The sequence below is a fragment of the Corynebacterium sp. KPL2825 genome (assembly GCF_037908445.1).
In the GTDB taxonomy this organism is placed as follows: Bacteria; Actinomycetota; Actinomycetes; order Mycobacteriales; family Mycobacteriaceae; genus Corynebacterium; species Corynebacterium kefirresidentii.
This window is the reverse complement of sequence record NZ_JBBMGI010000001.1, coordinates 166,941-223,771: the sequence shown is the minus strand read 5'-3', so window position 1 is coordinate 223,771 and position 56,831 is coordinate 166,941. Positions and strand designations below refer to the sequence as shown.

The 56,831-nt window shown below is 58.7% G+C and carries 53 protein-coding genes (2 of these 53 cut by a window edge); 32 read left to right on the top strand and 21 right to left on the bottom strand.

Annotation, left to right across the window (positions count from 1 at the left end; genetic code table 11):
- The 3 genes from WMQ00_RS01150 to WMQ00_RS01140 all read left to right on the top strand — a co-directional run.
- Nucleotides 1–23, top strand: partial view of a glycine betaine ABC transporter substrate-binding protein gene (locus WMQ00_RS01150; RefSeq protein ID WP_200288106.1) — the 3' portion only. 934 nt of this gene lie to the left of the window's left edge; the window shows 23 of its 957 coding nt (coding positions 935–957); its start codon lies off the left edge, out of view; the stop codon is at nucleotides 21–23.
- 161 nt (nucleotides 24–184) lie between these two features.
- A complete protein-coding gene (locus WMQ00_RS01145) occupies nucleotides 185–1,504 on the top strand; it encodes an amino acid permease (protein ID WP_340440591.1) in 1,320 nt (439 codons plus the stop codon).
- A gap of 57 nt (nucleotides 1,505–1,561) precedes the next feature.
- Nucleotides 1,562–1,852 (top strand): YrhK family protein, encoded by a 291-nt coding sequence (locus tag WMQ00_RS01140; RefSeq protein WP_234288124.1) that lies wholly within the window; start codon nucleotides 1,562–1,564, stop codon nucleotides 1,850–1,852.
- Between the two features lie 258 nt (nucleotides 1,853–2,110).
- Here the strand turns inward: WMQ00_RS01140 and WMQ00_RS01135 are convergent, their stop codons facing one another.
- The 3 genes from WMQ00_RS01135 to WMQ00_RS01125 all read right to left on the bottom strand — a co-directional run bounded on the left by WMQ00_RS01135 (nucleotide 2,111) and on the right by WMQ00_RS01125 (nucleotide 6,870).
- On the bottom strand, nucleotides 2,111–3,430 hold the full coding sequence (locus WMQ00_RS01135; RefSeq protein ID WP_023020753.1) for an MFS transporter: 1,320 nt from the start codon (nucleotides 3,428–3,430) through the stop codon (nucleotides 2,111–2,113).
- A gap of 399 nt (nucleotides 3,431–3,829) precedes the next feature.
- A complete protein-coding gene (locus tag WMQ00_RS01130; protein WP_034656263.1) occupies nucleotides 3,830–5,104 on the bottom strand; it encodes a threonine/serine exporter family protein in 1,275 nt (424 codons plus the stop codon).
- A gap of 548 nt (nucleotides 5,105–5,652) precedes the next feature.
- A complete protein-coding gene (locus tag WMQ00_RS01125; protein WP_316359983.1) occupies nucleotides 5,653–6,870 on the bottom strand; it encodes an amidohydrolase in 1,218 nt (405 codons plus the stop codon).
- Nucleotides 6,871–7,223: 353 nt separating this feature from the next.
- On the opposite strand from WMQ00_RS01125, the gene WMQ00_RS01120 reads away from it, so the two are divergent.
- From WMQ00_RS01120 to WMQ00_RS01095, 6 genes are all read left to right on the top strand, one after another.
- On the top strand, nucleotides 7,224–8,111 hold the full coding sequence (locus tag WMQ00_RS01120) for a carbohydrate ABC transporter permease (RefSeq protein WP_275436536.1): 888 nt from the start codon (nucleotides 7,224–7,226) through the stop codon (nucleotides 8,109–8,111).
- A 6-nt stretch (nucleotides 8,112–8,117) separates the two neighbouring features.
- Nucleotides 8,118–8,984 carry a carbohydrate ABC transporter permease gene (locus tag WMQ00_RS01115; protein WP_374048528.1) on the top strand — a complete coding sequence of 289 codons (867 nt, stop codon included), beginning with the start codon at nucleotides 8,118–8,120 and terminating at the stop codon, nucleotides 8,982–8,984.
- An 81-nt stretch (nucleotides 8,985–9,065) separates the two neighbouring features.
- Nucleotides 9,066–10,388, top strand: coding sequence for an ABC transporter substrate-binding protein (locus WMQ00_RS01110; protein ID WP_284835956.1), 1,323 nt, complete (start codon nucleotides 9,066–9,068; stop codon nucleotides 10,386–10,388).
- 47 nt (nucleotides 10,389–10,435) lie between these two features.
- Complete coding sequence (locus WMQ00_RS01105) at nucleotides 10,436–11,557, top strand: ABC transporter ATP-binding protein (protein WP_023027821.1); 1,122 nt, start codon at nucleotides 10,436–10,438, stop codon at nucleotides 11,555–11,557.
- Between the two features lie 175 nt (nucleotides 11,558–11,732).
- On the top strand, nucleotides 11,733–12,350 hold the full coding sequence (locus WMQ00_RS01100) for a hypothetical protein (protein WP_023020746.1): 618 nt from the start codon (nucleotides 11,733–11,735) through the stop codon (nucleotides 12,348–12,350).
- Nucleotides 12,351–12,522: 172 nt separating this feature from the next.
- Nucleotides 12,523–13,917 (top strand): GntP family permease, encoded by a 1,395-nt coding sequence (locus WMQ00_RS01095; RefSeq protein ID WP_308767474.1) that lies wholly within the window; start codon nucleotides 12,523–12,525, stop codon nucleotides 13,915–13,917.
- Between the two features lie 8 nt (nucleotides 13,918–13,925).
- Here the strand turns inward: WMQ00_RS01095 and WMQ00_RS01090 are convergent, their stop codons facing one another.
- The 3 genes from WMQ00_RS01090 to uriT all read right to left on the bottom strand — a co-directional run bounded on the left by WMQ00_RS01090 (nucleotide 13,926) and on the right by uriT (nucleotide 17,170).
- Nucleotides 13,926–14,435 (bottom strand): gluconokinase, encoded by a 510-nt coding sequence (locus WMQ00_RS01090; RefSeq protein WP_259824911.1) that lies wholly within the window; start codon nucleotides 14,433–14,435, stop codon nucleotides 13,926–13,928.
- Between the two features lie 359 nt (nucleotides 14,436–14,794).
- Entirely contained in the window at nucleotides 14,795–15,736 is a 942-nt protein-coding gene (gene uriH / locus WMQ00_RS01085) for a uridine-preferring nucleoside hydrolase UriH (protein WP_316326289.1), read from the bottom strand.
- Nucleotides 15,737–15,745: 9 nt separating this feature from the next.
- Nucleotides 15,746–17,170 (bottom strand): uridine transporter UriT, encoded by a 1,425-nt coding sequence (gene uriT / locus WMQ00_RS01080; protein ID WP_340440590.1) that lies wholly within the window; start codon nucleotides 17,168–17,170, stop codon nucleotides 15,746–15,748.
- Between the two features lie 66 nt (nucleotides 17,171–17,236).
- Here uriT and WMQ00_RS01075 point away from each other — a divergent pair, with 66 nt between their 5' ends.
- From WMQ00_RS01075 to WMQ00_RS01060, 4 genes are all read left to right on the top strand, one after another.
- Nucleotides 17,237–17,845 carry a hypothetical protein gene (locus tag WMQ00_RS01075; protein ID WP_340440589.1) on the top strand — a complete coding sequence of 203 codons (609 nt, stop codon included), beginning with the start codon at nucleotides 17,237–17,239 and terminating at the stop codon, nucleotides 17,843–17,845.
- A gap of 81 nt (nucleotides 17,846–17,926) precedes the next feature.
- Entirely contained in the window at nucleotides 17,927–19,495 is a 1,569-nt protein-coding gene (locus WMQ00_RS01070) for an alkaline phosphatase D family protein (protein WP_340440588.1), read from the top strand.
- Nucleotides 19,496–19,516: 21 nt separating this feature from the next.
- Nucleotides 19,517–20,422 carry a polysaccharide lyase family protein gene (locus WMQ00_RS01065; RefSeq protein ID WP_023020738.1) on the top strand — a complete coding sequence of 302 codons (906 nt, stop codon included), beginning with the start codon at nucleotides 19,517–19,519 and terminating at the stop codon, nucleotides 20,420–20,422.
- A 135-nt stretch (nucleotides 20,423–20,557) separates the two neighbouring features.
- Complete coding sequence (locus WMQ00_RS01060; protein ID WP_316359978.1) at nucleotides 20,558–21,751, top strand: amidase; 1,194 nt, start codon at nucleotides 20,558–20,560, stop codon at nucleotides 21,749–21,751.
- Here WMQ00_RS01060 and WMQ00_RS01055 read toward each other — a convergent pair.
- Nucleotides 21,748–22,257: a 2'-5' RNA ligase family protein gene (locus WMQ00_RS01055; protein WP_308767468.1), complete on the bottom strand. Its 510-nt coding sequence runs from the start codon at nucleotides 22,255–22,257 to the stop codon at nucleotides 21,748–21,750. The genes WMQ00_RS01060 and WMQ00_RS01055 overlap by 4 nt on opposite strands.
- 103 nt (nucleotides 22,258–22,360) lie before the next feature.
- Between WMQ00_RS01055 and WMQ00_RS01050 the strand changes: the two genes are divergently transcribed.
- From WMQ00_RS01050 to WMQ00_RS01025, 6 genes are all read left to right on the top strand, one after another.
- Nucleotides 22,361–24,259 (top strand): fructose-specific PTS transporter subunit EIIC, encoded by a 1,899-nt coding sequence (locus WMQ00_RS01050; RefSeq protein ID WP_340440587.1) that lies wholly within the window; start codon nucleotides 22,361–22,363, stop codon nucleotides 24,257–24,259.
- Between the two features lie 560 nt (nucleotides 24,260–24,819).
- On the top strand, nucleotides 24,820–25,383 hold the full coding sequence (locus tag WMQ00_RS01045; RefSeq protein ID WP_284835951.1) for a CAP domain-containing protein: 564 nt from the start codon (nucleotides 24,820–24,822) through the stop codon (nucleotides 25,381–25,383).
- Between the two features lie 210 nt (nucleotides 25,384–25,593).
- Nucleotides 25,594–26,355: a LamB/YcsF family protein gene (locus WMQ00_RS01040; RefSeq protein WP_340440586.1), complete on the top strand. Its 762-nt coding sequence runs from the start codon at nucleotides 25,594–25,596 to the stop codon at nucleotides 26,353–26,355.
- Nucleotides 26,355–27,929 (top strand): 5-oxoprolinase subunit B/C family protein, encoded by a 1,575-nt coding sequence (locus tag WMQ00_RS01035; RefSeq protein WP_284835949.1) that lies wholly within the window; start codon nucleotides 26,355–26,357, stop codon nucleotides 27,927–27,929. Before WMQ00_RS01040 ends, WMQ00_RS01035 begins: the two co-directional genes overlap by 1 nt.
- Nucleotides 27,919–29,700: an acetyl/propionyl/methylcrotonyl-CoA carboxylase subunit alpha gene (locus WMQ00_RS01030; protein WP_239208631.1), complete on the top strand. Its 1,782-nt coding sequence runs from the start codon at nucleotides 27,919–27,921 to the stop codon at nucleotides 29,698–29,700. Before WMQ00_RS01035 ends, WMQ00_RS01030 begins: the two co-directional genes overlap by 11 nt.
- Nucleotides 29,701–29,767: 67 nt before the next feature.
- Nucleotides 29,768–30,388 carry a GntR family transcriptional regulator gene (locus tag WMQ00_RS01025; RefSeq protein ID WP_340440585.1) on the top strand — a complete coding sequence of 207 codons (621 nt, stop codon included), beginning with the start codon at nucleotides 29,768–29,770 and terminating at the stop codon, nucleotides 30,386–30,388.
- On the opposite strand, the gene WMQ00_RS01020 is transcribed toward WMQ00_RS01025, so the two are convergent.
- The 3 genes from WMQ00_RS01020 to WMQ00_RS01010 form a co-directional block, all read right to left on the bottom strand.
- On the bottom strand, nucleotides 30,385–31,164 hold the full coding sequence (locus WMQ00_RS01020; protein ID WP_445293057.1) for a putative hydro-lyase: 780 nt from the start codon (nucleotides 31,162–31,164) through the stop codon (nucleotides 30,385–30,387). The two genes, WMQ00_RS01025 and WMQ00_RS01020, sit on opposite strands and share 4 nt — an antisense overlap.
- Nucleotides 31,155–32,318 (bottom strand): NRAMP family divalent metal transporter, encoded by a 1,164-nt coding sequence (locus WMQ00_RS01015; RefSeq protein ID WP_034656254.1) that lies wholly within the window; start codon nucleotides 32,316–32,318, stop codon nucleotides 31,155–31,157. The genes WMQ00_RS01020 and WMQ00_RS01015 overlap by 10 nt, the downstream gene beginning before the upstream one ends.
- A 187-nt stretch (nucleotides 32,319–32,505) precedes the next feature.
- Entirely contained in the window at nucleotides 32,506–33,408 is a 903-nt protein-coding gene (locus WMQ00_RS01010; protein WP_239208629.1) for an endonuclease domain-containing protein, read from the bottom strand.
- Nucleotides 33,409–33,660: 252 nt separating this feature from the next.
- Between WMQ00_RS01010 and WMQ00_RS01005 the strand changes: the two genes are divergently transcribed.
- Nucleotides 33,661–34,704, top strand: coding sequence for an RNase H family protein (locus tag WMQ00_RS01005; protein WP_200288139.1), 1,044 nt, complete (start codon nucleotides 33,661–33,663; stop codon nucleotides 34,702–34,704).
- 160 nt (nucleotides 34,705–34,864) lie between these two features.
- Here WMQ00_RS01005 and galK read toward each other — a convergent pair whose 3' ends face one another.
- From galK to WMQ00_RS00975, 6 genes are all read right to left on the bottom strand, one after another.
- A complete protein-coding gene (gene galK, locus WMQ00_RS01000) occupies nucleotides 34,865–36,064 on the bottom strand; it encodes a galactokinase (protein WP_023020725.1) in 1,200 nt (399 codons plus the stop codon).
- Nucleotides 36,057–37,151, bottom strand: coding sequence for a galactose-1-phosphate uridylyltransferase (galT, locus tag WMQ00_RS00995; RefSeq protein WP_340440583.1), 1,095 nt, complete (start codon nucleotides 37,149–37,151; stop codon nucleotides 36,057–36,059). The genes galK and galT overlap by 8 nt, the downstream gene beginning before the upstream one ends.
- Nucleotides 37,151–37,393, bottom strand: coding sequence for a hypothetical protein (locus tag WMQ00_RS00990; protein WP_023020723.1), 243 nt, complete (start codon nucleotides 37,391–37,393; stop codon nucleotides 37,151–37,153). Before WMQ00_RS00990 ends, galT begins: the two co-directional genes overlap by 1 nt.
- 10 nt (nucleotides 37,394–37,403) lie before the next feature.
- Nucleotides 37,404–39,053, bottom strand: coding sequence for a sodium:solute symporter family protein (locus tag WMQ00_RS00985; protein WP_200288142.1), 1,650 nt, complete (start codon nucleotides 39,051–39,053; stop codon nucleotides 37,404–37,406).
- An 11-nt stretch (nucleotides 39,054–39,064) separates the two neighbouring features.
- Nucleotides 39,065–39,964, bottom strand: a complete 900-nt coding sequence (locus WMQ00_RS00980; protein WP_200288144.1) for an aldose 1-epimerase family protein — start codon at nucleotides 39,962–39,964, stop codon at nucleotides 39,065–39,067.
- A gap of 200 nt (nucleotides 39,965–40,164) precedes the next feature.
- Nucleotides 40,165–40,608, bottom strand: a complete 444-nt coding sequence (locus tag WMQ00_RS00975) for a YdcF family protein (protein WP_198010445.1) — start codon at nucleotides 40,606–40,608, stop codon at nucleotides 40,165–40,167.
- Between the two features lie 133 nt (nucleotides 40,609–40,741).
- On the opposite strand from WMQ00_RS00975, the gene WMQ00_RS00970 reads away from it, so the two are divergent.
- The 6 genes from WMQ00_RS00970 to rbsD are packed head-to-tail and all read left to right on the top strand — an operon-like array spanning nucleotide 40,742 to nucleotide 46,409.
- Nucleotides 40,742–41,731: a LacI family DNA-binding transcriptional regulator gene (locus WMQ00_RS00970; RefSeq protein ID WP_200288146.1), complete on the top strand. Its 990-nt coding sequence runs from the start codon at nucleotides 40,742–40,744 to the stop codon at nucleotides 41,729–41,731.
- Nucleotides 41,728–43,272, top strand: coding sequence for a sugar ABC transporter ATP-binding protein (locus WMQ00_RS00965; RefSeq protein ID WP_248099731.1), 1,545 nt, complete (start codon nucleotides 41,728–41,730; stop codon nucleotides 43,270–43,272). Before WMQ00_RS00970 ends, WMQ00_RS00965 begins: the two co-directional genes overlap by 4 nt.
- A complete protein-coding gene (locus tag WMQ00_RS00960; protein ID WP_023027820.1) occupies nucleotides 43,269–44,210 on the top strand; it encodes an ABC transporter permease in 942 nt (313 codons plus the stop codon). Before WMQ00_RS00965 ends, WMQ00_RS00960 begins: the two co-directional genes overlap by 4 nt.
- A gap of 12 nt (nucleotides 44,211–44,222) precedes the next feature.
- Nucleotides 44,223–45,137, top strand: a complete 915-nt coding sequence (locus WMQ00_RS00955) for a substrate-binding domain-containing protein (protein ID WP_340440582.1) — start codon at nucleotides 44,223–44,225, stop codon at nucleotides 45,135–45,137.
- Complete coding sequence (locus WMQ00_RS00950) at nucleotides 45,134–46,042, top strand: ribokinase (protein WP_023020715.1); 909 nt, start codon at nucleotides 45,134–45,136, stop codon at nucleotides 46,040–46,042. The genes WMQ00_RS00955 and WMQ00_RS00950 overlap by 4 nt, the downstream gene beginning before the upstream one ends.
- Nucleotides 46,035–46,409, top strand: a complete 375-nt coding sequence (gene rbsD, locus WMQ00_RS00945) for a D-ribose pyranase (protein WP_023020714.1) — start codon at nucleotides 46,035–46,037, stop codon at nucleotides 46,407–46,409. The genes WMQ00_RS00950 and rbsD overlap by 8 nt, the downstream gene beginning before the upstream one ends.
- 99 nt (nucleotides 46,410–46,508) lie before the next feature.
- Here the strand turns inward: rbsD and purE are convergent, their stop codons facing one another.
- Together purE and WMQ00_RS00935 are read right to left on the bottom strand one after the other, a co-directional pair.
- Nucleotides 46,509–47,009, bottom strand: coding sequence for a 5-(carboxyamino)imidazole ribonucleotide mutase (purE, locus tag WMQ00_RS00940; RefSeq protein WP_023027818.1), 501 nt, complete (start codon nucleotides 47,007–47,009; stop codon nucleotides 46,509–46,511).
- Nucleotides 47,010–47,033: 24 nt separating this feature from the next.
- Nucleotides 47,034–48,149, bottom strand: a complete 1,116-nt coding sequence (locus tag WMQ00_RS00935; protein ID WP_340440598.1) for a 5-(carboxyamino)imidazole ribonucleotide synthase — start codon at nucleotides 48,147–48,149, stop codon at nucleotides 47,034–47,036.
- Between the two features lie 79 nt (nucleotides 48,150–48,228).
- Here WMQ00_RS00935 and budA point away from each other — a divergent pair, with 79 nt between their 5' ends.
- Nucleotides 48,229–48,960 (top strand): acetolactate decarboxylase, encoded by a 732-nt coding sequence (gene budA / locus WMQ00_RS00930; RefSeq protein WP_023020711.1) that lies wholly within the window; start codon nucleotides 48,229–48,231, stop codon nucleotides 48,958–48,960.
- Here budA and WMQ00_RS00925 read toward each other — a convergent pair.
- Complete coding sequence (locus tag WMQ00_RS00925; protein WP_023020710.1) at nucleotides 48,938–49,378, bottom strand: hypothetical protein; 441 nt, start codon at nucleotides 49,376–49,378, stop codon at nucleotides 48,938–48,940. The two genes, budA and WMQ00_RS00925, sit on opposite strands and share 23 nt — an antisense overlap.
- A gap of 36 nt (nucleotides 49,379–49,414) precedes the next feature.
- Complete coding sequence (locus tag WMQ00_RS00920; RefSeq protein WP_023020709.1) at nucleotides 49,415–50,299, bottom strand: biotin--[acetyl-CoA-carboxylase] ligase; 885 nt, start codon at nucleotides 50,297–50,299, stop codon at nucleotides 49,415–49,417.
- A gap of 44 nt (nucleotides 50,300–50,343) precedes the next feature.
- On the opposite strand from WMQ00_RS00920, the gene WMQ00_RS00915 reads away from it, so the two are divergent.
- From WMQ00_RS00915 to WMQ00_RS00895, 5 genes are all read left to right on the top strand, one after another.
- Entirely contained in the window at nucleotides 50,344–51,336 is a 993-nt protein-coding gene (locus WMQ00_RS00915) for an ABC transporter ATP-binding protein (RefSeq protein WP_259824939.1), read from the top strand.
- A 161-nt stretch (nucleotides 51,337–51,497) separates the two neighbouring features.
- Nucleotides 51,498–52,748, top strand: coding sequence for an ABC transporter substrate-binding protein (locus tag WMQ00_RS00910; protein WP_340440581.1), 1,251 nt, complete (start codon nucleotides 51,498–51,500; stop codon nucleotides 52,746–52,748).
- Nucleotides 52,749–52,870: 122 nt separating this feature from the next.
- Nucleotides 52,871–53,875: a carbohydrate ABC transporter permease gene (locus tag WMQ00_RS00905; RefSeq protein ID WP_445293056.1), complete on the top strand. Its 1,005-nt coding sequence runs from the start codon at nucleotides 52,871–52,873 to the stop codon at nucleotides 53,873–53,875.
- Entirely contained in the window at nucleotides 53,875–54,696 is an 822-nt protein-coding gene (locus WMQ00_RS00900; protein ID WP_023020705.1) for a carbohydrate ABC transporter permease, read from the top strand. The genes WMQ00_RS00905 and WMQ00_RS00900 overlap by 1 nt, the downstream gene beginning before the upstream one ends.
- Nucleotides 54,697–54,877: 181 nt before the next feature.
- Nucleotides 54,878–56,362, top strand: a complete 1,485-nt coding sequence (locus tag WMQ00_RS00895; RefSeq protein WP_340440580.1) for an alpha-amylase family protein — start codon at nucleotides 54,878–54,880, stop codon at nucleotides 56,360–56,362.
- A 100-nt stretch (nucleotides 56,363–56,462) separates the two neighbouring features.
- Here WMQ00_RS00895 and WMQ00_RS00890 read toward each other — a convergent pair whose 3' ends face one another.
- On the bottom strand, nucleotides 56,463–56,831 hold the 3' portion of the coding sequence (locus WMQ00_RS00890) for a hypothetical protein (protein ID WP_023020702.1). Its footprint extends 210 nt past the window's final position; only the last 369 of its 579 coding nucleotides appear in the window; its start codon lies beyond the right edge, outside the window — the gene reads right to left on this strand; the stop codon is at nucleotides 56,463–56,465.

The window sequence follows — 56,831 nt, the reverse complement described above, 5'->3', positions numbered from 1 at the left end:
AAGAAAACCTGATCGCGGACTAGCTGCCAAGCCTTAGCAAGATTCCCAAAGACCGTTGCCCCACCCTCGGTGCGGCGGTCTTTAGCTTTTATTTAATCTAGATCACACATTTGCTTTCGTTTGCCAAAACCTTCATATAGATTGTTTATGTTAGCTCATTCACACGTACTGAAGGATAAATTCTATGTCTCACACGACTGCGAATGCGCCTGCTTCACCGGCTAGTTCACCCACTACCGGCGGCGCAGACACCCCAAGCGGCAGCCAGGTAGCTACCAATAAGGCCGTCAATAGCCAGTGGACCATCACGCTCTTCGGCACTGCCGTGGGCGCAGGTATCCTCTTCTTGCCGATTTCCGCCGGCAGTTTCGGCTTCGTCCCGCTACTGGTAGCCACCCTGCTCATCTTCCCGATGACCTACCTGGCCCACCGTGCTTTCTCCTGGATCATTAGCTATTCGCCGCTGCATGGCGAAGACGTCCTTGCAGTACTCACTCACTTCTTTGGCCGGGGCAACGGCATCATCCTCGCGATTATCTACTGGTTCACCATCTTCCCGGTGGTGCTCATTTACGGCGTATCTATTACCAATACAGTCGATAGTTTCATCGTCAACCAGCTAGGCGGGCCGGAAATTTCCCGCTACATCTTGGCACCGCTGTGCGTAGGTCTGATGACGCTGGCACTTGCCTTTGGCAATGCCATCATGTTGAAGATTGCTCAGTTCGTGGTTTACCCGCTCATCGTGGCGCTGGCAGCAGTATCGCTCTACCTCATTCCACAATGGGACCTCGGGTCCTTCATGGAGGCCGGCGATCACACCGCTGGCGGCGTTATCAAGGCCATTATCCTTATCCTTCCCGTCTTGGTGTTCTCCTTCTCCTTCGTTGCTGCGATCTCCCAATTCTCGCTGGGCATGGAAAAGGAATACGGCGCGGACCACCACGCACAATCCGATAAGGTTATCCGCAATTCCGCCATCTTGCTAACCGTCTTCACCATGTTCTTTGTCTGGTCCTGCGCGCTGGCCATGGGTGCAGACGGCATGCAGGAGGCAAATGACAAGAACCTGCCGGTACTTTCCTACTTCGCCAACGAGACCGGCACCCCATTTATGGCCTACATGGCACCCATCGTGGTTATTTGTGCAGTGGCTTCTTCCTATTTCGGCCATGCCCTTGGCACCATCGAGGGCACCCAGTACCTCTTCAACCTGGCCGCCCCGAAAGCCACAAAGAAGATGTCTGCCCGCACGCTCGACCTATGGACCTACCTCTTCATCTTCATCGCCACGTCACTGGTAGGAATTTTCAACCCCTCCATCCTGGACATGATTTCTGTCGTGGGCGGCGTCTTCTTCGCCTTCATGACCTACCTGCTTCCCATCTGGGTCATTTACCGAGTGGACGCCCTAGCCCGCTTCCGCGGCAAAAAGACCAAGTATTTCGTGGCGGTCATGGGCTTTATCGTGCTCTTTGCCACTATCTGGGGAATGTTCCAATAATCCCACAAAAACGTGGTTCGACAAGCACTTTTCCTGTCTGGCAAGGTGGGAGGCATCATGTCAGAACAGGAAAAGGACCCCGACCTAAAAATCAAGCTCGGGCAGAATAACGAAATCAAAATTAAAAACAAATACGAGACGTTTTCCATCGCCAATGATATCGCCATCTCCGTGGTGTTTATCCTCGGCTCGGTGTTAACGCTTGCCGGCTTGTCGATGGTCGCTACCGTCTTCTACCTCCTGGGCAGCCTCGGCATGGCAGCCCGCCCGGCCATCCGCTTAAAGCGCCGCACACACCTGCAACGCATTGGCGCGGATGCAAATACTGCCGAAAGTTATGACTACTAAGTCACAAATGGGCTAGCAGAAAACTTTCAGCAACTAGCAGGGACCTATCAGGCACAATCCATTGTGGTAGCAGCCCCGTGCCCCATACTTAAATCATGCGTTTGAGAGAGCGCATACGAGAGAGATAGAGAGAACCCCTCAGTTTCCAGAGGGCGGCTTAGGCCGATACATGGAAACACCTTGTAGAGAGAGACGCCTGCGGCCCTCGGTTCCTTCCGGTTCCGAGGGCCGCAGGCGTTTTATCTTTTGTCTTAAGCGCTACTGGTGCAGCTTATTCTTTTTCGACGCGAATAGCACCGCGGTTCCAGTCACCAGCGCCGCAGCCACCAAATAGAAAGCAGGGGCAAGCTGCAGACCAGTGACATCAATAAGCCAGGTGGCGATCATCGGAGCAGTACCGCCAAAGACAGCATTGGCCGTATTAAACGTCAGAGCGAAACCGGATAGACGGACGTGCGTGGGGAACTGCTCGGAAAGGAAGGAGGGCAGGACGCCGTCGTTGAGCGCCAGCACGCCACCCAAGCAGACCTGAATGATAATGACGAGGAGGATTCCGGCGCCGTCGAGAAGCATAAAGGCCGGAATGATAGTCACGCCCATAAAAGCGGCCGCGCACAGCATGGTCGTGCGGCGGCCCAGGCGGTCCGAAAGCATGCCGGTAAGCAAGGCAAAGCCCACATAGAATGCGGAGGCAACAGAGGACGCTATAAACGCCGGGGTTGCGGCCATACCCAACTCTTCTGAGAGGTAGGTGGGCAGGTAGGTCAAAATGACGTAGAAGCCAATGGCGTTGAGCACCGCACCAGCAAAGGCAATGGCCAAGGCCTTGGGATACTTGAGCACCTCCCGCAACGGAGATTCTTCCGGTTCATCCTGATCCTCAAAGTGGGAGGACTCCTCCGTATGACGGCGAATCCACAGACCGTACATGCCCAAAGGCAACGCAATCAAGAAAGGCACGCGCCAGCCCCAGGAATCCAAGGCGGCATCGTCGAGCACGCCCGTCAGCAACGAGGCAATGAGCGAGCCCAGCAACAAGCCGGAAGCCGTAGCGGACGGCACCACCGCGGAATATATGCCGCGCTTGCCGGCCGGAGCGATCTCGGCCAAGTGCGTGGCCGCGCCTGCATACTCACCGGCTGCCGAAAAACCCTGCACCATGCGGCACAGCAGCAGCAAAAGGGACGCGGCGAAGCCGATGGTGGCATAGCCAGGAAGGAAACCGATGCACGCGGTAGCCAGGGACATCATCACAATGGAGACCGTTAGGGTCTGGATGCGTCCGTGTTTATCACCGAAGTGACCCCATACGATGCCACCCAAAGGCCGCACCAAGAATGACAGCGCAAAGAGCGCAAACGTCATAATCAGGGCACGGCGGCCTTCCATCTCCGGGAAAAAGACTCGGGAGATAATCGCGGACATATAGATATAGGCTGCGTAATCGAACCACTCAATGAAGGTGCCTATAAACGCTGCCTTTATGGCCGAGCGATGCTGGCGTTTTGTTTCTTCTGTATCTTCCACCTGTGCCGGCACGGCATCATTGGCTGGGGGTTGGGAAGTGAGAGGAGACATGCTCCTCACCTCAATTCTGTAGCTATACAAGCAGTTGAAAACGGCGCAGGCCCGCTGCGCGCATGCCCTCAACCCTACAGAATCAACTTATGGTGTACGTCACTTTTATGCGCCAATATTGCACTCCCCCACAATTGTTACGCTTGTCAGCGCCTTATCCATCCCCTCCCAGCCATTAACAGCCACCCAACAGCCGAGCCTCATGGACACTACAGCACAGTGCCCCATACTGAGATCGTGCGTTTGAGAGAGCGCATATGAGAGAGATAGAGAGAACCCCCTGCAGTTTCCACAGGGCGGCACATGCCGATATATGGAAACAGTGAGAGAGACGCCTGTGGCCCCCAGTTCCGAAAGGAAGTGGGGGCCACAGGCGTTTTCCCAGTTAAGACCCTAACTTCATGCTGTAGAGGGCTTCTGCGGAATTTTTTTATCAAAATCAATAAGTCGGCCCAATGCCCAATCCTTATCAGTTAGCAGGCGAGAAAACACCAATCCGGCGCCAATAGAACCAACCACCATCATTCCTGTCGCAACGTTTGCCAAAGCTTGATCCATTTGACCGTCATTCAAATAAAACACTGCTCGAAACATTGTCACCCCCGGAATCATAATCACGGCAGCCGGAACGGTCGTTGTAATACGAGGAAGGCGCGCCTTTTTAGAAGCAACCGCACCTAGCAGCCCAATCAATAGTCCTCCCACGAATGCCGCAAAGAAAATAGTTGTACCTGCGTGAATGAGGATCAAACGGAGCTCGTTTGCCACCGTTCCGACACACGCTGCCACCAAAACCATGCGGCGGGAAGAGTTGAAAAGAAAGGCAAAGCCAGCAATTCCCAGAAAACTTGCGACCGGCGCCAACAAAAACCACTTCATATCCTGTGCAGGGGCGGGCGGATCAGGGGTAAGTTGTGTCAACCAGCTAACCATCGAGACTGTGAAAGTCGCTGTAAATATAACAGTGAAGGCGTACCCTAACCTGACTATTCCTGCGTCCAAATCAAAACGCGCAATGTCGATCAAAGCAGAGAAAAGAGGAAATCCGGGGATCAAGAATAAAACCGCTGCTACCACGCCCGAGGACAATTCACTCGGAGCCACTGAGCCTATCGCACCAAAAAATTCCGTTAAAAGGAAGAAAACGATACTTGCCGTTGCCCCGCCAGCAATTACTCCCCCGATTTGATGGACGTGCCGGTGGAGAACCGTGTACCGCACAAACTGGCCTGCAAACGCCGCTAGAGCCACCAACCCCACCGCTTCTAGCGGGAAACAGTTAAGATACGCAAACGCCGCGCACGCGATCGCGGCGGCAAAAGAAAGAACTAAACCGCTCCAGCGCTTTTTGACTCCAAACTCAATAACATCCAGCTTTGCGGCCAATTCTTGGGCAGTAATCCCCGCATAGAGCCGATTATGGGTCAGGTCTTCTAAGGCTTCTATCCGCGAAGCATCAACCGCAGGAGAATGTTGCCGGGCAATCACTGTCCTGAAATATTCCCCGCGGTGGAACGTACAAGTAATCTGCGTCAAACCCACTGTGGCATCTAAGTGGTCAAACCCCAAAGCTCGCGCACTGCGTTTCATCCCCCTTAAAACACGGTAACCAGAAGTGCCGGCACCCATTAGGAGCATTCCCACCCGCAAGACAACATCCGCTTCCACGCCCATTTGCCGGTGCAATTCTGGATCAAATTGTTGCGACACATCTCCTCCTCTGACACGGTTTTAGCGCCTATTTAAAGGCTTCTCGACCCCAACCGAAGCCCGAGAACACACTTTTAGTTTTACCTAGAATCCTACGCAGAACCGCACCCCTATGAATAGTTCTTCATCGACCTAGAGGTCGCCGCCTTTTACACCGTGGGCTGGTCTGCGCGTTTATATGGCGATTTCCACCCCATTACCACAATACTCACAGGTAAAACGCAGGCCTGTAGCAGGCTAGGGAGTTATCTTAAGTTCATGCGTTTGAGAGAACGCAAGAGAGATAGAGAGAACCAGTTCCAGCGCCCTGCGGCCCCAAGTGAGGCCCGGGCGTTGGAGCTGTTTTAGGGGTCTGCCGGTTAATTGCACTAAGAAACGGTGGACGCAGGAAAACCTTGCATAGAGAAAACTCACCAGACTTGGCGGCTATGAACTACTCCCCCATAGCCCGGATGCCAGCAGCAATGGCCGCACATCTTTTAAGAACCGTGCGGCCATGTACAGTTTCCCGCTTAGTCGTTGCCCAGATAGCTCAATGCAGCGGCAGCAAGTGCTTCGGTGCCAGTGCGCAATGTGGGTTGGAGCAGCGGGGCGAAGTGCGGGCTGTGGTTGGGAACATCTTTTCCCTCTTCGCGGCCGGAAAATACCCAGAAGCAATAGGGAACCCCAAAGGCACGCGCAATGGTGGAGAAATCCTCACTGGCCGTGAGGGGTTCTGCGGTAAGAACGCGGTCGGCGCCGAAGTAGGATGTGAAGGCTTTCTGGAGCCGCGCCGTGGTCTCGTCATCATTGCTGGTAAGCGGGTAGGCATCGTGATAGTTAAATTCAGCAGGCTGAGGGCTACCGGCAGCCTGGCACTCGGCGTTGACGATGCGCTCGATAGCGCCGGAGATTTTGTCGCGTACTTGCTCGCTATAGGCACGCACGTTGATCTTCAGGTTAGCCTCAAAAGGAATGATATTTGCCTTCGAACCGGCATTGATAGCACCCACGGTCAACACGCCAAACTCGGAAGGGCTTAGTTCGCGGGAAATGACTGTCTGAAGGCGCATCACAATGGAGCTGGCCAACACCACTGGATCGACGCTGAGGTGTGGCATGGAACCGTGCGAGCCTTGGCCATAAACCTTGACATCCAGACTTACCGCGGTGGACATGAAGGGTCCTGCGGCAAGAGCAACGGTGCCAGCAGGAAATTGGCTAGCAAAAACATGTTGGCCTAGGACAACATCGGGAGTTGCTACCTTATCTACCAGACCGTCATCCACCATGGACTGGGCACCGGCGGCGATTTCCTCGCCCGGTTGGAAAATTAGTTGCAGGGTGCCGGACCACTGGTCGGTGGCCTGCGCCATGAGCGCACCCATGCCCAGCAGGCTGGCCACGTGCGAATCGTGACCGCAGGCGTGCATGACGGATATGGGGTTTCCATCCGAGTCAAGGGCGGTATCGGTGGAGGCATAATCCAGGCCAGTGTCTTCCTTGACTGGTAGGCCATCAAAATCCGCGCGCAGCATGACAGTTGGCCCGGCACCATTTTCTAAGATGCCAACCACGCCACCGCCTACATCCACTTGTTCAAACCCGAGGTCAGCAAGCTTGCCCTTGATGATGCCAAGCGTGCGCTCCTCCTGCATTGATAGCTCCGGGTGCTGATGCAGGTCCTTATAAAGTGGCTCCTGCCAAACTTTGACGGAGTCATAGTTGCTGCAGACAGTGCGGACAGACATTGCTTCCTCCTTGTGGAATCGCGGTGGAATATGGGTGCCAGTGTAGAAGGGTGGGAGGAAGGTGGGCGTCGGCAAGCAAGGCATTTTTGTAATGCCAGCCATAGTTTTATGGAAAAGAGACAGGCACCACGGCCCGCTGAGCTGGAGTTTTTAAAAAAATTTGATGACGCATCCACTTTTAACCCATCGGACATTAATAATTCACTGATTGTTTGTTTTTCATGTATCTGGGCTTCACCCGTCCACCCTAGATTGACCGAGTGACCTTTCAGGAAGACTCTCTCAGTGGCGGCAACTCAGGCACTACCATCGCCCGTCCCACCCACACGGAAAACCCCAGTGATTCTGCGGCGCTGGTACGCAAAGCAGCGCGCAATCGCCACAAGGAATGGCTGCTGGCCGCAGCGCTTTTAGCGCCGAACCTGATCCTGCTGGCTGTATTTACTTACCGGCCGCTGCTAGATAATATCCGGCTATCCTTTTTCAATTGGAATATTTCCAGCCCTACCTCCACCTTTGTAGGCTTGGACAATTATGTGGAGTGGTTTAGCCGCGAGGATACGAAGACCATCGTGCTCAACACTGTGGTATTCACATTCTTTGCGGTCATTGGCTCCATGATCATCGGTCTAGCGCTGGCATTGCTGCTCAACCAGAACATTAAGGGCCGCAACTTTGCACGCTCGGTGGTCTTCGCGCCCTATGCCATCTCTGGGGCGGCCATTGGTATCGCCTTCCAATTCGTCTTTGACCCGAACTTTGGCCTCATCCAGGACATGCTGGGCTGGTTCGGCATCGACTCCCCGAATTTCTATGCCGTGCCAGGCTGGGCGATGTTCATGGTGACGTTCACCTTCGTGTGGAAAAACCTTGGATATACCTTTGTCATTTATCTAGCCGCGCTCCAAGGCCTAGACAAGGAACTGGATGAAGCCGCCGCTATCGACGGCACCGGACGCTGGCGCAAATTCTGGCGTGTGACCATGCCGCAGCTGCGCAATACGACCTTCTTCCTTTCCATCACGGTGCTTCTTAACTCCGTGCAGGTCTTCGACATCATCAACGTCATGACCCGTGGCGGCCCACAGGGCAATGGCACGCAGACGTTGGTCTTCCAGATTTATAACGAGACCTTCGTCAACTTCCGCGCCGGCTACGGTGCGACTGCCGCCACCATCTTGTTCCTGATCCTGCTCATCATCACCCTGATCCAGGTACGCATCATGGATAAGCGAGGTTAACCCACTATGGCTACTTCAACCCTTCACATGGTCACGGATGAATCCCCCACCACCCGTCGCACCAAGCTCGTAGGCGGCTATTTGGGCATCCTCGCGGTACTGCTCCTTATTGGTCTCCCGCTCTTTTGGATCCTCATGACCTCTTTCAAGGCCAAGGGCGATATTTATACAGATCCGGTCAACTGGCTGCCGCCGGTATGGGAGACTGGGAATTACTCCGATGCCACCACCCGCGTGCCTTTCTGGACCTACCTGCGCAACTCGGTAGTCATTACCGCAGTGCTGTCCATCATCAAGATTGTGCTTGGTGTCATCTCTGCCTATGCGCTGGCCATCCTGCGCTTCCCAGGCCGCCATCTGGTGTTCTTGTTGGTCATTTCCTCACTCATGGTGCCCAGCGAGATCACCGTCATTTCTAACTACGCCTTGGTCAATTCCTTGGGCTGGCGCAATACCTTCGTGGGCATCATCGTGCCGCTGGCCGGCGTGGCTTTCGGCACCTTCCTCATGCGCAACCACTTTTTATCCCTGCCCTATGAGCTGGTGGAAGCCGCCCGTATGGACGGCGCCGGCCCCATCCGCCTGCTTACCAAGGTGCTCCTGCCGGTCTCTTGGCCAACGCTGACCGCGTTTTCCGTCATCACCATGGTCAATGAATGGAATACCTACCTGTGGCCATTCCTCATGGCCGATACTGAGGACGTTGCCCCACTGCAGGTGGGTCTGACCATGCTGCAAAACAACGATGGCGTGACCAACTGGGGTCCGGTTATGGCCGCCACCATCCTCACCATCATCCCGATGGTGATCATCTTCCTAGCCTTGCAAAAGTACATGATTCAAGGCCTGACCACTGGCGCCGTCAAGGGATAGAAGGACTTCTACCCCACCCACGCTCGCCGTTTCCACATACTTTATTTCCCCCCCTTAACCAGGATTTTTCAGGAGAACTACATGCTACGCCGCACATTCCTCGCCCTTGCTACCACAGCCGCATCTGCCACCACTCTCGCCGCTTGCGCCGGCACCTCTTCTACTAACCCACAAGGCGGTAAAGACAAAGGCGGCGATGGTGAAGTCACCGAACTGACCTGGTGGTCCAACCACCCGGGCACGTCTAAGGACATTGAGAAGGAAATCATCTCCCGCTTTGAAAAGGAGAATCCTGATATCAAGGTCAACCTCGTTGATGCCGGCAAGAACTACGAAGAGGCTGCACAGAAATTCAACGCCGCGCTCACCGGCCAAGATCTACCGGACATCGTGGTGCTTTCCGACGTCTGGTGGTACAACTTTGCCATCAACGGCCAGATCGCCAACGTGGATGACCTGGCGAAGGAAGCCGGCATCGACCTGTCTACCTATGTGCAGCCACTCTACGAGGATTACAACTACGACGGCGGCCACTTTGCGCTTCCTTTCGCTCGTTCCACGCCGTTGTTCTATTACAACAAGGATGCGTGGAAGAAGGCCGGTCTGCCTGACCGCGGCCCGAAGTCCTGGGATGAGATGGACGAGTGGTCCAAGAAGCTCGCCGCGGCCGATTCCAAGATGAAGCCATTTGGCTGGGGCGATGCCGTGGACTACCTGGGCTGGATCTTCCAAGGCCCACTGTGGTCCAAGGGCGGTGCCTACTCCGATGAGTGGGACTTGAAGTTCACCGATGACAAGACCATCAAGGCCGTCGAGTGGCTCAAAGACATCACCGATGAAAAGAAGGGCTACTCCTACGTGGGCAATGACATGGCCATGGAGTTCGGCACCGGCCGTGCAGCCGCGACTGTGCTGTCCACCGGTGACCTGGCAGGCCTGACCGATACCGCCAAATTCGAGCTCGGTACCGCCTTCCTGCCTAACCCGACTGGCGAGGGCGCCTGCCCTACCGGTGGTGCTGGCCTTGCCATCCCAGCTGGCATCAGCAAGAACCGCCAGTTGGCTGCAATTAAGCTCATCGACTTCATCACCAATGAGGAAAACACCTGCTACTGGTCCCAGAACGTGGGCTATATGCCGGTGCGCTCCACCGCGGTAGACAACAAGGATCAGAAGAAGTTCATGGAGGAAAACCCGAACTTCGAAACCGCCATCAAGCAACTTCCGGAGACTCGCCCGCAGGATAATGCCCGTGTCTTCCTGCCCGGCGCGGACCAGGAGATTGGTGGTGCTTTCGAAAAGATTGTCACCAACCGCGATGACGTCACCAAGGTGCTTACAGACCTGCAAAAGACCCTGCAGTCCATTTATAACAACCAGGTCAAGACCGTCATCAATAAGTAGGCTCCCCCAGGCGCCCTCCTCCCCTCACTACATTCTGAAAGGTAACCATGGCCACTGTCACCTTCGATGGCGCAAGCCGCATCTACTCCAAGGATGCTAAGCGCCCCGCCGTTGACCGCCTCAACCTCGATATTGCTGACGGCGAATTCTTGGTCCTTGTCGGCCCCTCCGGCTGCGGTAAGTCCACCAGCCTGCGTATGCTCGCCGGCCTCGAGCCCACCGACCGCGGCTCCATTCGTATCGGTGGTAAGGACGTCACCGGGGTGAGCCCCTCGGACCGCGACGTGGCCATGGTCTTTCAAAACTATGCGCTCTACCCCAATATGTCCGTAGCGCAGAATATGTCTTTCGCACTGGAAAACCGCAAGGTCCCTAAAAGCGAGATTAAGTCTCGCGTGCAAGAGGCTGCGAAGATCCTGCAGATGGAAGATTTGCTGGACCGCAAGCCCGCCAATCTTTCCGGCGGCCAGCGCCAGCGCGTAGCTATGGGACGCGCCATCGTGCGCGAGCCGGCCGTATTCTGCATGGACGAGCCCTTGTCCAACTTGGATGCCAAGCTGCGCGTATCCACCCGCGCGCAGATCTCTAACCTGCAGCGCCGCCTTGGCACCACCACCGTCTACGTCACCCATGACCAGACGGAGGCGATGACCATGGGTGACCGCGTCGCAGTTCTCAACGCCGGCGTCCTACAGCAGGTGGATACCACCCGTACCATTTATGACCGCCCGCAGAACGTCTTTGTCGCCGGATTCATTGGCTCCCCGGCGATGAATATCTACGACCTATCCCATAACTCCTCGGAGCTGCGTATAGGCTCTACCCCCATCAACTTGGCCAATTACAACTTCGATGGCGTTGAGACTGTCACCGTGGGCATCCGCCCTGAAGACTGGCAGTTAAGCGATACCGGCAACGGTGGGGCAAAGTTTACTGTCGCGCATATCGAGGAACTGGGTAACCAGACCTACGTTTATGGCGACCTGAACGACGCCGCGGGCAGCAGCTCCGCCGATGGCATCCTTAAGTCCTCTACCCGCATGGGCGGTCAGACCGGCATCCTGGTCAATGCCCGCGGCCGCTATGCGGTGGGCGATACTTTCTACGTTTCCCCCGACCCGGACCGAGTGCATCTATTTAGCACCACCACCGGGCAGCGCCTGAACTAGAAGCAGCAAATAGGCAGTTGACACCTTAGATTCTTATTTTTCCCTTTGCAGAAGATAAGAAACTGATATATGCTCGCACACATAAGACGCCCGTGCAGTGCCGTTTCCCACGGATATTGCTCGGAATATTGCACTCAGCGAACCTTAAAATCAACCGAAAGGTAATTCACTGCCTATGCCTTCTTTCAAGAAGCTATCTGCCGCCACTTTGGCTGCAACAGCCATCCTCGGCACCGTCGCCGCACCGGCCGCCAGCGCCAAGAGCGACCCAGTTCGCTCCCTCATTTCTCCAGGCACCTGCAAGACCATCACCAAGTTGGCCAACGATGGCAAGCCGGTCCCGGATCCTTCCATCCTCCACGATGAAGACTCCGTAAAGCCGTACTTCAAAGATGGCGTGCTGGAGTACAAGGTGGTTGAAAACTTCCCGTACCGCAAGCAGCTGGATGCCGCGGTTGCCGAGTGGAACAAGGCCCTCAAGGGCAAGGCTTCCCTGAAGGAAGTTAAGCCTTCTGAGGCTGATGATGACACCATCGCCATCATCTTCAAGCCCGACCCAAATGGCTACGTCCAGGGTGCCGCTTACCCGGATCACAAGATGGTCTTCATCAAGATTCCTAATGCCCAGTACCCAGAAGCAGTCCAGGGCACCATCGCTCACGAGCTGGGCCACATGATGGGCGCCGGTCACTCCTGCGCCGGCGCGCTCATGGCAGGTGCTAACCAGAACCCCATCTCCTACCATGTGACCCCGCTGGATGCGGCGGCTATTATCCAGGGTCAGTTCGACTAAACGCCCGACGACTCCTCTCCCCTAGGCCCAGCACTGTGTCTAGGGGATTTTTCTGTCTTTACCCGGCTACGTGTTGGGTAGGTCGCATTCATCCGATTGTTTTAGGCGGCACACAGGCCTACTGCTAACGTTGCCGTTATTCAAAGGTTTGCATTAGAAAAGGAGTCCGCCCATGGATACGTGGGAACCCACCCTGTCGACCGGCCCGCTGCTGGGCATTGCGGTGGCCGCCATCGCCGTAATTTTGGTGTTGGTCATCTATTTCAAGCTTCACGCCTTCCTCACACTATTGGTGGTCTCGGCACTCACGGCGCTGGCTGCGGGCATTCCCCTCGACGGAATCGTGCCCACCATGACAGAGAGCTTTAGCTCCACCCTAGGTTCGGTGGCACTGCTCGTAGGCTTGGGCGCCATGATCGGCCGGCTGGTGGAGGCTTCCGGTGGCGCTAAATCGCTTGCCGACGCCATGGTCCGCCGCTTCGGCGAATCCAAAGGACCCCTCGCACTCGGCCTAGCGTCGCTCATTATGGGCTTTCCCATTTTCTTCGATGCCGGCCTGATTGTGATGCTGCCAGTCATCTTCGCCGTCGCTCGCCGCTTGAATGGCCCTGTCCTTGCCTTCGGTCTGCCGGCAGCTGGCGCATTCTCCGTTATGCACGTCTACCTGCCGCCGCACCCGGGCCCTGTTGCAGCCAGCGAATTCTACGGCGCCGATATGGGTCTCGTTCTTTTAGTCGGCCTCATCCTTGCCCTGCCCACCTGGTATATCTCCGGCTACCGCTTTGGCCTGCTCTCCGGTAAGAAATTCCCCATCAAGGTAACCGATGCCATCGCCGGTCCCCTCCTCGCGGAGGACGAGCAACCTCACAAACCCGCCTCTGCCGCCACGGTAATCTCCATCCTGCTTATCCCCATGGTGCTCATCTTCTTTAACACCGGTCTCAATGCTTTGGCGTCCTACGGCACCATCGACGCCGACGCCGCGTGGGTACGGTTCTTTGTCATGCTGGGCCAGACCCCCATTGCCCTGCTGATTACCGTCCTCGTCGCGCTCGTGGTCTTGGGCCTGCGCCGTGGCGTAGAAAAGACCGCGTTGGAAAAGCTTGTCGATTCCTCCCTCGGCCCCATCTGCTCGGTCGTGCTTATCACCGGTGCCGGCGGTATGTTCGGTGGCGTGTTGCGTACCTCCGGGATTGGCGATGCGCTTGCTGATTCCCTTTCCGGCCTCGGCATCCCCGTCATCCTGGCGTGCTACCTCATCGCCGTGGCACTGCGCCTGGCCCAGGGCTCGGCGACCGTTGCGCTAACTACGGCCGCCGCCCTCATGGTCCCAGCCGTGGAAGCTGGTGGCTTCAACGAACTACAGCTCGCTCTTATCGTTGTTGCAACCGCTGCCGGTTCCGTCTTTGGCTCCCATGTCAATGACTCCGGATTCTGGCTCGTCGGCCGCCTCATGGGCATGGACACCATGACCACGCTTAAGACCTGGACTGTCAACCAGGTGCTCATCTCTGTTATCGGCTTCGCCCTAGTACTGGTCATGTACGGCGCCGCAGCTGCTTTCTAGCGCCGACTTTAAGCTCCCGTCTTAATCCATGCTGCGGCATCGCCCGCAATTTCCGACGCCGGCCGTGTCACATCAAAGACCCGGCCGGTTTCGTCATCTTCCAGCGGCTCCAAGGTATCGAATTGCGATTGCAAAAGCGATGCCGGCATGAAATGCCCCGGCCGATGCTGCATGCGTTCATACAGCACATCAAAATCCCCGTGCACGTGGACAAACACCACGCCCGGGCAATACTCGCGAATCAGATCCCGGTATTTCCGCTTCAACGCACTACACCCCACCATCGCACCATCCGGCCTATCCGCCAACCACTGACCAATCTGCTTCAGCCACGGTTCCCGGTCCGCATCATCGAGCGGTATCCCCGCCGCCATCTTGTCGATATTGGCCTGCGGGTGCATATCATCGCCATCGCGATACTCCAGCCCAACCAGCGGCGAGAGGGCCTCCCCCACCGTTGTCTTGCCCGAGCCTGATACTCCCATGACAACGACGTGGCGGAAAGCGTGCTGCTTCATGGTGGCTCCTAGGGTTGGGGTTTTACCTTCGAGTTTAGGCTGAACCCCAGCGCTGACCTATTTTGCGCCGTTCTCATCCCTGGCACAACCGGTGCGATCTGTGTCATTGCGACCAAGGCCTAGATGTTTGGACGAAGCACATCAAGGTAACCACGAATCTCGGCAGAAATAACTTCCACCAGAAAATTAAGGATGGCTCAATAGCTGAATTGGTTCAGCGACTACATGATTTCGCATAAATCATCCGTTGGGAGCCTCTGCCAAGGAAAGCAGCCACGCTATGCCCCCCCCCCCCCCAACTGAGGGTTAAGGGGCGATAACGTGGCTGAAAGTTGGCTGGCTCGCGGGGTGAAGGTGGCCTAGGCGAGGTTTTTGAGAGCGTCGGTAACCAGCCGCCAGAAGCCGGCGTGGTCGAGGGTGGTGGCGACTTGGGTGTGGCAGGAGGCGTCGGCAGGCTCGCGGAGATCGGTGACGGTCATGCCAGTGGTAAGGGCGCCGGCAAGTTCGACGTGGACGGGTGCCTTGCGGGTCTGAACGATGTCCGGATCGATGAGGTAGGCGATGGTGCACGGGTCGTGGACCGGCGGGTTATCAAAGCCTTGGTTGGCCTGGTAGGCCTTGCGGAAGAAGCCGAAAAGGCCGACGACGAACTCCGAGACTGGGGTCTCCAAAGCCTTGATTTCTGCTTCGACCTCCAGGGTGGCAAGCGCCTGGTGCGTGAGGTCGAGGCCCACCATGGTTACAGGCCAAGGCTCTTCAAAGACGATGTGGGCGGCCTCGGGATCGATCTTGATATTGAACTCGGCGACTGGGGACCAATTGCCTTCGTGGTAGCCGCCGCCCATGAGGACTACTTCCTTGACGCGCTCGACGATGCGCGGCTCCTTGCGCGCGGCCATCGCAATATTAGTTAGCGGCCCAGTAGGCACGAAGGTGATGGTGCCGGGCTCGTGGGACATGATGGTGTCGATGATGAAGTCGATGGCGTGGGCGTCGGCAAGCGCGGTGCTTGGTTCCGGAAGTTGGACGCCTTCCACGTCCATGCCGGTGGAGCCGTGGATGGCCTCGGCAACCTCGACGGGGCGCACGAGTGGGCGGTCGCAGCCGGCATAAACGGGAATCTCCGGGTGACCAGCGATTTCCTTGACCACCAGGGCATTATGGGAGACCTTATCCAAGGTCTGGTTGCCGCCCACGGTGGTAATTCCCAGCAGCTCGATGGTGGGGTTGCCCATGGCTAAAAGCAGGGCCACCGCGTCATCGTGGCCAGGGTCGCAGTCCAGAATAATTTTTCGCGTCATGCCACGAGCCTACTTTCGGGCGTTGACGGCTGCCACGGTGTCATCAATAGACTCGGGGCGCGGAATACGGAAGGACAAAGCTAGGGCCGCAAGCAGGATGATGACGCAGGCAATCATGCCCGCGCGGTAGCCATGCTCGAAAGACCCGGAAACCGCGAAGAGCACTGCAAAGGACAGACCCGCGCCCAGGTTAAAGGCGCCAGCGTTCATGCCGGGCAGATAGCCCTGGTTATCGGCCGGCGAGAGCACAATTCCTAAGCCATTGAGCATGATATTGGCAATGCCCGCGTAGGTTACGCCCAGGAAAATAGAGACGAGAAGCAGGGTCCACGCGTTCGGAGCACCCACTACGAAAATAGAGATAATCAGGCCGACGACGGTGCCTACGAGGCCGGTTTGCAGAACGTACTTATAGCCCAACTTGGAGGCCATCCAGCCGGCAATCGGGCCGAAGACTAAGCCGGCGAGGGCGTACGGGGTAAGTGTGACCCAAGAAATGGTGCTGGCAGAAATTCCGGCGCCGGCGTCTGCATCCTGGCCAAGGTTAGGGATAAGGCCATTCATCACGGCAAAGACACCGGTCATGGTGAGCAGCGTGGTAGAAAGCAGTGCCCACGTGCGGCGTTGTTTGAGGTAGGCCACCGGTACGAGCGGATCGGCGACCTTCTTCTCCACATTCCAGAAGGCCCAGAAGCCGGCGGCACCGATGAGGAGAAGGATGATGACGAGGAGCCAATTGGCCTCAGCAAGCTTGCCGGCTTCGTTGAATGCGGTAAGAACGCAACCCAGCGCCACGGCCAGAGGTAGAACTCCTGCCCAATCCATGCGCGGGGTTTCGGCGGCCGTGGACTCCTTGGTAAATACCTGCACCGCTACTACTGCAATGACGCACAGAACTGCCATGGTCCAAAAGACCGAGCGGTAGCCAAAGTTGCCTGCCAGCCAGCCGCCGGCCAGCGCATCCACACCGGCAATACCACCGTTTACCGAGGTCACAATGCCCAGCAACAGGGCGTACTGCTGTTCATTGAGTACCTGCTGGCGCAGCATAATCAGGCACAGTGGGACCGTAGGCCCTGCCACGCCTTGAATGATGCGGCCGATAAGCAGCACAGCGACGTTCGGTGCAATGGCTGATACCACGCAGCCCAGCGCAGCTACCGCCATCATGCCAACGAGGACCTTCCTGCGTCCGATGAGGTCACCCCAGCGCGGCAGGAACAGTGAGAACAATGCTGCGGCCGTAAAGAATGCCGTTTGCGTCAGGCCGATCTGCGCGGTGGTAGCTCCCAGCTCATCTTCCATCGTCGCCAAGGCTGGCGAGAGCATCGACGCATTGAGCTGGAAAGCGAACACCGCCGTAAGCAGTGCGAACATCAACGGGATATAGGAGCTGGGCTGGAGCTTTGAGGGCTCGGAGGTGGTGGAAGTCATGGCTTTCAATGTAGTTGATGAATCCTGCGCTCCAGATATTTTCTCATTGTCTACTATCCATAGATTATGAAAACTCTCTCCTACTTCGTCGCTTTCATAACGGTGATGCTTTCTTTGGCTTCCTGTTCCTCTCCGGATTCGCAGCCGGCAGGAGCAACCGCAACTAGTTCCTCCAGCACGGCCAATAGTTCACCTATCAGCTCTAGTTCCACAAGCTCTGCGCCCGAGCCGTCCTCTTCGGAGCCGCAACCGACAGCGGAAGCTGAGCCTTCGCTTGCCGACGCTCCCCTAGCGAACACCGCCGAATCCACCACAGAACCCACCCTGACCGAGTACGTTTATGGCGGCGGTAGTTGGACCACCAACGGTTTGTACAGCGATGGGACTATTCGCTGGGCGCAAGAATGCCAAAACCTCCGCGACGAGCAAATGGCAAAATACCCCTACCGGTGCCCACAAACAGATCATTACGTCTCCGATCCGTCTCAGTGCTCCTCCCCGGTAGGCAACGGGACTGGCGGCTCAGATTCGGATTATGATCCCAGCATCCCGGCTTATATGACACGTTCCGCTGAGGTTGAGCAGATGCGCGCTGAAAACCAGAAGTGGTGGTTTAACTGCCAGGCAGAACATTCGGCTGAATACTGCCTCGAGAACGATCCTTGGACTCCATAGATTTCATGCTGATTTAACCAGCGATTCACCGCGGCTGCTTAGGCTGAAAAAGTTCCTTTTAAACCTTTTGTGGAGCTTTGTATGTCTGATTCAATTTGTATGTCTGATTCAAATAGTCGTTCTTCTTTTAATCGTCGCAACTTCCTGCAGATTGCAGGTGTGTCGGCCGCGGCGGTGGCTGCGGGTATTAGTGCACCGGCAAAGGCGGGTGCGCAGTCGAGCCTGAGCTCATGGGGATCGTCACGAGGTGGTGATCTGCCGCAGGATTCGGAGCTTTTTGGCCTAGGCGTAGCGGCGGGTACGCCGCGGCACGATTCGATGATCTTGTGGACCCGCCTAGCCCCAGAACCGCTGGCCGAGGATGGTCACGGCGGCATGACCGGTGGCGATGTCCGCGTGGGTTGGGAAGTTGCGAAGGATGAGGGGTTTGGGGACGTCGTCAAGCAGGGCGAGGCCTTAGCCCACCGCGAGCTGGCACACTCGGTACATCCGCAGGTCACTGGACTGGAGCCGGCAACTGAGTATTTTTATCGCTTCCGCGTGGATGGCAAGGTAAGCCCAGTAGGTCGGTTTAAAACTCTGCCCGCACCCGGCGCGAAGGTGGATGATTTCACCTTCACCGTAGCTTCGTGTCAAGCGTGGTATCACGGCTATTTCACCCCGTGGAAGCATATTGCGCAGGAGCCGGATCTGGATATGACCATTTTCGTGGGCGACTATATCTACGAATACGGCATTGTGGAAGGAGATAATTTGTGGCGCCAGGGCGCAAGCGTGCCCGATGTTTTCAAGGCAAAGGTGGAGACTCTGGAGCAATATCGCCTGCGCTACTCGCTCTTCAAATCTGATGAGCACCTGCAGGCCGCGCATGCGCGCGCCGCGATGGCGATTGTGTGGGATGACCATGAAGTAGAAAATAACTACGCCGGCAATTGGTCCGAGATTGGCACCAAGGCCGAGCACTTCCTCTACCAGCGCGCAGCTGCCTACCGTGCCTTTTATGAGAATCTTCCGGTCGCCCCGCCCGCGCTTCCCGAAGGCCCCAATAACCGCATTTATGATTCCTTCGACGTGGGCACGCTAATGCGTTTCAACCTGGTCGATACCCGCCAATACCGCGAGGAATCCGCGGAGGATGCCAGCATCTTGGGCGCGGAACAGGAGCAGTGGCTCAACGATAAGCTCGCCACCTCCCCGGCACAGTGGAACGTGGTGGTCAATAGCGTGGTCGTCGTACCAATCGCCGATAGCACCGACCAATGGGACGGCTTCCCAACAGCGCGCCGCCGCCTTATCGAGTCCCTATCTAAGGTAAGCGATCCCGTTGTCTTTACCGGCGATATTCACCAACACTGCGCTGCCGAGATTCAATCCGAATCGGGCCAGCCCGTCGGCGTGGAATTGGTCGCCACCTCCATTGCTTCCGATGGCGATGGCTTTGCCGGTTCCAAGAGCACCGAGTGGTTGGAAAAGCCATATGTGAAGGCCATGGATAAGCGCCGTGGCTACATCAAAGTGCACGCTACCCGCGAGCACCTCGATTCCGAATTCGTCGTCGTGCCCTGGATTGAGCGCGATGATACCGCCCCGCGCGAGACTGCTTTCTCCTTCCGTACCAATGCCGGCGAGCACACGCTGCGCTCCCTCTAAACCCCGAAAGGACAATTCATCATGGGACTTTTTAGCTCGCTTTCCTCTTCTTCCTCTCGCCACGGTTCTTCCCGCAAACATTCCTCTGACCAAGGGTCCTCTACCCCAGCTCCTACCGCGAGTGCTGCTCCACCGGCCGTAGCTAACATTCAGGCAGAACCGCAGCTCATGGAAAATTACGTCACTTGGGAGCCTGTTTCCTGGGACGTCGTCTTGGATCACTACCGTGTCATCGGCACCGATCCCAATGGTGTAGACGTGCTGTTGGGCAAGACCATCTTCCCCTTTTTCCACCACTCCCGGCGCGACGTCGCCGGTGAAAAGTGGTCCTACTACGTCAAGGTAGTAGATGCTTCCGGTACCGAGTCCGCTCCTTCTGGCAAGGCAACGTCTACCTCCCTGCCTTCGGTCACTGCTGGCCAAGCGCTAGCCACGATTGGTTCCTTTGATCGAAAAGGCACAGAGTTCCAGTACTCGCCAAAGGACTACAAGAAGATCGTCACTGCGCACCCAGACCAGACGATCACCGTTGGACCGGATGCTACGCCTGCCGACGTCCCTTATCTCCTCCCCGGTCCCGGCGATAAATGGGCCGGCAGCAAATCCTACACGCTGAAGTGGACGGTGAAATTGGATAAGCCTGCCTCAAAGGCGGCACTGGCACTGTGGCTCATTGATACCACCAAGCTCGGCGGTGTTCTCGATATCACGGTTAATGATTTTCATAAACAAATAGAGCTCCCGCAAGGCGCAACGCAAGGTTCGCGCCAAGGCGATGCCAGCGGGGAACCGACCCCGCTGCGACCGGCAGCAATCGAGTTTGCTCTCGCCGAAGATACCCTGAAGGAAGGAGAGAACCAGCTCGTCTTCACCCTCCGCGAAGGAGGCTGGCTGGCATGGGATGCACTGGGGATTTTTGCTGGGTAACACCATGCAAGCGGTGCTTTGCCTAGAAACGGGAAATTGTTCACCGATTCCTGATGTACGGTAGTAACATCTGCATTCTTCTAATACATAGTAAACAGCAGAGGACGCCGACGTTGAAAGGACTTAGCTTCCGTTATGGCTACACTTTCTGATCGCCTGCACCGAGCCCAGCAGGATTTTAACGCGGTGATTACCATCATCCCGTTTGATGAGCACGCGGTGGATGAATCACCCACGCTCATGGGGCAACCGGTGGCGTTCAAGGACATCGTGGATGTGGCATGCGTAGCTACTACCTGCGGCACCAAGGTCAAAGTTGGGCACGCACCGGTCAAGGATGCACCAGTGGTGCAGCGTTTGACGGCGAAGGGTGCGCTGCCGGTAGCGAAGGCGAACCTGCAGGAGTTTTCCTATGGCATTTTGGGCGATGCCTCGGCCTACGGTCGCGTTATCAACCCACGCGATCCCGAAATCTGCGGCGGTGGTTCTAGCTCTGGTTCTGCCGCTTTGGTGGCTTGCGGCGCGCTGCAGCTTACGGTGGGCTCTGATAGCGCCGGCTCGGTGCGAGTGCCTGCTGCTTGCCAGGGCGTGCTGGGGTTCAAACCCACCTTCGGCCTCATTCCGGTAGAAGGTGTCTTCCCCTTCGCCCCGAGCTTTGATTGCATTGGATTCTTTGCCTGCTCAATTGACCTCATTGAGCAGGCCTTTATTGCTACCGCAGATGAGAAACCGGCCGCGGCGCAGGATGTTTCTGCTCTTGATGTCACGGCCCTCAAGGCCAAGGGAGAGCGCTTCGCAGATCTTTTGGCGGCGCTAGAGCACTCGGACTTTAAGCTCGCCGAGGGAGTGGACTTGGAAGACACCATCGCCGCCACGGCCGAGCTCTACGAGCCGATGCGCTTGAAAGAGGTCTATGACGTCCACCGGCCGTTGCTGGACCAGCGCGAAAGGTACCAGGATGTCATTTTGCAGCGAGTGCTGGGCGGAGAAAATATCAGCCAAGAAGATTATGACGCGGCTGCACAGGGCGTGAAAGAGCTGCGCAAAAAGGCTCTTGCCCTGCTTGGCGACGCCCCCATTATTCTCACCCCTACCCTCGATTCCGGCCCCCTCAAGTGGTCCGATATCACCCCGGAGAATACCGCGGAATCGGCCGCGAGCCTGCGGCGCTGGACCGAGCCTTTCAATGTGCTTGGATGGCCGGCGATTACGGTGCCGCTGCGCGGCGAAGAGAAAAAAGGCGTGGGTGATGCGGTGCAGGTCGTCGGCAAGCCGGGCGAGGACCTGACCGTGCTGCGCGTTGCCCGCGCTCTGCAGGCCCTGCTCTAGGCCTCGGCCAGTACTGTCTTTTCCTGCGTGCGCGGCCGCCAATAGGCGGCTTCTACGGCGCTAAGCTCCTTGAAATGCGCTGAGGTGAGCTCATCCATTGCGTGGATATAGCCAGGAACCTCCTCGCGCGGCAAGCGCAACCCCATGGTCAGATGCGGGGTCCACCGCGGCCCGCGCCCGTCCGGATTGGCGGCACTGATTTTTCGCGCGGCAGTTTCTAGCTCGTCGGTCGTTTCAAGCAGCCAAGCCACCGTCTGCTTGCGCTTGGTGCCGAAAATGACGTTTCCTACCCGCCGGAAATCTGCCGGCATGACAGGCGGCAGCAGCTGCGCCGCTAAATCCACGACCTCTGGCTGCATGTGCGGTGAAAAGGTCACAGTAATGTGCGGGCGTTGATGTTGGACGGGAAAGCCGCGCTGGGCAAGGCCGGCAAAGATTTCGCGTACTTGGTCTTCCTGCTTTTGCGGCAGGTAGAGCAAGATATTATCCGGCGATGCTTTACTCACGGCGTGGCGTCCCTTTCTGCGGTCGGGTGCTTCCAGCGTACCGGCGCATTAGATGACAATCCCCTATTGTGCCAACGCAAACGTTTGCCGTTTAATAAGACTCATGAGCACTTCAGAATCATCGCCCCTCATCCTCGCCATCACGGCGTGTCCGACGGGCATCGCGCATACCTATATGGCGGCCGAGAACCTTGAGGCCGCAGCCCAAGAACTGGGCTACCGCATCAAGATTGAAACTCACGGTTCTATCGGCGTCGAAGGAGCCTTTAGCAAGCAAGATATCGAAGACGCCGATGCCATTGTCATTGGCGCCGATACTGTAATTTCCAAAGACCGCTTCCACGGCAAACGCCTCGAGGCCACCGGCGTGGACGAGGCCATCAAACACCCCAAGGAACTCCTGAGTAGGTCCTTGAGCGCTGCGCGCTGGGAAGGCTCCGCAGACAACAAGGAAGAAGAAGCGCCCCGCAAAAATAGTATTGGCCAGACCTTGTACAAAGCACTGATGAACGGCGTCTCGCACATGATCCCGTTCGTGGTTACCGGCGGTTTGCTCATTGCGGTAGCCCTCTCTATCGGTGGCACCCCAACGCCTGAGGGCATGGCGATTCCAGAAGATAGCTTCTGGAACACGGTCAATGAACTCGGCTCTCTGGCGTTTTCACTGATGGTTCCAGTTCTCTCCGGTTACATCGCTGTGGGCATCGCGGACCGACCGGGCCTTGCGCCTGGCCTTATCACCGGCCTCATCGCCACCACCGGATCACTATATGGGTCTGAAACGGGCGCCGGCTTCTTGGGCGGCATTGTCACCGGTATCTTGTCTGGTTATGTGGCCCTGGCCATTAAGAAGATTCCAGTGCACAAATTCATTGCACCGATCTGGCCCATCATTGTCATCCCGATTTTCACCACCCTCATCGTGGGGCTTATCTTTATCTTGCTCATTGGCGCACCGGTCTCGGCTGCATTCGAAACAATGACTGAGTACCTCGCCGGCATGCAGGGATCCTCCGTCATCGTGTTGGGCCTCATCCTTGGCGCCATGATTGCCTTCGACATGGGTGGCCCCTTCAATAAGACAGCCTTCCTCTTTGGCGGCGGCATGATCGCTGCTGGCAACGCGGCGCCGATGGGCATGGCGGCCTGCGCCATTGCTGTGCCACCTCTTGCCGTGGGCGTAGCCACGCTTCTGCGTCGCCGCTGGTTTAACAAAGCGGAAAATGATGCCGGCATTGCGGCATTGTTCATGGGATTCTTCGGCATTACTGAGGGCGCTATTCCGCTCGCTGCCGCACGCCCATTGCAGGTTATTCCCGCGAATGTTGCTGGTGGTGCCGTAGCTGGTGCACTTGCCGGAGCATTTGGCGCGCAAGACCACGTGATGCACGGCGGGCCAATCGTCGCGGTGCTCGGCGCCGTAGACAATGCCGTAGGTTTCTTTATCGCCATGCTCGCCGGCATCGCGGTCTGCGCGGGCCTTATCCTCCTGCTAGTGGGGTTGACGCAGCGCAAGGATAAACCGCTGGTAGCCGTGGACACGATCAGTCTGGATAAGGACTTGGGCTCTTCCAGCGAAGAGGTCATTCGTTCCCTAGTGAAGCTCACCTCTCCGCGAATGTCCGATGCGGAAGCGGTCGCTAGCGCCGCATTGCAGCGCGAATCTACCCGTTCCACCGGTGTGGGACACGGCGTAGCCATTCCGCACGCGCGGTCTGCCGGGGTAAAGGTACCCACCCTTGCCTTTGCCCGCCTGCCACAAGGTGTCACGTGGGCCGAGGGCGAGGACCCAACCACCCTCGCCTTCCTTATCGCCGTTCCCGACGATGCCGGAAAGCAGCACCTCAAGCTATTATCCAAGCTCGCACGCAACATAATGAAGGAAGACTTCCGCGCCCAACTCCACGGAGCACGGAACCGGAAGGAAGCCGCCGACATCATTTCCTCGGCCCTTTCGCCCGCCCCCTCTCCTAACAAGGCGGCCGCGACCAACCAAGCTTAAAGAGCCTTACTTTTGCGAGCGCTCAGCGATTTCTCCGCTGAGCGCTCTTTTTATGTCTAAACAGCGCGAAGATACCGCGATTCTGCTGCCCCCACGGACGGGGCAATGCGCCCAAAAGGCTCAGGCGACACTATGTGCCGACATGGTGGAATCTCATAAATCTTATGACAACCAGAAACCACAAGGTTCTTCATAGGCTCTAGCAAGAAACTGGCCAGTTTCGCCGGTGGCTGGCTTAAAACTAGGCCCACATACCTTAAATCAACCTCATTTCACCGGGAACCTGAGATATGGATTGAAAATTACCCCCATGGGGCGAGGCGTTCAACGCCGTCACTGAGGGATTTTAGGGGGTTCCTAGCTCAAATCGAGAAATAACTAAGAAGTAATTAGTTTTCCGGCAAATCATCTTTAGGAATCCTAATAATTGCTGGCCAGTTGGCTTTTACCCTGTGGTAATTGATTAAATTTTAAGTGAAGAGGAACGGAAATTCGCCGTGAACACCCCGCGATTCCCACCCTTGTGATACCCGCTAGGTTCCAGCAGAAAGGCACCGCTTATGTTTACCCCCAAAGTTCACTCCTGCGCCAAGAAGTTCGTCGCTCCTACACTTGCGGCAGCCGTCGCCCTCGGCGTTGGCGTAGCTCCTGCAGAGGCATCGAGCTCCTTGAGCAGCTTCGGTGGCGTGAACCTTCCGGTACCTTCCGCCAATCTTCCCGTTGCTCCGGGTGCCGCTGCAAAACCGGTCGCTCCAGCTTCCAGCCGCGTCCAGAACATCATCAACTACACCAACGACCACCGCAAGGCACACGGCTTGCGCCCGGTTCGCGCCAACGGTGCGCTCAATGGTCTAGCCCAGGATTGGGCCAATCAGCTGGTTCGCGCCGATAAGCTCAGCCACCGCCCGCAGCACTGGAATTACTACCCGGCCAATATCCCGGCCGGCGGTGAGAACGTGCTGCAGGCATGGAGCGACTACTCCGATGCGCAGCTAGTAAAGCTCTGGTACGAGTCCCCAGGCCACCGCAAGATCATGCTGGACCCACGCGCCAAGACCATCGGCGTTGGCGTTGCCATCAACGCTGAAGGCAAGCTCTACGCCGTCCAGAACTACGGCCGCTAAAGGTTTATAAAGCTAGAGCCTAGGGACTCTTGGACTCTAGCGAGCTATGCCGCCCCGTCTCGGCTTCCTTCTCTGAGACGGGGCGGTTCCCGTATATGGGTGGGGGTGCGCACGCGGGTAAATGAAAAGTAACCGCCTTCACAAATGTCAGTGGCGAGGGTTACACTTAATGACATTCGAATTGTTCAACAATCTTAAGGACGGTGTTGAATGTCCTCGCTCCATATCGATCTCAATGCGGATTTGGGAGAAACCACTGCGGGCAACCCGGTCGCAGATGACGCGGCGATGCTGGAGATGGTGTCCTCAGCAAACGTGGCCACCGGGTTCCATGCGGGTGACCCACACTCTATTGCTGGCACACTGAAGGCAGCCGCAGAGGCCGGCGTGACCGTAGGCGCGCACGTGGGTTATAACGACGCCGCAGGCTTCGGTCGCCGCTTTATTGATTACAACCCGAACGAACTCGCCGATGAGGTGACTTATCAAATCGGTGCACTTGATGCTTTGGCTCGCGCCAATGGCACCAAGGTCTCCTACGTAAAGCCACACGGTGCGATGTATAACGCGATCGTGAAGGATAAGGCACAGGCAGAGGGCGTCATCAAGGGCATCAAGGCCTTTGATGACTTGCCGGTAATGTTGCTGCCTGGGGGCGTAGCAGTGGACGTCGCCAAGCAGAGCGGGCTCACCGTCATCCGAGAGGCTTTTGCGGACCGCAATTACAACCCCGATGGCACGCTCGTCTCACGCAAGGAATCCAATGCGGTGCTGGGTAGCGCCGATGAGGTGGTACAGCGAGTACTGGAGGTAGCACAAACCGGGTCGATTACGGCCGTGGATGGCACGAAGTTAGAGGTGGATGCGCAATCCGTATGCACCCACGGCGATTCGCCCGGCGCGGTGAAGCTGCTGCGCGGCGTGGTGGAGCGCCTGCGGGAAGAAGGCATCGAGATTCGGAGCTTTATCTAATGCACATTAATTTTGTGGGCACGCGCGCGCTGCTCATTGACCTGGATGGATTAAACCAGGTGATGGATTGGCACGCGGCGCTTTCTGCCAAGCCATTGAAGAATCAGGTGGACTGCATCGCGGCCGCCACCACCCTACTGCTGACGTTTGAAGCACCGGATTCGGCGCGTGATGCGGCCGAATTCCTGCAGGACTTCTCCCCCGCCGCCGCGACTGCTGCGGAGGCCCGCACGGTAGAAATCGATGTGCTCTATGACGGCGAGGATGTCGACGAGGCCGCGGACCTGCTGGGTCTTTCGCGCGAGGCACTCATTAGTTGGCATACCTCCACCGAGTGGACCGCGGCCTTTGGTGGCTTTGCCCCGGGATTTACCTACTGCGCACCTTCAGATCCGTCCCAGGCCCGCGCGGTGCCGCGCCGCTCCAATCCCCGTACCGCGGTGCCGGCCGGTGCTGTGGGTATCGCGGGTGAGTTTTCTGCGGTGTACCCGCGCGTCTCCCCAGGCGGCTGGCAGCTGCTGGGCACTACCAATACGCCGATGTGGGATTCCAATGCGAACCCACCAGCCTTGGTACAGCCGGGTGACCGCGTGCGCTACCGCAGCGTGGATAAGCTGCCGGAGCTTGTTGATCACTCTGCCCGCTCGAAACGCGCCCCTGCCCGCTTGCCGCGCATGGAAGTTATCGATGCCGGCCTACTCACCCTCTACCAAGACTTGGGGCGCCCCGGCGTGGGCGACCTTGGTGTGACCCCATCGGGCGCCGCGGACCGCGCCGCCGCCGCTACCGCCAATGTGGCCGTGGGCAACCCGCGCGGGGCAACGGTGCTGGAAAATATCGGCGGAATCAAGCTCCACGCGCTCACCGATACCGTCATTTGCGTCACCGGCGCGACCGCCCGTGTACGCCTCGGTGAGATGCCGGTTCACCTCGCCCGCCCCGTGCTGGTCACGGCTGGGCAAACCGTCACCGTAGACCCCGCAACGGTAGGCATGCGCAATTACGTGGCTATTCGCGGCGGCATCATCGCCGAGTCCGAGCTCGGCTCCGCGGCCACCGACGTCCTTTCTGGCCTTGGCCCGGACCCGGTCACCACCGGCGATGTCATCGGCGTGCTGCCGCGCTCTACCGGCATGACCGATGCCCAGCTTTCCAACCCACTGCGCGTGCGCGAAAGCTCCGATGGCAAAACTCGCGCTACCTTGCGCTGCGTGCTCGGTCCCCGCGATGACTGGTTTGGCGATAATGTCTCCGCCTTCCTGGATACCGAGTGGACCGTCACCTCAGATTCCAACCGCGTGGGCCTGCGCCTCGATGGCGATGAGCCAATTGAGCGCGTTAAAGACGGCGAGCTTCCGTCTGAGGGCATGGTCGCCGGCTCCATCCAAATCCCACCGAATGGCAAACCCGTAGTCTTCCTGCGCGATCACGCTGTGACCGGCGGTTACCCCGTCATTGCCACTGTGTTGGAAGAAGATATCGATATTGCCGCGCAGCTGCCACCCGGCGCACGCGTGAACTTTGAACTCGTAGCACCTCAAGCCTTGAACACTGGAGATAAAAATGCAGATTAAAACCGTCCTCATTGCTAACCGCGGCGAGATTGCCGTGCGTATCGCCCGCGTCGCCCGCGACCTAGGCATTAAGTCCATCGCCATTTACTCCGAAGCAGATGCGGGTGCTTTGCATACCCAGGTAGCAGATGAAGCTTATGCGCTGCCGGGCAATACGGCTGCCGATACCTACATGAACGTACCCGCGCTGCTTGATATCGCGGTGCGTGCCGGCGCTGATGCTATTCACCCAGGCTATGGCTTTTTGTCCGAAAACGCCGACTTTGCCCGCACGGTGACTGAAGCCGGAATGATTTGGATTGGCCCTTCGCCCGAGCATATTGAGTTACTCGGTGACAAGATTGCTGCCCGCCGCGTGGCCGAAGAGGTCGGCGCGCCACTGGCGCCGGGTACTTCTGATCCCATCGATGATTGGCAAGAAGCCCGCACTTTTGCCGAAGAGCACGGTCTGCCCATTGCCATCAAGGCCGCTTATGGTGGCGGCGGACGCGGCTTGAAGGTCGTGGACAATATGGAAGAAATCGAGGGCGCGTTCAACTCCGCCGGCCGCGAGGCCATGGAGGCTTTCGGCCGCGCCGAGTGCTATGTGGAGAAGTTCCTCACCCACCCGCGCCACGTCGAAGCCCAGGTATTGGCCGATACCCACGGCAATGTGCGCGTGCTCGGCACCCGCGATTGCTCCACCCAGCGCCGCTTCCAAAAGCTCATTGAGGAAGCCCCAGCACCCGCGCTTTCCGACGCCCAACGCAACGGCATCATCGAAGGCGCCCGCTCCATTTGCGCCAAGGTGGGCTATGTCGGTGCCGGCACCGTGGAATACATCGTTTCCGAGGACGGCACCATTTCCTTCCTCGAGGTCAATACCCGAGTCCAGGTCGAGCACCCCGTTACTGAGGTAGTCACCGGCACCGATATCATCGCTGAGCAATTCCGCATCGCGGCCGGCGAGCCGCTGTCCTTCGATGAGGATCCACAATCCCACGGCCATGCTTTTGAGTTCCGCATCAACGCCGAAGACATCCTCAATGGCTTCGCTCCGTGCCCTGGCACCATTGTCTCCTTCGAGCCGCCGACCGGCCCGGGCATCCGCGTTGATTCCGCGGTACGCTCTGGCTCCATCATCCCGCCCTACTATGATTCGCTGATTGCCAAGCTGGTGGTATGGGGCCCGACCCGCGAGATCGCCTTGGCCCGCGCCCGCTTTGCCCTGCGCGAATTCACCGTCACCGGCGTGCGCACCGTGCTGCCGTTCCACCGCGACATGATGGATGAGCCCGCGCTCATCGGTACCGCTGCTCCGGCAGAGGATGCCGCTGCCGCGGGGGCTTCCGAGATTGGTGTCTTTACTGACTGGGTTGACCACAACTACCGCCCATCTGCCGCCAACCAGGTGGAAAAGGTCGAAGCCATCTACACCCAGCGTCGCAATGTTGCCGTGGAGATCGATGGCAAGCTGGTCAACGTTGGCGTTCCAGTAGATTTCCTTGCCGCACCGGGCGCCGCCTCGGCCGGCGGCTCTGCATCCACGGCACCATCTTCGGCTGGTGCGCAGTCCACCGATGACAACGCAGTCACCTCCCCATTCGAGGCCAACCTTGTGGCGTGGAACGTCGCGGACGGCGATACCGTAGCCGAAGGCGATGCCATCGCCACCGTAGAGGCCATGAAGATGGAATCTGCTATTAAGGCGCCGCGCGGCGGCACCATCAAGCTCTTGGCTGCTGAGGGAGACCGTCTGGATTCCTCGAAGGTTATTGCGACCATCGATTAATGCTCGTGTAGGGTTGTACACCTCATATTCAATGTGAGGTGCACAACTTTTTAGTACAGTTGTGAGCATGCTTTCCCAGTCTGTCGCCTCCGCGTTGCGCGAAGCCATTTCCGCAGGCGAATTCCAGCCCGGCGAGCGCCTCAGCGAGGTCAAGGCAGCCGAACGCTTCAACTGCTCGCGCAATACCCTGCGTGAGTCCTTCACGAGGCTCGCCGCGGAGCGCATTGTCGAGCGCATCCCCAACCGGGGTGTCTTCCTCGCAATGCCAGATGCAGACTATATCCGTGATCTCTTCGCCGCCCGCGCAGCCATCGAACCGGCGGCGGTGCGTTGGGGCGCTTTTGCCGACGCCCCCTCACTCGTCACCCTCACTTCCTCTGCCTTCGACTACGCGGCGCGCGGCGAGCACCAGGAAGTCTCCGCCATCAATCAGCGCTTCCACCGCACGCTGGTGGCCGCGCTCGGCTCCCCCACCCTAAATGAACAGATGGATAATCTACTCGCCCGCATGCGGCTTACCTTCCTCTTGGCCATCCCGCGCTACCCGCAACTACATGCGGACCATATTCAAGGAAATATCAACCTGGCCACGCTCATCGCAGATGGAAAACGGGATGAGGCTGCCACGCTTACGCATGACAGCCTCATGAATACGTGCGGCAAGATCCTCGCCGTGCTCGAGGATTAAGGAATGAGAAAATCTTGATCGCGGGCATTTGTCACTAACATTTGCCCCGGCGCGTGCGTGATAGCCAGGCGCGGCTTGGATTCCATCACGATGGCTTGTGGGGTGACTCCACAGGCCCAAAAGACCGGTAGGCAGCCGTCTGGTACTTCTACCGGCTCGCCAAAGTCTGGACACGAGAGATCCGCAATGCCGATGGCCGCTGGGTCACCTACGTGCACTGGGGCGCCGTGAACCGAAGGGTAGCGGGAGGTAATGCGCACGGCATCGGAGACCTGCGCGGCCGGGATAGGCCGCATAGACACCACCATGGGCCCGGAAAAGACCCCGGTCGGGGTGGTAGGAATCGAGGTCTTGAACATCGGCACATTGCGCTGCTGGGCAATGTGCGCGACCTCTATGCCGTTATCCTGCAGGGCAGTTTCAAAGGTAAAGGAGCAGCCGATAAGGAAGCTGACCATGTCTGGGGTGTAGTACGAGGTGGCGTCGCCAAGCGTGGCACTGTGCTCACCGTTTTCAAAGACGCGGTAGGCGGGGATATCGGTGCGGATATCTCCACCTGGAAGTAGCTCGGAGGTGTACTGCCCCGCCTCTAGCACGCCCACAATTGGGCACGGCTTGGGGTTGCGCTGGGCAAAAAGCAAGAAATCGAAGGCGTATTCCTGCGGCACCGCCAGCAGATTAGCCTGCATAAAGCCACGGGCATGGCCAGCGGTGGTGGCCATTTCATGGGTGCGCGCATACTCGCGCACCTGCTCCGGGGTCCGCATTAAGCCCATAGTTCGGTGATGCCGGAAAAGGCCTTGAAACCAATAAAGATGGTCAGCACCCACGCCAAGGCGCCAATGACCAGAAGCCACTTGGGGTACTTATAACCATGCAAAAGGTCGCGGCGGCGCCAGGCCACCCACATCACGAGGGCAAAGCCAATGGGCAGGATAAGGCCGTTGATGGCACCAGCGAAGATGAGCAGCTTCTGCGGAGCGGAGTTAATGGCCACGAAGACCACCGTGCACACCACAATGAAGACGATGGTGAGGATATTACGGGTGCGCGTCGAGGTCTCCTGGGAGGTCACAAAGGACACCGAGGTATAGGCCGCACCGATAACGGAGGACAAACCGGCAGCGAAGAGGACTACGCCGAAGGCACGCAGGCCGAACTCGCCAGCGGCATGGTAGAACGCATCGGCCGCGGTGTTGTCATCGGAAAGCGCCACCCCAGTGGCTACCACGCCGAGCACCGCCAAGAAGAGGAGCATGCGCATGATGCCGGTTACCACGATGCCGCTGACCGAGGTATAGGTAATGTTCTTGACGTTTTCCACGCCGGTGTGGCCAGAATCAATGAGTCGGTGCGCGCCGGCAAAAGTGATATAGCCGCCCACGGTGCCACCGATGATGGTGGTAATGACGAAGAAGTCAATCTCGCCTGGCGCGACGGTATTCTTTAGTGCCTCGCCCACCGGTGGTTGGCTGACCACCGCGACGTAGAGCATGAGCAGGATCATGACCGCACCGAGGACGGCAACAAGGCGGTCAAGTGCCATGCCGGCTTTGCGGGAGAGGAAGATAAAGACGGCGATAGCTGCGGCGATGACGCCGCCGATGCGCGCATCGATGCCCAGCATCGCGTTGATACCGAGGCCCGAACCGGCGATATTGCCAATATTGAAGACCGCGCCGCCGATAAAGACGAATACGGCAAGAACCCAGCCCAAGCCAGGAAGTACTGTATTGCCCAAGGTATTTGCGCGCATGCCGCTTACACACAGCACTCGCCACACATTGAGCTGGATGGCAATGTCAACGAGGATGGACAGCATAATCGCAAACGCGAAAGAAGCCCCCATCTGCACGGTAAAGACCGAGGTCTGGGTCAAAAATCCCGGACCGATGGCGGAGGTGGCCATGAGGAACATGGCACCGGCCATGGCGCCGAGGCCCTTTGGCGGGGTCTTATCCTCCGCCCGCGCCGGAGTGGCGTGTGATGTCTCAGCACTCACTAGATTTTACCTTTCGTGATGCAGGTCGCATTAAATTTGTGATGCGCATCATCTTAAGGGTTGCTATGCCTTTTGTTCAACAACTTTATGCTTTGTGGGGTGGCGCGGGGGTGATCTAGGCTACTTTCCTGCCGCGTTTTCCCAAGTGGCTAGCGATTATCCGCAATGCCTCGTCCGACGCTTTCACCTCGCTGGAACCAAAGCGCAGCACCACGTATCCGCGGTTTTCTAGCGCTCGCTGCCTTTTTATCTGCTGCTTGACCACGTGGACGGGCTCCTTGCCGTAGGTACCGTCATATTTGGCATCGCCATCGACCTCGACCACCAGCCAGCCATCGAGACAGAGATCCGCCCGATAGTTCCCGAGCAGCGGTTTCTGCGGCTCAATTTTCACCTGCGGGAAACGCTCGATAATGAGGGCTCGCAGATAGGACTCATAGGGCGATTCCGATCCGCCATACGCGTGCTCGATAACCTTACGCATGGCTGCTTGTCCCCTAGTGCGCTGCATTCTTGCCAGTTCTTCGCGCAAGTCATAGGTGGTGACGCCGTGTTGCCTGAGAGCAGAATCGGTAGCTACCAGGCCATCTGGGAAGCCGTGTAGCCGGGCGATTTCGAGGCAGGTGCGGGCGGGATGCGTGGTGCGCACACCTGCTACCGTCACCGTGGATTCCTGGAGGGACTTTACCCGGCGGTACCGATAGCCCTTCGCGGTGAGCCTGCGTGGGGGAACGCTTCCCGAAGGCACCGCTAACTCCACCTCCTCCCCTTTCCTGGAAATTACCCACATTCCCCACAGCCGCGCGGCCGATTTACTGATGAGGACGGCGCGGTGGGTGCTCCACCCGGCAGCGACTACTTTGGCGAATTGTTGTTTATGGCGCACCCATTGCCTCCAGGTGGCCGTGGGAACGGCGACCCAGGGCGCTATCTGGGTGAGCTCACCGCACTGGAGGGCTAAGTGGTGCGGACTTTCGGCTCCGGCGTAACGAAGGTTGATGAAGTGATCTGTAATCATGGTTTCATCTTCACTGCTGGAGGGGCGGAGCACGCGTTATGGGGCTCAGGAAGGTGAACTTCCGAGAACCTTCAGTGAGAGGCGGAACTTTAGGTCCAAGGTAATCGGGCCGAATTGAGAGCGTTGAGGCTGAGTTGAGGGCGGGTTGTGCTCAGATCGGCTCGATCACATTCGACCTAAGGGGAAGTAGTTCAATGCGGTGGTGTGCGGGGATAATTCAGCAGCGCGGTTAACCGTGCTTTACTAGAGATAATGGAACCCATCGAGCTCTCAGAACTTACCGGTACGCAATCGCGCACCTACGGTACCCGCAAGATCACCTCGGACATGGTCTCGGCACCAATCCATGTTGCGGTCGCGCTCTGGGACGAGCGTTGGGATTCCGCCCCCAACGGCACCATCGAAGGCTGGGTCATCGCGGTCAATACTAAGCAGACGCGTTTTGTGCGCCGCGGCCAGACTAAGAAGGGCGATATCGTCGATATCGCCGTACGGGAGGTCAAACGCGCACTCAAGGGACTCGACGGACGGGTGTGGATTGTCACTGGTCGCAGGCAGAATGCGTTGCGAGCGGCACTCACGGCAGACGGTTTCACGGTGACGGGAAGCTTTGCGGAAGAAAATAGGGCTTCGAAGAGCGCGAGCTCCGTGCGCCGAAAACAAGCCGGCCTTACTGCACGGAAGGCGCGCAAGATGGGTGAGGCACCGAAAAAGAAGCAAGCGACACAGGTAGAGACGCCGAAAGCACACTGGTGGCCGAACTTCTCGCGCGCCTCCTCATGGTCCAAGGGCGACGTGGTTCGCATAGCCACCGACGCTTCCTCGGATACCGTATTCAAGGGGTCGATGTGCTTCGTTGCGGGCAACGGCGACTACCGGTTACGAACTCGAGAAACCAAGGCGAGCACGGATGAGCTCGAGCTCGAAGCACTGACGCTCGCGCTGAAATACCTGCTCAAGGTGGGTGCGCGCAAGGCGGTTATTGAGTCCGATTCCGTAGCCGCTTTGGAGGCGGTCGAGCAGATTGTGCATAAGCGCGGCTCTAAAGCATCGCGGCCGGGGCGCACGTGGCGAGGGGTGTCTTCGGGTGCGCGGTCCCGATTCCAGCAAGCTTGGGGCGATATCCAAGGCCAATGCGAGGTCGACATTCGCCGTGTACTTGGGCATGCGGGTGATCCGCTGAATCGGGCGGCCGACCAGATTGCGTACATGGGGTTGCGCGCGATTGCGCATCCGATGAAGCAGTCTCGCGAGACTCTGCGCGAGGGGATCCAGAAAGCTCTCTTGGCGTTGTGACCCGAACGCTTAGGGCTTTGGGGCTGATCTGATCAAGCCGAATTGAGGGAATTAAGGCCGATCTGAGGCGGCCCGGCCTTCAGATCAGCCTGATCAGTATGGACCCAACGACAAGAGGCGCGCTGGGAGGGTCGCGGCTAAGCCGAGCCGGGCCGCGGAGTCAGACCAAGCGCCTGGCGCCTTCACCCGGACGCGCAACCAAGAAGGTAGGTTCCGGAAAGCCGCGCGAAACCGCAGCATCATAAATGGCTTGGGCGGTGGACTCGACGGAGGAGTGCGGGATGAGCGCGATAACCGCGCCGCCGAAACCACCACCGGTCATGCGAGCGCCCAGCTCGCCGGCCGCGGTAAAAGCGGAGTCGAGCTCCGGAGTGGTGACCTCATAAAGGTCGCGCAGAGAGATGTGGCTCTCGCGCATAAGACGCCGGAATGTATCTAGATCGGAAGATGCCAGCGCGGTAGCGGCATCTAGGGTCCGGTTGGTTTCTTCCACCACGTGGTGCACGCGGCGGCGATAGAGTTCCGCCTCGGCGGGATTGACGGTGGCGGCAAAGTCCACGGCATTCGAGATCTCGCGGATGGAGCAACCGGCGGCAGATTGGACGGCGTCGATGATGCCGCGGCGGGAGGCGTATTGGCCGTCGGAAAGCGTGTGCGGGGCATTGGTGTCCGCGATGAGCAGCACCATGTCTTGGGCCTCGATATTGAAAGGCACGCGCTCGACGGCGCCAGTGGAAAAGTCCAAAAAGAGGGCCTTGCCGCGCTGGCCAAAGAGACTGGCGTTTTGGTCCAATCCACCGGTAGAGGCGCCGACCACCTCGTTTTCGGCGCGAATGCAGGCTTGCGCCAGCTGGCTGCGGGCAGCGTCATCGGGAGAATGCCCGTGCGCGAGCTCATACGCGGCCACGGCCGTGGAGCACTCGAGGGCGGCAGAGCTAGACAGGCCAGAGCCGACGGGGACGTCGGAGACAATAGTGATATCAAGGCCCGTGCATGACAGCGTGCCCGCCGCGGTAGCGGCCCACACGGTGCCAGCAACGTAGCCGGACCAATCGGCGGGGTGGCCCGGACGAACATCGGCAAGCGGAAGCTCTGCATGGGCGATGGAGCCGTCGAACTCGGAAGCTATGCGGATAAGCCCATCGCTGCGAGGCGCGACAGCAACGGCGGTATTTTGCTCCAGCGCAAAAGGAATGGAGGCGCCGCCAGCGTAATCGATATGCTCGCCGATGAGGTTCACGCGGCCGGGAGCGGCCCACACGCCGGCGGGCTCGGGCGAATCCGGGAAGGCAGAGGCGAAGAGGGCGCGCGCAGCGGCAGCGAGCTCCTCATCGGTACGGGTCTCAATCCAGTTAAGCATCCCAGATCTCCTTGAACCGGGCGGCAATGCGCTCCGGGGTGGTGTCATTAATCCACACCGCCTGCGAAGACTCGGAGCCGGCGAGGTACTTCATGCGGCCGGGCGATCGCATAAGCGAAAAGAGCTGCAGGTGCATGCGGATGCCTGGGCGCAGTGCCTTGTCCACCGGTGCCTGGGTCCAGCCGGCGATATAGGGGGTCTTGTCCACGCCATCAAAGAAGCGATCCACCGCGGAGTACAGCTTCTTAAGCAAGGGCGCGAGGTCGGCACGTTGGGCGTCGCTAAGCGCGGCGAAGTCAGAGATGTGTTCATTGGGCAAGACCATAGCTTCCAACGGCCATTTGGCGGCGGCGGGGACGAAGACGGTGAAGTGCTCGGTCTCAGCAATGATGCGGGTGCCGGCGGCGCGCTCACGATCGAGGAGATCCTGAAAAAGGTCACCGTCGTAGGCTCGGGCGGAATCCACGATGGAGCGCAGGCGCGGCGAGAGGAATGGATAGGAATAAATCTGGCCGTGCGGGTGCTGGAGGGTCACGCCGATTTCTTCACCACGGTTTTCGAAGGGGAAAACCTGCTGCACACCGTCAATCTGGGACAACGCGGCGGTGCGGTGAGCCCAAGCCTCAATAACGGTGCGAATGCGGGATTCGGGCAAATCCTTAAAAGAAAGGGCGGGATCCTCGGTAAAACAGACCACCTCACAGCGGGCGCGCGCAGGAAGGCGCGGCACCATGCCAAGCAGGTTATCCTCCTCGGGGTGCTCGATGTCGGCCGCGGTAGCAAAAGACGGGAAGCGGTTTTCAAAGACCACCACGTCATAGCTAGGGCTGGGGATCTCCGTGGGCAGCTGGCCTTCGCGCGTGGGCGCTAGCGGGTTCTCATTGGCCGGTGGCAGGAAGGTTCGGTTCATACGGTGGGCGGCAAAGGCCACCCAGTCTCCTGTCAGGGGATCCCGGCGCATCTCAGAAGCAGGGGCGACGGTAGGGATATCGCGGGAATCAACGAGCACGCGATCAGGGTGGGGTTGGTCGTCGAAGTAGAGGATTTCGCGGCCGTCGGCAAGCGTGGCGGAGGTAATCTCAACCATTAGTCTTCTCCTGGGATGGTGATGGGCTTCAGGCGTGCCCACAGCACAAAGGCGGCGGCCACGGCCAGCAAAGCAAGGCTTGCCCATAGGTTATCGCTGACGTTTTTGGCCTGCCCGGTATCTGGGTTAATGCCTGGGTCAAGGAAGAAATAGCAGCCGAGCAAGATGAGGCCGTAGAGGCCGAGGAGTGCGGCGATGACGTTGCGCAGGTCGAATGCGCCCGCGCGCTTTTTCTCAGACATGTTGGGCTCCTTAGGCAAAGATGACGTTGAGTGCTACGGCCATAACTAGGCAGATAATGCCCAGCGGGACGGTCTGTTGGTACCACGGCAAGGACTTTTCGGTGTAGTCCTCAAAGTGGTCCTTGGGGGTTACGGAGGAAACGAAGCCGACCAGCTCGGCATCCGGCTTGGGCTGGGTAAACAAGGTAACCACGATGGAGACCACGATATCCACGGCGAAGGCCACGCCGGCCGCGACGAAGGCGGTGCCCTGGCCTGGAAGATTAATCATGTCCGTGAAAGAAGCGACGTACCAGAAAACGATGGCGGAACCAGTACCGGCCACCAGTCCGGACCAACCAGCGTGCGGGGTCATGCGCTTCCAGAACATACCCAAGATGAAGGTGGCAAAGAGCGGCGCATTAAAGAAGCCAAACAGGGTCTGCAGGTAGTCCATGATATTGCCAAAGTTCTGTGCCAAAAGCGCGGTGAAGATGGCAATAGCGGTGGCGATAACCGTAGCGATGCGGCCGAACTTCAAGTAGTAGTCATCCTCGCGGTCCTTGACCACGTAGGTCTGCCAGATGTCATAGGAAATGACGGTATTAAAAGCCGAGATATTTGCCGCCATGCCGGCCATGAACGACGCCAAGAGACCGGCAATTGCCACACCCAATAGGCCATTGGGTAGCAGGTCGCGCATGAGCAGCAGGATGGCGTCGTTCGGCTCGGCGCGCTCCTCCATCAAGTCAGCCACGGACACGGAAGCAACCATGCCCGGAATAACCACCAGGAAAGGTACGAACATCTTGGGGAAGGCACCGATAATCGGGGTCTTGCGGGCCGCGGAAATAGAATCCGAGGCCATGGCGCGCTGGACTTCTACGAAGTTGGTGGTCCAGTAGCCGAAGGAGAGCACGAAGCCTAGGCCTAGGACGATGCCGATGACAGACCACACCGGGTTTTCGAAGCCGGAGATGTCCGTGCCCGGCCAGGTGTGGAAGTGAGAGTCATTGGCCACGGCGTCTTTTAACCCGCTCCAGCCGCCCACGCGGTTCAACCCAATAATGGTTAGTGGGGCAAGCGCGGCGATGATAACGAAGAACTGCAGCACCTCGTTATAGATGGCGGCCGAAAGGCCCCCCAAGGTGATATAGGACAGCACAATAAACCCGGCGACCAAGAGCGATACCCACATCTGCCAGCCCAATAGGGCCTCTACGATGGTGGCCAGCAGGTACAGGTTCACACCTGCAATGAGCAGCTGGGCTACGGCAAAGGAAATCGCGTTGACCAAGTGCGCGGCATTGCCAAAACGTTTGCGCATAAATTCCGGCACCGAGCGGACCTTGGAGCCGTAGTAGAACGGCATCATCACAATGCCCAAAAAGACCATGGCGGGGATGGCACCGATCCAGAAGTAGTGCATGGTTTGGAAGCCATACTCCACACCATTGGCGGACATACCGATGATTTCTACCGCGCCTAGGTTGGCCGAGACGAAGGCCAGTCCGGTCACCCAGGCGGGCAATCCTCGACCGGAGAGGAAGAAGTCGATGGAACTAGACACCCTGGCCTTGGCGGCCCAGCCGATACCTAGAACGAAGAGGAAGTAGATGGCTACCAATAAGTAATCCACCCAAGAGGCATCGAGCCTCAATACGGATTCAGCAGTCTCCATGGCTGACCTTTCTAGTTATTATTTTCTGCTGCCAGCAGCAGCGTATAAGTCTGCGAATTTTGAGCACTCAAGCGCGCGAGGTCTTCCCCGCTACGCAGCGCATTCGGCGGCGCGCTCATGGGCTCTACCGCAAGCGCCTTGCCTGGGCCTTGTTCCCGCGGGAAGTCGGCCGGGGTAAACATCTGCACCCAATTCAGGCCCTCGCCCATCTCCAGCCGCACGCCTTTTCCACCGGCTGTATATATGGCCGTCAGCGGCCCTTCACCGTGGAAGCAATCGTCCCAATCCACCTCGGCGATGGTTTGGTTGACAATGCGCACCTGCTCCGTCTTACCCGTGGGCAGGTTGCGCGCGTCTAGCACGTGGCGCTTGCCGACGTCCACGCTCAGCACCGCTTCCTCCGCCCCAGCTCCCTGAGGGGAGAGGTAGAGGTGGAGCCCATAGGCGAAAGGAACCTCGCCGGGGTCCGCGGTGCGGGCGGTGAGCTGGTGGTGCAATCCTTGCTCATCGAGAGCATAGGTAGCCTCCAGCTGAATGGCCCATGGCCAACCGTGCCGCGGCTCAATGTCAAAAGCGAGGATCACTCGGCTTTCTGTGCGTTCTTTTACCCGCCACCAGTCCACCGCGAAGCCGTGGATGGCGTTATTGCGCTCCGGCTCCGTAATTTCTAGCTGGTGGGCGCTCCCCTGCCATTCAAACCAGCCATCTTCGGTGCGATTGGGCCACGGCGCCAGCACCACCCCGGCCATGAGCGGTGGTTTACCGTCGTAGCTTTCCACCAAAGGCGCACCGCGATAGGTCAGCGCCTTGATTGCACCGCCGAACAGAGCAATCTCGGCCGCGTAATCGCCATGAGAAATGGCGACGCTGGGGTATTCAGCGTCAGAGCCAGCCGCTCCTCCACTGGTCATAACAAAGACCTTTCTGGCTATAACTTTCGTTGGATTTAGCCTAGGAGCACGGCAAAGCGCCGGTCAATCGTTTGCATAATAAGGAGCGTATATCTACCGTTTCACCAGCTCACCGCCATGGAGTTAACCTGCAGTTAACCTCTTTCGGGGGTTGAGGACACCTGGAAGGGACTCAACAGCCCCCCAACTAAGCAGCAGTGCTATCTACACACCCGCCGCCACGCTATTCGCGCTGCGGAGTGCGGGGTAGCTAGAACTTCACGCAGATAGTTACGCGGCATTAACCGCCACGGGGTGCGCGCGGGATGCACGCGCACAGCAATACCTAGGTGCCGGGCCCACAGCGTTGTGCGCAGGACATGAAAATCATTGGTCACCACCTGCAAAACGGCGTGCGGGGCCAAGCGGTGTGCATTTTCCAGGTTCTCATTGGTACTCGTGGCGTCTGGCTCCACCACTACTCGCTCAGCAGGTACGCCGCGCTCAATAAGATAAGTGGCCATCGGACCTGCCTCGCCGCGACCAGAGACAATAATCTGCTGGCCATGATAAAGGGCCAGCGCTTTATCCAGACGCGAACGCAACATAGCGCCGGGATAGCCGTGGGTTACGCGGGAACCCAACACGAGGAGCGGGTCAGACATGGATACCAGCATAGACTCGCCACACCTTGACAGAAAGATAGAAAAGGCCTTAGGTTTAACTCGAGCATGCAATCGATTGCACCCCGTAGGGCCAGACGATGGCTCATACGCCTTAAAACCCAAGGAGGTCAGCATGGCCGGAACCACCCTTAAAGACGTGGCCGCTGCTGCTGGAGTATCCATTTCTACCGCGTCCCGCTCACTCTCGGGCAACCCTGCTATCTCTGAATCCACGCGCCAACGTGTCAAGGACACGGCCATCAAGCTGAACTATAGGCCCAACGCCCAGGCCCGCGCCTTGCGTAGCTCCCGGTCGAATGCCATCGGTCTAGTCATCCCCAGCCTGGATAATGCCTATTTCGCCGCAATGGCGGCAGCCGTTGAAGAGGCCGCCGATAAACAGGGTCTAGCCACAATGATTACCAGTTGCGGCGAGGAACCACAGCGGCTAGTCAAGGCGCTCGATGCCCTCATGGAACGCCAGGTAGACGGCATTATCGCCGTGCCGCTCGAAGGCGCCGAAGAAGCACTCGAGCAGGCGCGCACCTACCGGCCACTGGTGCTCATTGACCGGACCCTGGGCCAGATTCCCGCAGTGCTATCAGATCCACACAAGGGAATCGAACAGGCCGTGGAACAGCTCAAGGAGAAGGGGCACACGCATATCGGCTACCTGTCCGGCCCGCAGGAAACCTCCACCGGCCGGCAGCGACTCGAAGCATTTAAGGCCGCCACGCGCGGGATGCCTACCCACATCCACCACGGCAGCTACCGCCACCGCGAAGGTTATAAGGGAGCCATCGCGCTCCTGCAGGAGGGCGTCACCGCGCTTATTGCCGGCGATTCCATGATGACTGCCGGCGCACTCGAGGCCTGCCATAATGCGGGCAAGCGCATCGGAGAAGAAATCGCACTTGTCGGCTTCGATGATTTTATCTACCTGCGCTTTCAGCCCTCTCCCATCTCGGTAGTGGACCAGGATGTTGCACGGATGGGCGAGACCGCCACGGCTAAGCTCATCGCGGCTATTAACGAAAAGCGCCAGCCAGAAGGCGAAGTGCTAGACACCCGCTACATCCCACGCATGTCCACCGCCCACCACCTCGATGAGGCCACGCCATGAGTGACCACGTATTGCGCTTAGAAAGCGTAACCAAATCCTTTGGCCAGGTAGAAGTCATTAAAGGCGTGGATCTCACCGTCCGCCGGGGTCAGGTCCAAGCCTTGCTGGGTGAAAACGGCGCCGGAAAATCCACGCTCATCAAGATGATTGCCGGTGTCCACCAACCAGATTCCGGCCGCATTGTGGTGGATGGCGCAGAGGTTAAAATCCCCGACACCAAGGCCTCCGAGGCGCTGGGCATCGCCACCATCCACCAAGAGCTCAACCTCGTTCCCACCATGTCGGTGGCCGAGAACATCATGCTCGGGCGCACCCCGCGCCGCTTCGGGTTGGTCAAGCACAAACACCTCAAGGCACAGGCCCAAGCCGCGCTGCATCTCATCGGCTTGGACGTGGACCTGGATATGCCGGTGGGTGAGCTCGGCGTCGCCAAGCAGCAGCTCGTAGAAATCGCCAAGGCGCTGTCCATGAACGCACGAATTCTTATCCTGGATGAGCCCACGGCCGCGCTCACCGGTAAGGAGGTCGATGCCCTCTTTGCCGTGCTTGAGGAGCTCAAGGCCAAGGGCGTGGCCATGATTTTTATCAGCCATCACTTGGAGGAACTAGCGCGAATTGCAGAGACCACTAGCGTGCTGCGCGATGGTTCTTTCATTGCCGAAGTCCCTGCCGATACGGACGAAGACGAGCTGGTCCGGCTCATGGTCGGCCGCGAGATTGAAAATCAATACCCGCGCAAGGTTCCCCCTGAACACGGCGAGGCCCTACTAGAAGTCTCCGAGCTGACTTCCGACGGCGCCTTTCACGACGTCACCTTCTCCGTCCATGCCGGCGAAGTCGTCGGCCTAGCCGGACTCGTGGGTGCTGGCCGTACCGAGCTCATTCGCGCCATCGCAGGCGCCGATCCTTACGATTCCGGCTCCATCCGCGTTGGCGGCACGCAGCTGCGCAGAGGCGATATACGTGCGGCCATCCGCGCCGGCGTGGGCCATATCCCGGAAGACCGCAAGTCCCAGGCGCTCGTCCTTGACGCCTCCGTGGGCGATAACCTGGGGTTTGCTACCCTCTACCCCACTGCCAAGGCAGGGCTTGCAGACCGCAGCGGCCAACGCCGCCGCGCCGGTGCGGTAGCGGAAAAACTGCGCATCCGCATGGCCGATCTCTCGCAGCCCATCCGGAACTTATCCGGTGGCAACCAACAAAAGGCCGTCTTCGGCCGCTGGGTGCTCGCCGGCTCCAAAGTCCTCCTGCTCGATGAGCCCACCCGCGGCGTCGACGTCGGCGCCAAGGTGGAGATCTATAACATTATTAATGAGGTCACCGCAGCCGGTGGCGCCGTGCTCATGGCCTCCTCCGATTTACCCGAGGTGCTCGGCATGTCCGATCGCATCCTCGTCATGTCCGGTGGTCAACTCGCCGGCCAACTCCCCAAGGACTCCACCCAAGACGAGGTCATGGCCTTCGCCGTATCCAATGTGACCTCCGCTACTTCCGCCGCTGCTGCCGCACCTGCCGGAACTGACCCCAAGGATGAAGCATGACCAAAAATAGAGTAGTTAACTGGGCCATGAATAATGGCGCTCTCGTTGGCCTCATTGCCCTGTGCATCGCGCTTTTTATCGCTACCCCGTACTTCCTTACCGTGGCGAACCTGCTCAATATCGGCATCCAGGCCGCCACGGTGGCGATCTTGGCCTTCGGAATGACCTTTGTCATCGTCACCGCTGGCATCGACCTTTCGGTGGGTTCGGTCGCCGCGCTCGGTGCCATGGTCTCGGCCTATATGTTCTCCACCGCTGGTCTACCTGGCTGGCTCACGTTGCTCATCGGCCTTATCGTAGGAGCGCTGGCCGGCGCCATCTGCGGCATGGCCACCGCGTGGGGCAAGATTCCGTCCTTCATCGCAACGCTGGCCATGATGTCCATCGCCCGCGGACTTACCCTGGTCATCTCCCAAGGCTCGCCCATTGAAACCGCCCCAGCCGTCAACGCCTTTGGCGGCGATATCGCGGGCTTTCCAGTTCCAATCATCATGATGGTCATCGCCGGGCTCATGTGCTGGTTCATCCTAGAGCGCACGGTACTCGGCCGTTCCATGTACGCCATCGGCGGCAACCTCGAGGCCGCCCGTCTCTCGGGCCTGCCGGTCAAGCGCATCCAGATCGCCGTCTTCGCACTCTCCGGTTTCTTTGCCGCCTGGGCCGGCATGGTCATGGCAGGCCGCCTCGAATCTGCGCAACCTCAGGCCGGCACCGGCTATGAATTGGATGCCATCGCGGCCGTCGTCATCGGCGGCGCCTCGCTCTCCGGCGGCCAGGGCAAGGCCACCGGCACGCTGGTCGGCGCAATCCTTTTGGCCGTTATCCGCAACGGTCTGAATCTGCTCAATGTCTCCTCGTTCTGGCAGCAGATCGTCATTGGTTTGGTCATTGCGCTGGCCGTCGGCTTCGACGTTATCCGTAATAAGACGGCCAGCTAAGGAGCACCCACCATGAAAAAGCTCATCGCCACCCTTCTCGTGCCTGCGCTTGCGCTTGGCCTTGCCTCCTGCAATCGTTCGGAAGAAGACCGCAACCGCATCACGCTAGCGCTGTCGACACAGACCAACCCCTTCTTCGTTGAGCTGCGCCACGGCGCACAAGATAAGGCCAAGGAGCTCGGTGTTCCGCTGGATATCCAGGACGCCTCCGATGACCCCGCCCAGCAGGTCAATCAATTAGGAAACGCCACCTCGATGGGAGCAAAGGTCGTCGTGGTTAACCCCACCGATTCCGATGCCGTCGCCCCGGCCGTGCGCGGCATCAAGGATGACGGCGTGCCGGTTATCGGCGTGGACCGCGACGTCAACGGCGTAGAACTGGATTCCATGGTGGCCTCCGATAACGTCGCCGGCGGCGCACAGGCGGCGGATACCCTCGCCCACTCCATCGGGGAAAATGGAGAAATACTTATCCTGCAGGGAACCGCCGGTACCTCCGCCTCGCGCGAGCGCGGCAAAGGCTTTGCAGAGCAGATTGCGAAGTACGGGGATATTCGGGTCGTCGGCAAGCAATCGGCGAATTTTGACCGTACGGAGGGCCTCAACGTCGCCACCAACCTGCTGCAAGCCAACCCCAATATCAAGGCGATCTTTGCCGAGAACGATGAAATGGCGCTCGGCGCGGTCGAAGCCTTGGGCTCGCGCGCCGGTACTGAGGTAAAAGTCGTGGCTTTTGACGGCACCTTTGATGGCCTCAAGGCAGTCAAAGATGGCAAGCTGGAAGCTACCATCGCCCAGCAGCCCGCAGAGCTTGGTGCCCGCGCCATCGAACAAGCCGCAGCGCTCCTGCACGGTGGCACGGCGGAGAAGAACGTCCCCGTCGAGGTCATCACCGTCACCCGCGACAATGTAGAGGATTTCCAATGAGCAAGCTAACCGTCGTCGGATCCATCAATGCCGATCTCATCGTCCACGCCGAGCGCCACCCGCAGCCCGGCGAGACCCTGCTGGGCTCCGGCGGCGAGATTTTAGCTGGAGGCAAGGGCGCCAATCAGGCAGTTGCGGCGGCGCAGCTGGGCGCCAACGTGGCTTTTGTGGGCGCGGTGGGCTCCGATCCTTATGCTGAGCCCGCCATGTACTATATGCGCACCTCCGGAATCGATCTGGGTGCTGTAGAGCAGGCCGATACCAATACGGGCCTCGCCGTCATTACCGTCTCGGCCGATGGCGAGAACACCATCGTCATCTCCCCCGGCGCCAATGCGCTTGTCGACGCCCCCTTTGTCACCGCCCGCGCCTCCACCATCGCCGATGCCGACGTGGTGCTCCTCCAAGGCGAGATCCCTGCCTCTGGTTTTCAGGCGGCAGTCGACGCTGCGCAAGGTCGCGTGGTGGTTAACCTCGCTCCGGTAGTCGAGGTCGACCGTGACTCGCTTCTGCAGGCCGATCCCCTGCTGGCCAACGAACACGAAGCGGGGCTCATCTTGGACCAGCTCGGCCTACCTGCAGACGGCGCCCCGCGCGAACTCGCCCACCGCCTGGTAGAGGCAGGCTTCCGTTCCGTCGTGCTGACCCTTGGCGCCCACGGCGCCCACGTTGCTACCCCGGATGGCGGCGCGGATATCCCCACCCCGCGCGTGACCGCCGTGGATACCACCGGCGCCGGCGATGCCTTCGCAGGTGCCTTTTGCGCCCAGCTCCTCGCTGGAGCCTCGCTTGTCGATGCCGCCACCTTCGCCGCCCGCGTCGGCGCCTTCGCCGCCACCGGTAACGGCGCGCAGCCCTCCTACCCCACGACCGCATCCACTTTGCCGGAGGTCACCAATGCGTAAGTCCGGTCTCCTTAATCCCGCGCTCGCCGGTGCCGTTGCGCGCCTTGGCCACACTGATACCTTTGTCATCGCTGATTGCGGCCTGCCCATTCCCCACGAGGTGCCGGTCATCGACCTCACTTTGATTTTTGGCATCCCCACCTTTGCCGATACGCTGGCCGCCCTCCTCGACGAAGTCGTAGTCGAAGCCGCCACCATCGCCGATTCCACCCCGACCGAGGTGCGTTCCTTGCTTCCCGCAGTACCCCTCACCGAGGTCTCCCATGACGACCTCAAACGCGAAGTTGCCCGCGCCTCCTTTGTCGTGCGCACCGGTTCCACCACGCCGTTTGCCAATGTCATCTTGCGCTCCGGCGTGCCCTTCTAGCGTTCGTCGACGTCACCGCGCAGAAGACAAGCACGTTTTGCCGAAACCTCCGCGGTTGTGGCTAAACGTGCTTGTTTTATTTACTTCTTTTCCTAAGAGCTACTCTCCCAGCAGCTTGTCGCGCAGGTTCTTATCCTTCTGCTCGACTTCCTCGGCCATCTGCTTTTGGTAGTCCACCATCTTGTCCTGTATAGCGGGGTCACCTGCCCCGAGAATGCGCGCAGCAAGCAGGCCGGCGTTTTTTGCACCGCCGATAGAAACGGTGGCGACCGGCACACCGCTAGGCATCTGCACGATGGAAAGAAGGGAATCGAGGCCATCGAGCTCCTTCAAAGCGCGCGGGATGCCGATGACTGGCAGCGGCGTGGCCGCTGCAACCATGCCGGGCAAGTGCGCGGCGCCACCGGCACAGGCGATAATCGCTTTCAGGCCGCGGGTATGGGCTTCTTTTGCGTATGCGAGCATCTTTTCTGGGGTGCGGTGAGCGCTGACCACGCCAACTTCGAAGGGGATGCCAAAGTCTGCGAGGACCTGGGCGGCGGGTTCAACGGTGGGCCAATCAGAATCAGAGCCCATGATGATGCCTACGTGTGGTTGCATGCTGTCCTTTCTATAAGCAGAGTTTTATGCCCATTCGGCGTGCACGAGAAAGTGCGCTGCCTTGCGGGCGATGGTCAGGGTCTCGTCGGTGTCCTCACCGGTAACGTTGACGTGGCCAATCTTGCGGCCGGGACGGTGATCCTTGCCGTAGAGGTGAATCTTGGCCTGCGGGTAACGCTTCATTACTTCACGAACGCGCTCCGGCATGGGCATGGCAGGATCTTCGTCGGTTCCCAAGACATTGGCCATGACGGTGACGGGGGCAAGCGCATCGACCGCACCTAGCGGGAGGTCGAGCACGGCGCGCAGGTGCTGCTCAAACTGGGAAGTAACACAGCCGTCCTGAGTCCAGTGACCGGTGTTATGCGGACGCATGGCCAGTTCATTGACGGAGATGTCCTCGCCCTCGGGGCCGTCAAAGGCAAAGAGTTCTACGGCGAGCACGCCGGTCACGCCCAAGGACTCGGCAATAGATAGTCCCAGCTCGGAAGCGCGCTGGGAAAGTTCCGGGGTAAGGCCGGGGGCGGGCGCGATGGCCTCGGCACAGATGCCGTTTTCCTGGCGGGATTGGGTAATCGGCCACACCTTGGCCTCACCGGAGGGGCGGCGGGCAACGAGGATGGAAAGCTCGCGGGTCAGGTCCACCTTTTCCTCAGCCATGAGAGGGGTACCGGCCTCGAGCAGCTCGGAAACCAGCTCAAAGCAATTATCGGCGGTGGGGAACCACACGCCCTTGCCGTCGTAGCCACCGCGGCGAGCCTTGAGGCAGACGCGACCATCGACGGCGTCGAAGAAGGCGCGGGCATCGGCCACCGAATCGATTGCAGCAAAGCGCGGCACGGGTGCTCCGAATGCGGCGAGCTTTTCGCGCATCTTTAGCTTGTCCTGCGCGTAAATGAGGGCGGTGGGCTGAGGTTGGACGTTAAATCCGGCGTCGATAAGCGCGGTGGAGTGTTCATTGGGCACGTGCTCGTGCTCGAAAGTGATGGCATCCGCGCCCTCGGCCACGCCGCGCAGCTCCTCCAGGGAGGTATAGTCCCCCAGCACCACGTCCGGGGTGACCTGCGCCGCGGAAGAATCCGGCTTGCTGGCTAGAATCCGCAGGTGAATATCGAGCTCCGCGGCGGCCGGCTGCATCATGCGGGCCAGCTGGCCGTCGCCACAAACAGTTACAATAGGCTTTAAGTCACTCACGTCCCCCAATACTAGCCTGGATACTATGTTCACTCGTCATACCATCTTCCAAAATTCACTCATGACCGCTTTGCTTGATGGCATTTATGACGGCGAAATGACCATTTCAGAGCTGCTAGGTAAGGGAAACTTCGGCTTGGGCACCTTCGATGGCCTCGACGGTGAGATGATCATTTTGGACGGCACCTGCTACCAACTGCGGGGCGATGGTTCCGCACAAATTGCAGATTTGGATCAGCGCACCCCCTATGCGGTAGCCACCAATTTTGTTCCTCGCATTACTGCCGACGCCCCCGCGGGCCTGCGCCGCGATCAGCTCTCCGCCTTTATCGATAGGCTCGAGCCTTCCGCCAACTACATGTATGCGGTGCGCATCGTGGGCACTTTTAAGGAGGTCACCACCCGCACGGTGGTCAAGCAGGAAAAGCCCTACCCACCGATGTCAGAGGCCGTCGGCGGAGATAAAGAGCTGCACTTTCAGAACGTCGAAGGAGTCATCGGCGGCTTCCGCACCCCCGTTTATGAAAAAGGAATTTCGGTGCCAGGCTGTCACGTGCACTTTATCGACGCCGCCCGCACCTCCGGTGGGCACGTTTTGGACTACGTAGTAGATAAGGCAACGGTTGAGCTTTGCCCCGCCTCTGATTTAGAGCTGCGCCTGCCGCTGACGCAGGAATTTAGCCGCGCCAACCTCTCGCCGGAGGACCTGGATAGCCAGCTGCACACCACTGAGGTTAAAACCAAGGGCGATCATTAATAATCTCAGCCACGCGCTTGGGCTTAGCCACATTAGGGAAATACATGGCGCGGTCCCAACCATGGATGGCTAGAGACACTCCGCCGCGTCGTTTTCGAGCACCGCGAATATCCTGCAGCGGAATCGAATCGATAGTGCGCCCCTCGCGCGCGATGACGCGCCTATTGGTCACTATGAAGCGCTTGCGACGGGCCTTATAAAGCGGGATGACAAAGCGCCAGATTCCCAACAGCGCCCACACCGCGACCAGTCCATTGCGCAGCATCGGGTCTACTGCTTGGACATCGCACCAACCGATGGCAATCCACAGTAGACCGGTAATGAGGATGAGCTCGAGAAAAGGGAAAATCAATGCGCGAAAAGGCGCGGAGACATCTGCGCGCTTGATCTCGCCTTGGCCCATCTTCATTAATCCCATAGCTATGGATGCTACCTCCCGTGTCTCTTGTGCGGTCTACTGCTGTGGGCGCAGATGCGTGACATCGCCCGCGGAATAGTACTCACCAGCGACCATGATGCGGCCGTCCTCGCCGATTTCATCCACGTGCCCAATAACATCGCCGGATGGAGTTTCTAGGCGCACCTGTTGTCCCAGTGAGGAACACACCGCACGGTAATCGCGCAGGAGCTGCGGATCGTGGTTCTCCCACTGCACAATACGACGGCGCAGGTTCTTCAGCACGTTAATGGCGAGCTCGGTGCGGTCGGTATCGCGGCCTTCGAGCGCGAGCGAGGTGGCCTTTTCAATCGGCAGGTCCTCGCGGGTCAAGGTGACATTGATGCCCATTCCTACGACAACGCGCGCGGAAGGTGCGGCACCGCCCACGGCTTTATTGAGCTCCGCCTTATTGACTTCGGTTTTATTTACTTCCGCCTTGTTGACCTCAGCCTTATTAAGTTCAGCCTTGCCCACTTCCACCTTGGTGAGCTCGGTCTTTGGCGCGGCTTTGAAAGCCTGGCCCACGGGTCCAGCCTCAGCGAGGATGCCGCACAGCTTATTGCCATCGATATGCACATCATTCGGCCACTTGAGCACGGTGCCCTCGATGGAATCGGTGACCGCCAAGCCCGCAGCCAGAGGTAGGGTGCCCAAGTGATCGAGAGATTCCGGCAGCAAAAGCACAGAGAAAATGACTTGCGAACCGGCCGGCGCGGTCCAAGAGCGGCCAAGACGTCCCTTGCCGGAAAGTTGTTCGTCGGCAAGCAGCACGGTGCCATCCGCAACGTTGGTGGCCTGCATCAAGTCGGTATTGGTGGAGCCGGTCTTTTCCACGAAATCGATGGTGGTGAAATCATCGGCCAATGCGGTGCGAATGCGTTCCAAATCAAGTGCAGTCATAAGCCTTAAGGATACCGGCCACCAATGGTGCTAGTGTGTTGCGCATGGCAAAGGTCACTTTTGAAAAGGTCAATATCACCTACCCTGGCGCGAGCGCGCCCACGGTAAAGGACTTGGACCTCGAAATCGCGGACGGCGAGTTTCTGGTGCTCGTTGGTCCTTCGGGCTGCGGTAAATCCACGACGCTGCGCGCACTGGCGGGATTAGAGCCGACATCGAGCGGCCGCATCACCATTGATGGCAAGGACGTGACCAACTTAGAGCCAGGCGATCGCGATATCGCCATGGTCTTCCAGAATTATGCGCTTTACCCACACCTGACAGTAGAACAAAACATGGGCTTTGCTTTGAAGCTGGCAAAGTTGCCCAAGGCCGACATCAAGTCCAAGGTACACGCAGCTGCGGAGACACTCGGTCTGACCGATTACCTCAAGCGCAAGCCCAAGGACCTTTCCGGTGGCCAGCGCCAGCGCGTGGCCATGGGCCGCGCCATTGTGCGCGAGCCGAAGGCCTTCCTCATGGATGAGCCACTATCCAACCTGGATGCCAAGCTGCGCGTTCAGACCCGCGCCGAGTTGGCCAGCCTGCAGCAGCGACTGGGTACGACGACGATATACGTCACCCACGACCAGGTAGAGGCGATGACCATGGGTGACCGTGTGGCGGTGCTCAAGGACGGCGAGCTGCAGCAAGTTGCCCCGCCGCGCGAGCTTTATGACGCCCCCGCAAACGAATTCGTCGCCGGTTTCATCGGATCGCCAGCCATGAATATCTTTGACTACAACGGCGGCCGCGTAGGTGTACGCCCAGAAAAGATGTTTATCAACAAGGGTCCAGTGGGTTTCCAGGGCGTGGTGGACATTGTGGAAGAGCTGGGCGCCGAGTCCTATGTCTACGTCACCGTGGGCGAAAACCGCTTTGTTGCTCGCGCCGAAGGTACCCCACCACAGCGCGGCGAAGATGTCGTACTGACATTCAACCCGCGCGAAGCACTCCGCTTTGACCCGGAAACGGGGCGCCGTATCTCACAGGACTAGCCCCGCGGAGGACACTGGGTCACAGTGCCGCGGGTACGTAGTCCAACCGCCCGCTGCCCCTTTACTACCCCCATTTAGAGTTAAATAGGTCAAAATTATCCACCTTCCGGTTTCCGTATTTTAGGTTTAAAGAACCGAAAGTTTTCCGAAAGGTGAATTCCATGAAGAGATTCCTGCTTCGCACCACCGTTGCGACTACTGCAGTTTTGGCTCTGGCCGGCTGCTCTTCGTCCTCCTCCGATTCCGCTGCGGGCGGTTCCTCCGAAGGCGGGGCGGATGCGCACGGCCCCATCACTTTTGCCATGGGCAAAAATGACACGGACAAGGTGACCCCCATCATCGAAAAGTGGAACGAGCAGCACCCAGACGAGAAGGTCACACTCAAGGAGCTGGCCGGCGAGGCTGACGCCCAGCGCGAGACCCTCGTGCAGTCCTTGCAGGCGGGCAGCGATGACTACGATGTCATGGCGCTGGACGTCGTGTGGACCGCGGAGTTCGCTGCCAACCAGTGGCTCCAGCCGCTCAATGGTGATTTTGAAACCAATACGAATGAGCTACTGCCAGCCACCGTAGAGTCCGCCACCTATAACGACGTCCTCTACGCGCTGCCGCAAAACACCAATGGTCAGCTGCTTTTCCGCAATACCAAGCTCGCGGATAAGGCTCCCGAGAAGTTCGCAGATCTCAAATCTGCATGTAAGGCGCTGGAAGAGGGCAAGAACTGCCTGACCACCCAGCTCAAGCAGTATGAAGGCCTTGCGCTCAATACCGCTGACTTCATGGAAGGCTGGGGCGGCTCTGTCTTGGATAAGGACGGCAATATCACCGTGGATTCCAAGGAAGCCAAAGACGGCCTTCAGGCCATGGTGGATGCGTACAAGGAGGAAACCATCTCCAAGGACTCCACCGCCGCCACCGAGGAAGAAACCAATATGGCCTTCACCGAAGGCAAGACCGCCTTCGCCGTGAACTGGCCATATATGTACTCCAATGCGGTTGATGCCGGCGTCGACGTCGAGGTCCAGGCCCCACTGGGCAAGGACGGCGTAGGCGTTTCCACGCTGGGTGGCTACAACAACGGTATCAATATCAACTCCAAGAATAAGGGCACTGCGCTCGACTTTATGAAGTTCATCATCAACGAGGACAACCAGAAGTCCTTCGCGGAGCAGTCCTTCCCACCGGTCTTGGCCTCCATCTACGATGACCCGCAGCTACAGCAGGAGTTCCCATACCTGCCGGCGCTCAAGGAGTCCTTGGAGAACGCGGCACCGCGCCCGGTTTCCCCGTTCTACTCGGCGATTTCTAAGGCCATCCAGGACAATGCCTACGCTGCATTGACGGATGACAAGTCGGTCGATGATGCCACCGCCGATATGAAGGCGGCCATCGAATCGGCTTCCCAGGGTTAAATTCCCAATCCGGGTGAGGTAGGCGGGCATACCGCCGCCTCACCCTTTGTGGTTTTCACTCCCCTATTGGGGATAGAATCTAGCCAATAGACAGCATTTCTTTAACAGAAAGGCGGACCAGCGTGGCTATAGCTTCGCCGACTGCGTCCAAGGGGACGCCGAAAGGGGCGTCGGCAAGAGCGTCGAAACCCCAGCGCAAAAATTACGGGCGCGTGGCCGGGCTGATTGCTCCGGCGCTCATCGTGCTCGCCGTCATCATCGGCTACCCCATCATCCGCGCCATCTTCCTGTCCTTCCAAGGCAATAGGCACCTCAACCCGCAGACGGGACTTTTTGAGGAAGGCGGTTTTGCCGGGCTGGAAAATTACCTGTACTGGATCAATAACCGATGCGTTTCCGGTACCGGCCAGATTTCCACCTGCCCACCGGGGGTTATCGCCACAGATTTCTGGCCCGCAGTCAAGATTACGCTCTTTTTCACCGTCGTTACCGTGCTGCTGGAGACCATCCTGGGTATGCTGATGGCTCTCATCATGAACGGTGAGTACCGCGGCCGCGGCCTAGTTCGTGCGGCGGTACTTATCCCCTGGGCCATTCCAACGGCCGTCACAGCCAAGCTATGGCAGTTCATGTTTGCCCCGGATGGCATCGTCAACTCGCTGCTTGGTGCACAGATCGCCTGGACCACGGACCCGTTCTATGCCCGCCTGGCCGTCATCATCGCGGATGTGTGGAAGACCGCCCCGTTTATGGCACTGCTTATCCTGGCGGGCCTGCAGATGATTCCCAAGGACGTCTACGATGCCGCACGCGTGGACGGCGCTAATCGTATCCAAACGTTTTTCCGCATCACCCTCCCGCTGGTGCGCCCGGCGCTCATGGTGGCCGTACTCTTCCGCACCCTGGACGCACTGCGCATGTATGACCTGCCGGTCATCATGATTTCTAGCTCCTCCAACTCCCCTACCGCGACCATCTCGCAGCTGGTGGTGGAGGATATGCGCCAAGGCAACTTCAATTCCGCCTCCGCGCTCTCCACCCTCATTTTCCTTCTTATCTTCGTCGTCGCCTTTATCCTCATTCGCTTCCTTGGTGCGGATGTCTCCGGCAGGAAGGCAGCTAAATAATGCGTAAATTCGGACACTTCGCCGGCATCATTTTCATCATGTTCTGGGGCCTCGCTCCCTTCTACTGGATGCTGGTAACCGCGCTGCGGGATCAGCGATTCACCTTTGATACCACGCCATGGCCTACCCATGTCACGCTGGATAATTTCCGCGATGCCTTGGCTACCGATAAGGGAAATGACTTCCTTGCCGCGCTCGGTAACTCGCTTCTCATCTCACTGATTACCACCGCGGTGGCCGTGCTCATCGGTGTCTTTACCGCCTATGCGCTCTCCCGTTATGACTTTCCTGGCAAGGGAATCGTGACCGGCATTATTCTGGCCGCCTCCATGTTCCCGGCGATTGCCTTGGTCACCCCGCTCTTCCAGCTCTTTGGCAACCTGGAGTGGATTGGTACCTACCGCGCAATGATCATCCCCAATATTTCCTTTGCGCTTCCTCTCACGGTCTATACGCTGCTGAGCTTCTTCCGCCAACTTCCCTGGGAACTGGAAGAAGCAGCCCGGGTAGATGGAGCCTCGCGTTCTCAAGCTTTCCGTTTGGTGCTATTGCCACTGGCGGCGCCAGCGCTGTTTACCACCGCGATCATCGCCTTTATCACCACGTGGAATGAGTTCATGCTGGCCAAGCAGCTCTCCACCACCGATACTGAGCCGGTAACCGTGGCCATTGCACGCTTCTCCGGCCCCTCCGCCTTTGAGTACCCCTATGCCGCGACCATGGCCGCTGGCGCGCTGGTTACCATCCCACTGGTCATCATGGTGCTTATCTTCCAGCACCGCATCGTCGCTGGCCTGACCGCAGGTGGTGTCAAGGCCTAATGCGCAGGGCCATGCTGTGGGATACCGCGCTGGGCTTCCTTGGTTTCTTCAGCATCCTCGCGGTTATTCAGGCCATCATCAACCTCTTTCACGACTCCCCCGCCATCTGGCCCGGTCTCGTGGCCGGAGTACTGTGCCTTCTTACCTACCTAACCTGGCGGGCCAAAAGAAAGGACCTTTCATGAGCTGGTACCACAATGCAGTCTTCTACCAGGCCCTCGTCGGCTCGTTTAAGGCCGATGGTGATAAGGAGGTAGGAACGCTGCGCGGGGTCATCGATAAGCTGGACTACCTTCAATGGCTCGGCGTGGACTGCCTGTGGCTTTCGCCGTTTTATGCCAGCCCCTTGCGCGATGATGGCTACGATATTGCGGACTACTACTCCATCCACCCAGATTATGGCACGATGGAGGATTTTGAAGAGCTCATTGCGGAGCTGCACCGCCGCGGCATGCGCATTATGACGGACTTGGCGCTCAACCACACCAGCTCCGATCACCCATGGTTCCAGGCCTCCCGCACGGATCCCACAGGCCCCTATGGCGATTTCTACGTCTGGGGCGATGACCCGGAGCGCTACCCCGAAATCCGCGTCATTTTCACTGACGTGGAGACTTCCAACTGGACTTGGGATGACAAGCGCGGCCAGTACTACTTCCACCGCTTTTATTCCCACCAGCCGGATTTGAACTACGATAACCCGGCCGTGCAGGAGGAAGTAATTTTGTCTTTCTGGATGGACAAGGGCTTGGACGGTCTGCGCCTCGATGCTATTGCTTATCTCTTTGAACGCGATGGTATAGGCGGCGAATCCTTGCCGGAGACCATCGAGTTTGTGGAAAAGATTCGCTCCTTCATGGACGCGCACTACCCGGATGCCGTGCTCATCGCGGAGGCCAACCAGCCGCCGGCCGAAACCATGCAATTCTACGGCCAGGGCGAGCGCTTCCACATGGTCTTCAACTTCCCGGTCATGCCGCGGTTGTATCAGGCTTTGGCGCTTGGCGACGCCACCCCGGTCTACTCCATCCTCGACGAACTGCCTTCCCTACCGGAAGGCTGCCAGTGGGGCACCTTCTTGCGCAACCACGATGAGCTCACCTTGGAAATGGTGGACGATACCGTGCGAGATCTGATGTACCAGGCGTACCTGCCAGAAGACAGTATGCGCGCGCACGTGGGTATTGCCCGCAGGCTTATGCCGCTGATGAACGGCGACCGCCGCAAGGTGGAGCTGATGTTCTCCCTATTGATGACCCTGCCGGGCGCACCGTTTATCTACTACGGCGATGAGATTGGCATGCTCGATGACACCTCGCTGCCGGACCGCTATGCGGTGCGCACCCCAATGCAGTGGGACGATTCCGAACACTCCGGTTTCAGCATCAACGCACCATCCCGGCTGCCGGTTGTAGGCGGAACGTCTGTGGCCGCCCAGATTGAAGACGCCGCCTCGTTGCTCAATACTGTGCGCTCCATGATCGCCGAGCGCCATGCCCACTCTGATCTCGGTACCGCGCCGTGTGAGCCGGTTGAGACCGGCGAAGAGGCCGTCCTTGGTTACCAACGCGGCGATCTGCTGTGCCTGCACAATTTCAGCGATCGCTCCATCGATCTCGGACCGGTGGAGCTTGGCCCTTATGGCTACGCTTGGCTACCTGCCTAACCCCTGTCCTCTCGACTCAAGCTTCCGAAAGCGCCTAGCCGAAAGAAAAGCGCCTCGCCAGTCCTTTCAGATTGGCGAGGCGCTTCCTTAATGGGGTGGATTAGTTCCACTCAGGGGCGTCTTCCAAGCGCAGCTCAGAGTAGCGCGCTTCTGGCACGGAGGCCGAGTACGGCTTGCCCTGGGCTTCCCACTGCTGGTCAGAGTTGCAACGAACGTCCTGACCGTCAGTATCGAGCATGGTAAAGCCCCACACCAGCTTGCCCTGCGAATTCGCTGGCAGGGTGTACGGACCAACCACCTGGTTTAGCTTCCAGTGCTGCTCACTGACGTAGTTGAAGCCATAGGTCTTGGTCAACACCTTGGCCAGATCACCGGTACCCTCAACGGAGCCGGAGACCTCGATGGTCTGGGTGCGGGCCTTGGTGACGGTGTGCTTGACCGGCACTTCTTCGTCGTTGCGGTTGGCCAC

Coding starts and splice junctions, on each gene's coding strand:
- WMQ00_RS01145 (WP_340440591.1), top strand. CDS start 185: ATGTCTCACACGACTGCGAATGCGCCTGCTTCACCGGCTAGTTCACCC.
- WMQ00_RS01140 (WP_234288124.1), top strand. CDS start 1,562: ATGTCAGAACAGGAAAAGGACCCCGACCTAAAAATCAAGCTCGGGCAG.
- WMQ00_RS01135 (WP_023020753.1), bottom strand. CDS start 3,430: ATGTCTCCTCTCACTTCCCAACCCCCAGCCAATGATGCCGTGCCGGCA.
- WMQ00_RS01130 (WP_034656263.1), bottom strand. CDS start 5,104: ATGGGCGTGGAAGCGGATGTTGTCTTGCGGGTGGGAATGCTCCTAATG.
- WMQ00_RS01125 (WP_316359983.1), bottom strand. CDS start 6,870: ATGTCTGTCCGCACTGTCTGCAGCAACTATGACTCCGTCAAAGTTTGG.
- WMQ00_RS01115 (WP_374048528.1), top strand. CDS start 8,118: ATGGCTACTTCAACCCTTCACATGGTCACGGATGAATCCCCCACCACC.
- WMQ00_RS01110 (WP_284835956.1), top strand. CDS start 9,066: ATGCTACGCCGCACATTCCTCGCCCTTGCTACCACAGCCGCATCTGCC.
- WMQ00_RS01105 (WP_023027821.1), top strand. CDS start 10,436: ATGGCCACTGTCACCTTCGATGGCGCAAGCCGCATCTACTCCAAGGAT.
- WMQ00_RS01100 (WP_023020746.1), top strand. CDS start 11,733: ATGCCTTCTTTCAAGAAGCTATCTGCCGCCACTTTGGCTGCAACAGCC.
- WMQ00_RS01095 (WP_308767474.1), top strand. CDS start 12,523: ATGGATACGTGGGAACCCACCCTGTCGACCGGCCCGCTGCTGGGCATT.
- WMQ00_RS01090 (WP_259824911.1), bottom strand. CDS start 14,435: ATGAAGCAGCACGCTTTCCGCCACGTCGTTGTCATGGGAGTATCAGGC.
- uriH (WP_316326289.1), bottom strand. CDS start 15,736: ATGACGCGAAAAATTATTCTGGACTGCGACCCTGGCCACGATGACGCG.
- uriT (WP_340440590.1), bottom strand. CDS start 17,170: ATGACTTCCACCACCTCCGAGCCCTCAAAGCTCCAGCCCAGCTCCTAT.
- WMQ00_RS01075 (WP_340440589.1), top strand. CDS start 17,237: ATGAAAACTCTCTCCTACTTCGTCGCTTTCATAACGGTGATGCTTTCT.
- WMQ00_RS01070 (WP_340440588.1), top strand. CDS start 17,927: ATGTCTGATTCAATTTGTATGTCTGATTCAAATAGTCGTTCTTCTTTT.
- WMQ00_RS01065 (WP_023020738.1), top strand. CDS start 19,517: ATGGGACTTTTTAGCTCGCTTTCCTCTTCTTCCTCTCGCCACGGTTCT.
- WMQ00_RS01060 (WP_316359978.1), top strand. CDS start 20,558: ATGGCTACACTTTCTGATCGCCTGCACCGAGCCCAGCAGGATTTTAAC.
- WMQ00_RS01050 (WP_340440587.1), top strand. CDS start 22,361: ATGAGCACTTCAGAATCATCGCCCCTCATCCTCGCCATCACGGCGTGT.
- WMQ00_RS01045 (WP_284835951.1), top strand. CDS start 24,820: ATGTTTACCCCCAAAGTTCACTCCTGCGCCAAGAAGTTCGTCGCTCCT.
- WMQ00_RS01040 (WP_340440586.1), top strand. CDS start 25,594: ATGTCCTCGCTCCATATCGATCTCAATGCGGATTTGGGAGAAACCACT.
- WMQ00_RS01035 (WP_284835949.1), top strand. CDS start 26,355: ATGCACATTAATTTTGTGGGCACGCGCGCGCTGCTCATTGACCTGGAT.
- WMQ00_RS01030 (WP_239208631.1), top strand. CDS start 27,919: ATGCAGATTAAAACCGTCCTCATTGCTAACCGCGGCGAGATTGCCGTG.
- WMQ00_RS01025 (WP_340440585.1), top strand. CDS start 29,768: ATGCTTTCCCAGTCTGTCGCCTCCGCGTTGCGCGAAGCCATTTCCGCA.
- WMQ00_RS01020 (WP_445293057.1), bottom strand. CDS start 31,164: ATGGGCTTAATGCGGACCCCGGAGCAGGTGCGCGAGTATGCGCGCACC.
- WMQ00_RS01015 (WP_034656254.1), bottom strand. CDS start 32,318: ATGGCCGGTGCCATGTTCCTCATGGCCACCTCCGCCATCGGTCCGGGA.
- WMQ00_RS01010 (WP_239208629.1), bottom strand. CDS start 33,408: ATGATTACAGATCACTTCATCAACCTTCGTTACGCCGGAGCCGAAAGT.
- WMQ00_RS01005 (WP_200288139.1), top strand. CDS start 33,661: ATGGAACCCATCGAGCTCTCAGAACTTACCGGTACGCAATCGCGCACC.
- galK (WP_023020725.1), bottom strand. CDS start 36,064: ATGCTTAACTGGATTGAGACCCGTACCGATGAGGAGCTCGCTGCCGCT.
- galT (WP_340440583.1), bottom strand. CDS start 37,151: ATGGTTGAGATTACCTCCGCCACGCTTGCCGACGGCCGCGAAATCCTC.
- WMQ00_RS00990 (WP_023020723.1), bottom strand. CDS start 37,393: ATGTCTGAGAAAAAGCGCGCGGGCGCATTCGACCTGCGCAACGTCATC.
- WMQ00_RS00985 (WP_200288142.1), bottom strand. CDS start 39,053: ATGGAGACTGCTGAATCCGTATTGAGGCTCGATGCCTCTTGGGTGGAT.
- WMQ00_RS00980 (WP_200288144.1), bottom strand. CDS start 39,964: ATGACCAGTGGAGGAGCGGCTGGCTCTGACGCTGAATACCCCAGCGTC.
- WMQ00_RS00975 (WP_198010445.1), bottom strand. CDS start 40,608: ATGTCTGACCCGCTCCTCGTGTTGGGTTCCCGCGTAACCCACGGCTAT.
- WMQ00_RS00970 (WP_200288146.1), top strand. CDS start 40,742: ATGGCCGGAACCACCCTTAAAGACGTGGCCGCTGCTGCTGGAGTATCC.
- WMQ00_RS00965 (WP_248099731.1), top strand. CDS start 41,728: ATGAGTGACCACGTATTGCGCTTAGAAAGCGTAACCAAATCCTTTGGC.
- WMQ00_RS00960 (WP_023027820.1), top strand. CDS start 43,269: ATGACCAAAAATAGAGTAGTTAACTGGGCCATGAATAATGGCGCTCTC.
- WMQ00_RS00955 (WP_340440582.1), top strand. CDS start 44,223: ATGAAAAAGCTCATCGCCACCCTTCTCGTGCCTGCGCTTGCGCTTGGC.
- WMQ00_RS00950 (WP_023020715.1), top strand. CDS start 45,134: ATGAGCAAGCTAACCGTCGTCGGATCCATCAATGCCGATCTCATCGTC.
- rbsD (WP_023020714.1), top strand. CDS start 46,035: ATGCGTAAGTCCGGTCTCCTTAATCCCGCGCTCGCCGGTGCCGTTGCG.
- purE (WP_023027818.1), bottom strand. CDS start 47,009: ATGCAACCACACGTAGGCATCATCATGGGCTCTGATTCTGATTGGCCC.
- WMQ00_RS00935 (WP_340440598.1), bottom strand. CDS start 48,149: ATGATGCAGCCGGCCGCCGCGGAGCTCGATATTCACCTGCGGATTCTA.
- budA (WP_023020711.1), top strand. CDS start 48,229: ATGTTCACTCGTCATACCATCTTCCAAAATTCACTCATGACCGCTTTG.
- WMQ00_RS00925 (WP_023020710.1), bottom strand. CDS start 49,378: ATGGGATTAATGAAGATGGGCCAAGGCGAGATCAAGCGCGCAGATGTC.
- WMQ00_RS00920 (WP_023020709.1), bottom strand. CDS start 50,299: ATGACTGCACTTGATTTGGAACGCATTCGCACCGCATTGGCCGATGAT.
- WMQ00_RS00915 (WP_259824939.1), top strand. CDS start 50,344: ATGGCAAAGGTCACTTTTGAAAAGGTCAATATCACCTACCCTGGCGCG.
- WMQ00_RS00910 (WP_340440581.1), top strand. CDS start 51,498: ATGAAGAGATTCCTGCTTCGCACCACCGTTGCGACTACTGCAGTTTTG.
- WMQ00_RS00900 (WP_023020705.1), top strand. CDS start 53,875: ATGCGTAAATTCGGACACTTCGCCGGCATCATTTTCATCATGTTCTGG.
- WMQ00_RS00895 (WP_340440580.1), top strand. CDS start 54,878: ATGAGCTGGTACCACAATGCAGTCTTCTACCAGGCCCTCGTCGGCTCG.